This window comes from Pannonibacter phragmitetus DSM 14782 (assembly GCF_000382365.1).
In the GTDB taxonomy this organism is placed as follows: domain Bacteria; phylum Pseudomonadota; class Alphaproteobacteria; order Rhizobiales; family Stappiaceae; genus Pannonibacter; species Pannonibacter phragmitetus.
In genome coordinates this window covers 71,245-128,553 of the sequence record NZ_KB908225.1, presented here as the reverse complement: position 1 = coordinate 128,553, position 57,309 = coordinate 71,245, and the positions used below count along the sequence as shown (strand labels likewise).

Here is a 57,309-nt window from a genome sequence, read left to right as displayed (position 1 = left end):
ACGATGCCAAAGCTGCCCCGCGCATCCGCGCCGTTCTGGACAGCAAGGCCTTTCTTGCAGGCGACGCGCCTGCGCGCATGGCCCTTGCGGCAAAGGCCGCGCGCGGCAAGGGCGCTGAAAAGGCTGCGGGCAAATCCGGCGAAGAGGAAATCCGCTCCGGCAAGCGCCTTCTGGGCAAGCTGAAGACGGGCCCCTCCGGCGTGACGCTGACCATCCCGAAGCAGGAGGCCGCCTTTGGCGCCTGGCTGGGCGGGCAGCTGGAGCAGCTTTACGCGGAGTTTGAAAAGGACGCCGGCGGCAGCAGCGAAAAAAGCTGATGGCAACTTATCCCCCACCCGGCAAGGTGGGGGTAAGATCACGCCAGCAGGCCCGCAGCACCGGACTATGACAGCGACCCGAAACACCGAAAGGAGCAGGAATGACGCAACAGGCCAAATGAAAAGGGACCATCTGGCGGCAACCAGATGATCCCCGATTTCACGGTCGAATGGGACTTCGCCCACACGAAACCTTGCACCCTTTTCTTGTAGGCGAAAAGCGAATCACGTTCAAGACCCGGTCTTGAGCGCACAAGCACTTTTGTGCCCGTTTCCCCCGTTCTGACCTCCATCTTGTTCACCGTCCGGGCGTGACGCTCGCGGCGGATGGAGGATTTCATGTCCACCACTTCGATCGCCACCTTCCGCAAGGTGACGCCAGGCATTCTTGCGTCCGCCGTTCTGTCGCAGCAGGAAGAGCGTCCGGTTGTCACGAAGCAGGATCTATCCCTCGTTCTCAAGCGAGTCGCTCCCGCTCTGGGCATTGATGGCACGTCCTATCACGTGCTCGACATTCTGCTGGGCCTTGTGCAGGCGGAGGATTTCAAGGCCGGCCGGCGGCCCGTGGTTGCCATCTCCAACCAGCGCCTGTCCGAATACACGAGCCGCCATCCGCGCACGGTGATCCGCTGCCTGAAGCGGCTGGTGGAAGCCGGGATCCTTGCCTACCGCGACAGCCCCACGGGCCGGCGCTATGTGCAGAAGGACAATGCTTCCGGCCACATCGAGGCCTATGGACTGGATTTCAGCCCGGCCTGCGTCAATCTGGAGCGCTTCCGCGCGGCAGCCGATGCGTTTCAGGCGCAGATCAAGGCCGATCAGGCCGCCCGCCGGGAACTGACCCGTCTTGCCCGCGCCATTGCCGATCTGGATGAGGCCTGCGAGGGCCTGGAAGGCTTCAGGGCCTGTGCCCAGACCATCCTTGAGGAACGGCACACGCTGGTGGGCTTCAGGTTGGAGCGGATGCGCGCCCTTTATCAGGACGCTCTCGACTCAGCTGCTTCGGATCATGCAGCTTTTTCTGAAAATATGTCATCCACGGGTGACATTCCCGTCACTTCATTATCTATTACAAACCGTCCCGACTCTTCAGAAAGTAACATCAAACGGACTCGCCCTGACGGGCGTGAGATAAATACGAAGACTGACAACGGCTGCGCCGTTGAAATGGCTCTTGAGAAAGAGCCTTGCGGCGATCCTGCCCGTGAGCAACAGAAACTGCGGCAAGCGGCAAGGCCTCAGGGGGCGGGGCGGGATATTCATCAGGCCACTCATCAGGATGCTCATCGGGCCACGCAAAGAGACAGGCAGCAGGGCAGGGCGCAAGGGGCCTCGCAGCATGGGCTGCTCGACGATGTGTCGGCGGGTCTCGTTGAAAGCGCCTGCTCCGAGCTTCAGGCCGTGATCCGTCACAGGCTCACCTCCTGGCCTGCGATCTGCGAGGCGGCAGAGGAGATCCGGGTGCTGATCGGCGTCAGCCCCTCTGCCTATGCGCAAGCGGTGGAGCAGCAGGGCCGCTATGTCGCTGCGGCCTGCCTTGCGGTGGTGGCGGAAAAGGCGCTGCGCGATCCGGAACAGATTTCCCGCCCCGGCGGCTATTTCCGTGCCATGATCGAGCGCGCCGGCGAAGGCCGCCTGCATCTCGCCCGCTCGCTGTTCGGACTTGCGGCGGACAGGCGGTCGTGATGCGCGTTCGTCAGGTGCCGAAGGGGCAATGTCTGAGAAATTGGAGAACGGTATGTTCGCTCGTACACAAGCCGATACAGATGCCGTCTCTGCTGAGCGCGAGATTAAGATCATCGATGGCATCAAGCAGAGTATCGGCGATGCAGCCGCTGGCCGCGTCGTCCCGCATGAGCAGGCCATGGCTGAGCTCTATGCGGTGATCGGCGAAGCAGAAGAAAAGTGAAGCGGCCCCGCATGTGTGCGTATGCAGCGCTGAACTGAAACCTTCCGGACTTGCCAGCCTCGGGCGGGAATTGATCTGTGAAGGCACGACGATGCAAAAACGGCAGGCCCGTGCTCAGGCTGCCTTGCAGTCGTTGCAGACAGGCGGTCGTGATGCGGAGAAGGGGTTTGCTCGGGGCACTGCCCTTCCCACCGCACCGTCCCGGCCCCCGAGCCGGGACCTGTAAGGATGGCACCGCCTTTCCAACCGTAAGGATGCCTGCACGGTCTTTGCCCTGGAGGCAAAGCTGCACTGCGTCCCTAACAGGCCCCGGCCCGGAGGCCGGGGCGGCGCGGTGTGTGGCGGACGGCAGGAATCCGGACTGAACAGGGTGTGGCCCTTGCATCGCAAGACCCCGTGGACTGCGAGGCATATGCAAAAACGGCAGGCCCGTGGTGAGGCCTGCCGTCTGATCGTGCCGGTTGTTTGCGCTCAGCCTCAGAATGTGGCGGAGAGCGACAGGTAGAAGGTGCGGCCGGGCTCGTTGTAGGTGTTGGCACCGGCACTGTTGCTGTTGCCTTCGCGGAACTGGCGCTTGTCGAAGATGTTGTTCACGCCGGCGTTCATGCGGAAGTGGTCGTTGAGATCATATTTCATGCCGGCGTTGACCAGCGTGTAGGCGCCGCGCGCTTCCGGGTTGGTCACCGCGCCGCCGGTGGTGGCGGTCAGCGTCGGGGACTCCGTCTTGCCATAGTGGGTGGCGGAGAGGATCAGCGTCAGCTTTTCCGTCGCGGCCCAGTCCAGCGAGGTGTTGATCGTGTATTCCGGGATGAGCGACAGGGGCTGGTTGTTCCGCTTGTCCTTGGACTCGATCATGTAGGTGGCGTTGGTGCTCCAGGTCAGGCCCTCCATCACCGGCACGGCGAGGTTGCCTTCAAGCCCCTGCACCACGGCTTCGGGCACATTGTACCAGCGGAAATACTGTGCCGTGCCCGAGCGGCCTTCCGGCACGATGCCGGAGGCGATGCGGTCCTTGTAGTCATTGTGGAAATAGGTGATGCCGGCATTCCAGCCGTTGTCATCATTGTAGTTGATGCCGATTTCCTTGTTGATGGCGATTTCCGGGTTCAGGTCCGGATTGCCGGCCACAAAGCAGCCGTTGCCAAGGTTGGGGAAGTCGATGGGGCAGCCGTTGCCACGGGTGAAATACACGTAGTTCGGGTTCAGCTGATAGAGGTTCGGCGCCTTGAAGGCGCGGGCGATACCGGCCTTCAGGGAGATGTTCTGCGTCAGCATGTAGGTGGTGTTGAGGCTGGGGCTCCAGTTGCCGCCGAAGGAGCTGTGATGATCGAAGCGGATGCCGGGCGTCAGGGTCCAGTCTTCCGTGATTTCGATGTTGTCTTCCAGCATCAGGCCGAACATCTGCGCGCTGACATTCGGGTCACGCAGCGCCGGATCGGACACCGTGCCGGGAACTCTTGCGCCGTTCAGCCCCTGCAGGATCGAAACCGGATCGTCCATCCACTCGCCGCGGAATTCGGCACCGGCCGTCAGCATCTGCTCGAAGCCAAGGTTCAGCGGAATGTTCCACTCGCTTTTGGCGGTGACATTGTCGAGGGTGATCGTGCCCCAGGTGGAATTGGCCTGGATCGAGCCTTCCGGCCCGCCTGCCAGCCCCTCCGACAGGCGCCGGTTGAGCGTGCGCTCCCACTGGACATAGCTGCTGGACTTGCCGAAGTCATAATCGCCGAAATGGGTCAGCGACAGGCTGCGGCGGGTCATCGAATTGGTCTCGGTGCCGAACAGGCTGTCGCGGACCGCAGGCGTGATGGTGCCAAGCTGGCTGTCTCCGGCAAAGAGATTGCCCTGCCGGCTGTAGGAGCCTTCCAGATCGAAGCGGTGATCGTCACGCGGGGTGAAGGACAAAAGGCCCCGCACGTCCTTGTTGATCACCCCTTCACGCCCTGCGGCCACGCTGCCGCCGGGGATCGTGGCGTTCGCATTGATGTTCGCATCATCCGGCTCGGTGCGGGCATAGCCGGCATTGAGGCGGAAGGAGAGCCAGTCGAGGATCGGGCCGCCCACGGTCACATTGGTGCGTGCCGTGCTGCCCTCTTCGGAATGCTGCGGCAGGGCGAAATAGGTGGTGACGGAGCCGCTCATCTCTTCCGGCCGCTTGGTGATGATGTTCACCACGCCGCCTGCCGCGCCCGAGCCATAGCGCGCAGCTGCGGGCCCGCGGATCACCTCGATGCGTTCGATCATCTCGGCCGGCACCCAGTTGGTGTCGCCGCGCGTGTCGCGCTCGCCCGCACGGCCCATGCGCACGGAATTGCGCGACAGAACCGGCTTGCCATCGATCAGGATCAGCGTGTTTTCCGGGCCCATGCCGCGCAGCTCGATCTGGCGCTGGTTGCCGCGCTGGCCGGAGGAGGTGGTGCCGGTCAGGTTTGCGCCCGGCATCTTGCGCAGGATTTCCGAGACGTCATTGGCAACCGGCGTGCGCTGCAGATCGCTGGCGCTGATCACGGAAACGCCCGGCGCCTGCTTCAGCTGCTCTTCGGCCGAGAGGACGATCTTGTCGAGAGAGGTGGTGTCTGCGGCTTCCTGCGCCAGCGCGGAAGGTGCCTGCATCAGCACCAGACCCAGCGCACTTGCCCGCAGCAGCTGGAACTTCAGCCCTTCTGCCCCGGCTGCCGGTGCCGTCCGCCCGAAGGCGCCCTTTTTGATCATACGCATGCTTCACCCCAATATATGAACTTTGACGTCATATTTTCGATGGGGCGGTCCGGGTCAATCCCGCAGAATTAGAAGCCTTCCAATTTGCTCTGATGGCAAATCAGCACGGGATGCAACGTCACAAGCCTGCCGGGGCTCGCGGGCGGCAGAAAGGCGCAAAAGCTTGCGGCGCACCGGAGGTGTTTTTCCGGTACGCCGCTGTCATGGCTCAGGCCATCATGGATGGCCGGATGGGGCTTTTTCTTCAGGCTTTGTTCAGGCGGCCTTCAGCAGGTCGCCATGCGGGTCCAGCACGAACTTGGTTGCCGCACCCTGATCGAAGGTCTCATAGCCCTGTACGGCCTCATCCAGCGGAATGATCTTGGCATTCACGATATCGGCAATCGGCAGCCGGTCATGGAGAATGGCCTGCATCAGCTGGCGGTTATACTTCAGCACCGGCGTCTGGCCCGTGTGGAAGGACTGCGCCTTTGCCCAGCCGAGCCCGAAGCGCAGGGAAAGGCTGCCCTGCTTTGCCGCTTCATCCACCGCGCCCGGATCTTCCGTCACATAAAGCCCCGGAATGCCGATGGAACCGGCCGCCCGGGTGATCTCCATCATCTGGTTGAGCACGATGGCGGGCTGCTCGCCGCCTGCGTGGCCTCTGGCCTCGAAGCCGACGGCATCAATGGCGCTGTCCACCTCGTTGGTGCCGATCACCTGGGCGATCATGTCGCCCAGCCGGTCGCTGGCGGACAGGTCGATGGGTTCAAAGCCCATCCTGGCCGCATGGGCCAGACGGTCCTTGTTGAAGTCACCGATCATCACCACGGCTGCGCCGAGAATGCGGGCGGAGGCGGCTGCAGCAAGGCCGACCGGACCGGCACCGGCCACGTAGACCGTCGAGCCCACACCGGCGCCTGCGCGCACCGCGCCATGGAAGCCGGTCGGCAGAATGTCGGACAGCATGGTCAGATCGCGGATCTTCGCCATGGCCTGGTCGCGGTCCGGGAACTTCAGCAGGTTGAAATCGGCATAAGGCACAGTGACATAGCGCGCCTGTCCGCCGATCCAGCCGCCCATGTCGACATAGCCATAGGCACCGCCTGCGCGCGAGGGGTTGACGGTCAGGCAGACGCCGGTGTCCTGCGACTTGCAGCAGCGGCAGCGCCCGCAGGCGACATTGAACGGCACGGACACGATGTCACCAATGTCGAGCATCTCCACGTCGATGCCCTTTTCGATGACCTGACCGGTGATTTCGTGGCCCAGCACCAGCCCCGGCATGGCGGTTGTCCGGCCGCGGACCATGTGCTGGTCGGAGCCGCAGATGTTGGTGGAAATGACCTTGAGGATGACACCGTGCTCGATCCGGCGCCCATCCGGGGCTTCCAGCTTCGGATCGTCGATGTCACGAACCTCCACCTTGCCCGGCCGCATGTAGACCACACCTCTGTTCTTGCTCATAGTCTCTCCTCCTCCTTGTGATGCGGGGCCGCCCGCTCCTCTGCCTGCTGTCAGGCATTTGCGCCCTGTGTGACAGTCCAGCGGCCATTCCCTGCCTGCCGGCACAGCCGGAAGGTCATGAACGGGCTCTGGACGGCATTGCAGCTGAAGGCCTCCTCCCGGGATGTCCGCAACTGACGGCTTTCATGCACACCGCTTGCCGGGCGGCGCTGAGCTCGTGACATGCGGGATCTCCAGTCCGCATGAGAGACGCAGACCTGAAGCAGATCACCCGCACGGAGAGACTGATATCCAAAACGCGACATCAAGATGGCGTACAGCGACGGGTTGTGGAATGGCCGCCCTAAAAGCGGGCGAAAGAGGGCGAAGAAGTTCTCTTGCTGGCGTGCAACCGGTGAGCACGTTATCCGGCTCTGTCCGTCAGGCACGGCGGCTGCCGAAGCTGCGCCACTCCATGTGCCGTTCAATCTGAACCATGATCCGTGCGGCAAAGCCCCACGGCATCAGCGAACAGCTCATTGACTTTATCATTAGGGTTTCATATTTCTATTCTGTGAAACCGATCTGGAACATGGCCTTGACCGGAGACAACGTCACCGCCTTCTGCGGTGCCGCAAGTCCGGTCCACAATTTTCAGGTTATTCCGGTAAAATTCAGCAGATGCGATAATGATCATGCAGGGAGCAGTACCAAGATTTCTGAATGAAATTGGCGAAGCCGGTGGCCTGAAGGGGACCGACATTGCCAATATCATGGACGTGTCGAAAGCCACCGTCTCACGCTGGCGCGCCGGTGATATCAAGCCGCAGCCGCGCAACGAGCTGATACTCTCCGATCTGCACTATATCGTGACCCGTCTGACGGACTATTACTCGGCTGATGAAATCCGGACCTGGCTCTATGCCCGCCATGCCCAGTTGAATGGCGAGCGGGCGATTGACCTTATCCATCAGGACCGTGCCATCGAAGTGCTGAAGGTCATCGACCGGCTGGATAACGAGGTGTTCCTGTAATACCAGCTCCCGATGAGCTTGCTTCGTCGGGAGCTGGTCAAGCCCATGCGGCGCGTGAGCCTTTTCAAGGCGTGATGCGTCAACATCGAAAGCCTTGGTATAAAGCATGGCTCACACGCGCAGAAGCAGGGACAGTGCACTCATCGATGCGATCGAAGCGCTTCCGCCTGTGCAGTTCGAAGGCACGGTATGGCGGGTGGTCCGCAAGGGACGGTCACCGGTTGACTGTGCACGCTCCGGCGGCCGGTGGGACGACGGAACCTTCGACGTGCTCTACACGTCGCAGCAGCGCGATGGGGCGATCGCGGAAATGTATTTCCATCTCGGGCGCGGGCAGCCTGTCTTTCCGTCGAAGGTGGAATACGGGGTGCACGAGCTGGATGTGAAGCTCGATAACGCACTGCAACTGGTGGACCTCGGCGCATTGCAGCGTCTTGGCCTTGATACGTCCCGTTACGGGCAGTTGTCCTATGACCGGGCCTGTGACGAATACCCGCGCTCGCAGGATATTGCCGAAGCTGCGCATTTTCTGGAATTCGATGGCCTCATCGTTCCAAGCGCAAGGTGGGACTGCATGAATGTCATTCTGTTTTGCGATCGTGTACCCCCCGGCGCGATGGAAATCGCCGCTGATCACGGTCTTGTAAACTGGCCGGGCTGGATCAAGGCCAACATACGGTAGCCCTTCCTCACGCCTTGACGATCCTGTCCCGGTGCTCCGTCACGGCCTTGGTGGTGTTGCGGGTGCTGGGCAGGGCTGGGACGTAAGGGGCGTGATAGTCGACGGAGGCCTTGCGCAGCTTCAGCCGCGCTCACAGTTTTGCGAGATAGTCCTTGAACCGCCGTCCGTTCTGCAGGCGGAAGCTGTTGCCCGTCTCCCTGATCCCGCTGATCCGGTCCAGCCGGAAATTCCGGAAGTCTTGCCGCATCTCGCACCACGCGGTCAGGAGCCACACGTCATCGAAGAGCGTCAGGCCAAGAGGATGAACCTGCCGCTGGCTGCTGCGCCCCTCAAGGCCGCGATAGGCAAGCTCCAGGATCCGCCGCTCACGAATGGTCCTCCGCAGAATGCTGCTCCACTTCGCTACACCACTGTCCCCGGGCCGCTCGCGGGTTACGGCCAGAAGCGGCAGGGTCTGGAATCTTTCTCCACCTTCGTCTCCCATGGCATTTGCGACCTTGCCCGAGACCCGCTTGGCAGCATCGCGCAGGTCTCCGGAGTCCCGCGTCATCACGAGACGCAGGCCGAGCATGATTGCTTCCATCTCGTCGGGGTCAAATTGCAGCGGCGGCAGGAAATAGCCCCTCTCCAGCTGGTAGCCGAGACCGGACTCGCCCCTGACTGGTGCCCCCATCGCCTGAAGACTGGCCATGTCGCGATAGATCGTGCGCAGTGAAACGCCGAGTTTCTGTGCCAGCGTCTCTGCCGGAACAGGATGGCGTGCGCTGCGCAGCTGATCGAGGAGAGCGAAAAGCCGGAGAGTTTTCATGCTGCACCTTGTACCATACCCCTGACAGAAAGTGTCAGGGGGGTGCCGTTAGACAGAGGCTTCTTCAACCCGCACGGCGCAAGGAGCCAAAGCCCATGACCAGACAATGCATCGAAGTCGTCACTTACAAGACCGGGGATCCGGCCGAGGCCGGCCGGCAGCGTGAGGCCGCACGCCAGCGCGTTGCACAGTTCTCCGGCTTTGGCGGATGGCTGCCGCTCACCGGTGGCAAGGATCAGACCGATCGGGTGGATGTTGTTCTCTGGACCAGTCCCGAGGCTGCGGAGGCCGCAGCTGAGGCCGTGGGCACATCGGAGGACTTTGCCGGCTTCAGGGCGACGATTACGGAGCTTGGCGCCATGGGTCACTATGTGGCGCCTGCCAATGGGCTTGTCTTGATGCAACCGGGGTCCGGCGTCGAGATCGGGCGGTTCCGGTTGCGTCAGGGCGTTGCGGAAGAGGCCATGCGCGCGGCTTATGACAAGATGATCGCAGACCATTTGTCCCGTCAGTCTGGCTGGCTCGGACAAAGGCTGATCCGCCTGCAGGATGGCAGCTTCATCGATGCCGCTTTCGCCACCACGCAGGCCAGGGCGCAAGACATCTGCAACGCCTGGGCCGGGAACGCCCATTGTGACGCCTTCCTGAGCATGGTTGAGCCGGTCAGCATGGAGTTCGGGGCGATTGTCTAACCCTTGATCGCGGCGCCATTGCGCGAGCCATGCCTTGCAGAGCGCAAGGTGTGGCTCGCCGGACCGGTGACCGGCGGCCGCGAAATCTGTCTGCCGCCGGCAGTGTCACTTCCTAGAAGCCGATCACAACCGAAGGGGCGCTGCGTTTTGCTTCGCCGTGATAGACGGCTTCAATATTGTTGCCGTCGGGATCGAGCACAAAGGCGGCATAATAGCCAGGGTGGTAGGCTCTTTCTCCCGGAGCGCCGTTGTCGCGCCCGCCATTGGCCAGGGCAGCCTTGTAAAATGCGTCCACCATCATGCGGTCTCTCGCCTGAAACGCAAGATGATGCCGCCCTGTCAGGACCCCAAGGGCGGCCGGGCTGTCTGCGGCGCTGACGACCAGCTCATCAGCCCAGAAATATCCCTCGTCCGTGGTGACAATCGGGATCTCCAGAACGGCAAGCACGGCTTCGTAGAAGCTCTGGCTGGCTTTCAAGTCACGCACGACGAGCTGAATGTGGTCAATCAGCCGGCCGCGGTGCAGTTGATTTGCTTCCATGGTCTTTCTCCCAACTCAATGCAGTCCGCGTCAGCACCGGAAAAAGGACCTCCGGTGCCTCACGCCTTGACGATCCTGTCCCGGTGCTCCGTCACGGCTTTCGTGGCGTTGCGGGTGTCGATGACAAGCTTGCTGGCGCTGACGAGGGCCTGATAGTCGATGCAGTCGTGGTCGGTGGCAATGATCACCGCGTCGAACTGCCCAAGGGTTTTCGCGCTCAGCTCCACCGATTTCATGCCCATCAGCGGCTTGTGCTTGCGGGTGCTGGGCAGGGCAGGGACGTAAGGGTCGTGATAGTCGACGGTTGCCTTGCGCAGCTTCAGCCGCTCGATCAGCACCAGCGCCGGGCTCTCGCGCATGTCATCGACGTTCTTCTTGTAGGCCGCGCCGATGATCAGCACGCGCGAGCCGTTCAGCCCCTTGGCAAAGCGTTCATCAAGCGCTTCGGCCGTGCGGGTGATGACGTAATCGGGCATGGCGGTGTTGATCTCGCCCGCCAGCTCCACGAACTTGGTGGTGATGGCAAATTCCCGCGCCTTCCAGGTGAGGTAGAACGGGTCGATCGGGATGCAGTGGCCGCCAAGGCCGGGGCCGGGATAGAAGGGCATGTAGCCGAAGGGCTTGGTCTTGGCCGCCTCGATCACCTCCCAGATGTCGATGCCCATCCGGTCGTAGATGACCTTAAGCTCGTTGACGAGGGCGATGTTGACCGAGCGGAAAATGTTCTCGCTCAGCTTCACCGCCTCGGCGGTTGCGGCTGAACTGACCGGCACGACGGACTGGACGATGGCAGCGTAAAGGGCAATGGCAATCGCCCGGCTGTCCGGATCATCGGCGCCGACAACTTTCGGGATGGTCGAGGTCTCATAGTTCGGATTGCCGGGGTCCTCGCGCTCCGGCGAGAAGGCGAGGAAGAAATCGCGGCCAGCCTTGAGCCCCGAGCGCTCCAGAATGGGCTTCAGCACCTCCTGCGTGGTGCCGGGATAGGTGGTGGATTCCAGGATCACCGTCTGCCCGGCCTTGAGATGCGGCAGCAGATGCTCCGCCGTGCTGACGATATAGGACATGTCCGGCTCCCGGTGCCGGGTCAGCGGCGTCGGCACGCAGATCAGGATGGCGTCTGCGCGGGCCAGATTCGCAATGTCCGAGGTGGCATGAAAGCGCCCGCTCTGCGCAATCGCCGCCACGTCCGCATCGGAAAAATGCCGGATATAGGACTTTCCCGCCATCAGCGAGGTGATCTTGGGCGGATCGATGTCAAAGCCGGTGACCTCGAACCCCGCTCGCCAGAAAGCCCGCACCAGCGGCAGGCCGACATAGCCAAGCCCGATGATGGCCACGTTGAACCGCCGCTCCCCCAGGGCTGCGAGCTTTTCCCGGGCGAGCGGGCTCACGGAAGGCGTCGTGTCATGCTGCGGCTGGACGGGCGTGGTCATCGGTCTGTCTTTTCCTGCAAGCGCCGGGGCACAGGCCTGCCGTCCGCACGGGAACCGGAGGCCGGATCTGATGACACCCTGATCCACCGCCCCGCCTGTCTTGTCAATGAACTGCGTCATCACGCCTGTGCAGGGGGGCGGTGTTGGCTGCTGGAGCGAGGAGGAGGTTTAGGCCCTCGTTTCGCCGAAGCGCCCCTCTCCCCCCTTGAGGGGGAGATGTCTGCGTGAGCAGACAGAGGGGGGTAGCAGCGCTTCAGCACAGCACCACCTCTCTCACAAGCGGATAGTCCGTTACCCCCCTCTGCCCCCTCCGGGGGCATCTCCCCCTCAAGGGGGGAGAGGAGTTGGAGCCTGACTGGAAGTCCGTTGTAAACACTGCCCTCAAGGGAGGGGGCTGAAACGCCGTGCCGGGGAGGCCAGGCATCGCGCTCTGCTGCTGCCCGGATCAGGCGGCGTCCAGTTCGGCGAGGAAGGATGCGACGCCGTTGCGCAGGTCTTCGGTGTTGCCGTTGAGCTGATGCGTCAGTTTCAGCACCCTGTGGGCCGCTTCATCCGTGCGGGCGATGCTGACCTGAACGCTGCCGACGCTTTCGCCTGCGGACATGGTCCCCTGTGCGGTGGACTGGGCCGAGCGGGAGATTTCGCTGGTGGCTGCGCTCTGCTCTTCCACGGCACCGGCGACGGAGGTCACCGCCTGGCGGATGTCGCCCACCACCTGGCGGATCGAGCTGATGGCCTCCACGGCATTGCCGGTGGCAAGGCGCATGGCCTCGATCTGGCCGCCGATCTCGTCGGTCGCCTGCGATGTCTGGTTGGCAAGGGCCTTCACCTCGCTGGCCACCACGGCAAAGCCCTTTCCGGCCTCTCCGGCACGGGCGGCCTCGATGGTGGCGTTGAGGGCCAGAAGGTTGGTCTGGTTGGCAATGTCGCGGATGATGTCGATGATCGACCCGATCCGGCCCGCCGTTTCGGACAGGGAGGTGACGATGCCATGGGTGGACCCGGCATGGCGGTCTGCCTCGCTCACCACATCGCCGGAGCGCTGGATGAGGCTGCCGATTTCGCGGATCGAGGTGAACAGCTCTTCGGCGGCGGCGGCCACCACCTGCACGCTTTCGTTGGACGAGTTCGTGGCTGCCATGGCGCTGTCGGCCTGCTGTGCGGATTGCTTGGCCTGGTCGGCCATGCCGCTGGCGGAAGAGGCGAGTTCTCCGGCCGCCGTGCCGACCTGCTTGACGAGGCCGCCCATCTTCTCCTCGAAATCGCGGGCCAGCCGCTGCATCATCTGGCGCCGGGCCGCCTGCCGCGTTTCGCGCTCGGCCTCTTCCTCCCGCATCTTCTGATCGGCGGCAATGGCCGCCTGCTCGCGGATTTCATCAACGGCGCGGGCGATATCGCCGATTTCGTCGCGGCGGGTTGCGCCCTCGATCTCGGCCAGAACCGTGCCGCGTGCCATGCTCTGCAAGGCGCCGGTCAGTTTCTGGATGGGATTGGAAATGCTGCGGGCAACGAGCCACATGGCGGCAATGCCGGTGAAGGCGACGGCCAGGCCCACGAGGATGCCTGTCCATGTGTCGGAGGCAATGCGGGCGGCCATGGACTGGCTGAGCGCCGCCGCCTCGGCCATCACCACCGCCTGCGGCAGCGACAGGACGATGGCCCAGTTGGAGCCGGTGCGGCCAAGGGCGATGGGCGCATAGACCTTCATCTGGTCTGTCCCGGCATCATAACCGACCATTGCCTTGCCGCTTGTCATCTCCTTCAGGTTTTCCGTCCAGACGGGACCGAGGGTGCTGACGGAAGCGCCGATGGCATCCGGCCTCTCGCTTGAGGCCACGATCAGGCCGGCTTCCGTCACGATGGTGACGCTGCCCTTGCCGTCATAGGTGGCCTGATTGACCGTTTCGGCCAGTTTCTGCACGAAGGCGAGATCAAAGTCGGCACCGGCGACGCCGATGAACTTGCCGCCCACGGTGATGGGCACCGACATGGTGGCGAGGAAGACGGACTTGCCCTGCACGATATAGGGGAGCGGGGCGAGGACGCTTTCCTGCCCGGTCCTCTGCGGGCCGAGATACCAGCCGCCCTTCACCAGGCCGTTGGCGTGCTTGTCGGCGCTGTCATATTCGACCAGCGGCTGAACATCGATCTTGCCCGCCGCATCGCGCGTCCAGTAGGGCAAGGCGCGGCCAGTCTTGTCGGAGCCCACGGCAGCATTGCCGGCATATTGTGCATCGGCACCATCCAGCGCATTGGGCTCGATCGCCGAATAGGTGCCGTTGAAGAGTTCATTGTCTTTCAGAACGGACAGGAGGATGCCGTTGAGCTGGGCCCGGCGCTTCTCCGGAGCAGTCGAATCCGGTCCGGTGGCCGCAATCACCTCGATGGATTTTGCCATGCCGCGGGCAGCCATGAAGGCGGATGTGACTTCGCTGCGGATGACTTCCGCCTTGGAGCCGGCCAGCTGCAGCAGGCCCTGCCGGGCGCTTTCGTTGAGGAGGCTGTCGATCCGCGTGGCGACTTCGGCATTGCTCATCTTGCTGGAATATAAATTTGCCCCGACCAGCACCCCTGTCGCAGCCAGAAGGCAAGCTGTCGACAGAACCACAATCCGTGTCTTCAAGGAATGAATCTTCATAATCGCTCCGATCAGCCAGCTCTTGTTTCAGCTGACGTAGGAGAAACTTATGGAAATGTGAAATTAATGGGGTCTTAAGTCCCCAAACCAAACAGGGGTATGGCGTATTTATACGGTATATACATAATGATAATAGTGTAATTGCTTAGGTAATTTCCGGGTTGATACGCTGTTTTGCTGAAGTTTTGACGCGAATATTTCACGTCAAGGAAGACGTCTTGAAGGCTCGGCAACCATCAAGGGTGCGGGGCCTGAGAGGCTGAAACCGGGACCCGCCGCTATCGGAACCGGCTTCTTCGGCCTGACCGCTGCCGTTCAGGTTCAGGTCCACCCGTGCGCCGCCCGGCAGCCTTTGCCACGGCACACACAGCGCCCCTGAAGCCGGAGGAGGATTTGGCCTTCGTTTCGCCGCAGCGCCCCTCTCCCCCCTTGAGGGGGAGATGTCAGCGCGAGCTGACAGAGGGGGGTGGCAGCGCCTCAACACGGCAGGATCTCTCGTGATAAACGGACAGGCTGCATACCCCCCTCTGCCCCCTGCCGGGGGCATCTCCCCCTCAAGGGGGGAGAGGAGCTGGAGCCTGACTGGCAGTCCGTTGTACACACTGCCCCACGAGGGGGAGGAGGGCTGAAACGCCGTGCCGGATGAGGCGGCGTCCGGTTCGGCGAGGGAGGCTGCGGCGCCGTTGCGCAGGTCTTCGGTGTTGCCGTTGAGCGGATGCGTCAGTTTCAGCACCCTGTGGGCCTCCCCCGGAAGACCGGGCGCCGGTCAGTCCGTGTCGAAATCAAGCAGGCTGCCGTCCTGGCTGAACTTGGCCTCGAACCGGCGCCCGTCGGCCGTGCGGCCTTCCAGCTCGATCTTGCCATCGAATTCCAGCTTGCGCAGCGTTGCGCCATGGGGAAAGGACGGGTTCGCCTTCACCGCGTCCGGCAGCAGCGGGCCGATCAGGGAAATGGGGAAACTGCCGTCCTTGCTCTCGATCTCTTCCAGCTCGCCGTTGGACCGGAACTCGGCCTCGATCCGCGTGCCATCGGCAAGGCGGCCCTGGAGTTGGCGGCCATGCTGCATCTGCTTGTCTTTGGCCGAGACATCCGTCAGGCCCATCATGCCGATGAGCTGGCTGTCGCTCACCTGTGCAGTGGCCGGGGTCCAAAGCAGGGGCAGGGCGGCGGCGGCGGACAGGATGGCGGCACGAAACGGCATGGCAAATGGCTCCTTTGAAGGGCTGCAGCCTGGGGTGGCTGCAGCCGGGGTCTTTGTCAGATGGTCTGCCAGATAAGATCGTTTTGTGGCTCGCGGAAGGCGAAGCGGATGAAGTGGCTGCCGACCACGTCCTGCAGCCGGTCAAGGGCGGCGCTGTCTGCGGCTGTCACGTCCATTGTCAGGCGCGTGCCCTCGGCCTTCAGCGTGCACACGCCCATCGGAAAGGTGATCGTGCCCTGTCCGGCGTCGAATTCGGCCGGGATCTTGTGCTGGAAGTGCTTGCACAGCTGCTGCAGGTAGCGGCTGGCCTTATCGGTTTCCACCACGCAGCGGCGGGTGGAGAGGGTGGTGGTTTCAGTCGTCATCAGCTTTGCTCCACGGCAAGGGCGGCTGCATCGATGGCAGCGGCGATCTTCTGGGCGGTTTCCGCGTCAATTTCGCTGTCCCGCAGGCGCAGGCGCAGGGCGGTCTTGAGGTTTTCCATGGCCCGCACCACGGGCGCGGGGGCAAAGCCCCGCGTCATGCCGCTGCGGGCACGGGTCATGAGTTCGCTGGCCAGCGCCTTGTTGGCGGTGAGGAAGGCTTCGCCTTCGGGGGTGATGCTGTGGCGCTTGCGCCCGCCTGCTTCCACCGTGATGGCGCTGTAGCCCATGTCCTCCAGCCAGCTCAGCGTCGGGTAGATGACGCCGGGGCTGGGGCTGTAGCTGCCGGCGAACCGGTCCTCGATGGCCTTGATCAGCTCATAGCCGTGCCTCGGCTCCTCGGCGATCAGCGCCAGAACCAGCAGCCGCAGCTCGCCATAGTCGAACAGCCGCCGGTGTCCGCCGCCCCGGCGGTGCCCGCCGGGATGGCCTTCGTGCAGGGTGCCGTGCGTGCCGTCATGCGGGCCGCTGTGGGGGGCATGGCCGCGATGACGGTAGGGGTGTCTGTGTCTCATGGCTCTAGATATATTTCCGATATATCGGAAATCAAGATATATCGGGATTTATTCCGGAAGCAGGCATTCCTCTCTTTCGTCATGGCCGGGCTTGTCCCGGCCATCTGCAAGCCATTGATCTGGTTAGATCCCCGGCACAAGGCCGAGGATGACGATGGAGAGGCTGCAGGTCTGTCAGCGCCCCCGCTCTATGGCTTTCGCACGCTGGCGGCATCGGCACTGGCGGGGCGGAGCTGGCGCGGGCGGTTGCGCCAGAGGGTGGCGGCGTCCTCAAGGCAGGCGGAAAATTCCGCTTCCGGTGCCCGGCGCAGCGTCATCAGGGCGAGTGCTGCGGTCTTCACGATGGCCGCTTCCGCCAGCTCGTCGCGCGCTGCGCCCGTCCACACGGCCAGCCAGTATTCCTGCTGGGTGAGGGCGGCGGGGATCGGCATCCGGCTCGCGGGCGTCGAAGGCAGGGTGAAGCGGGCTTCCTCGCCGCCGGTCAGGCGGAACACCGGCGTTGGCCGGTCTGGTGTGACCTGCGCAAAGTCGCGGTTGGCGCCGGTGACGGCTGCGTCCAGACAGCCGGTGAGGGCAGCTGCGGTGCGGAACAGCTCCCGGTCGGAGGTTTGTGCGGCGCCCAGCATTGCGGCGGGGGCGCCGCCCGGATTGAGCACATGCACGGCGGTGTTGACCGGGGTGCGCATTTCAAAGGCCGGATAAAGGGCAAGCAGGCCCGCCAGCTGCGGGCAATAGGCGGTAACGGGCAGATAGGCGATGCCCTCCCGCGCCAGCGCCTGCCTTGCGTCCTCCAGATTGTCCGCCACGGGAATGGCAGCGGCCTCTGCCGCCTGTTGCAGCAGGATGCCCGAGGCGATGTTGCTGCCGAAGCCATGCACCAGCACCCTGTGCCCGGCCATGGCCACCAGACGGGCGGCATGGAGGAACCACGGCACGGTGCGCAGCCGGGGCGAGAGATAGGCCGGCCAGTTGAGATCGGCCATCGCCGTCTCTGCTGCTTCCGCCGTCTCTCCCGTGCCGGGGCCTGCCGCATGCAGCTGGACCGCCTGCGCAAAGCCGGCCAGCTCCACCGCCGTCATGCCGCGGAACTGCATGGTGGCCAGCAGCGCGCCGGTCTGGAACGGGTCCGCCTCGGCCCGCAGCACGATGCCGAGGGCATCGCGGGCTTCTTCCTGCGTCAGCGGCCGGGTGCGGCCCGGCCCGGCGGCAATGCTGGCGATGTATTTCGCCAGCCGCTGGCTGGGGGCCGAGGCATGGCCGATCAGCGCCATCCGCTCGGCAATCATCTGCGGCGAGGGCTCGCCTGCCAGCCGGTCTGCCGCGCTGGAGCCCGGCGCCAGCGGGGTTGCCTGATGCTGGGTCAGATGCTGGGTCTGGGGCTGGGCCTGATGCGGGGAGAACGCCCGGGCGGAGTTCGAGCCCGGCCCATGGTGGCTGCCCCAGGGCAGGGCGGATGCACTGTCCGGCGTGCGGGCCAGCAGCAGTTCGGCATCATTGGCCAGCCCGCGCACCTCCAGCCGCAGGGCTTCGGCAAAGGGCGTCGGGCGCATGCCTTGCCCTGTGCGCTCCAGCAGCGGATCGCCGTAGAACTCGCGCAGCTGTGCCAGCATCCGGCTCATGGCCGAGACCTGCATCCCCATGCTGGCCGCCGCTGCCGACACGCTGCCCTCCCGCAGCAGCGCATCCAGCGCGATCAGCAATTTTATCCGGCCAATGTCCACCTGTGTGCTGCCTTCTGCCCGAGCGCCTGATTGAGGAGGGGGATTTGCGTTTTTCGCAAATTGGAATTGCTCAAAATGATGCGCGTTGACCCTTGGCAGCAGTGTCTACATAAGTGGATTTAGAAACTCAACTTATGTTGTTCAGGCAAGGCGCTGCCGCCGTCACACTGGCGTGAGCGCCGCTGCTGCGAGGTTCAGGAAATGACGCATATGTTCTCCATGAAGCGGCTGGCTGCGGGCTTTGCAAGTGCTCTGGTGCTCTCCGCCGTGCTGACGGGCTCCGCTGTTGCCGAGGTCAAGGTGACCCACGCCAAGGGCGAGCTGACGCTGCCTGCGGTCCCGGCCAAGGTGTTCGTCTATGACATGGCCGCGCTGGACACGCTGACCGCGCTTGGCGTCGAGGTGGCCGGGGTGCCGGGCGGCAACAAGCCGGGCCATCTGGCGCAATATGCCGATGACAAGTACCAGAAGATCGGCTCCCTGTTCGAGCCGGACTTTGAAGCCGTTGCCGCTGCACAGCCGGATCTGATCATCGTTGGCGGGCGCTCTGCCGCCAAATACGAGGATCTGGCGAAGATCGCGCCCACCATCGATCTGTCGGTGGACTTCGAAGATTTCACCGGCTCGGCTCTGAAGAACCTCCAGACGCTGGCCGTCCTCTTCGGCAAGACGGACAAGGCGGACGAGCTGACCGCGAAATACAAGGCCTCCGTCGAGGAGCTGAAGGGCAAGACGGCAGGCGCTGGCAAGGGCCTGTTCATCCTCACCACCGGCGGCAAGATGGCCACCTATGGCAAGGGTTCCCGCTTCGGCCAGATCTTCGGCGAATTCGGGCTGGAGCAGGCCGATGACAGCATCAAGATCGGCATCCACGGCCAGCCGGCGTCCTTTGAATATATCCTCGAGCGCAATCCGGACTGGCTGTTCGTGCTGGACCGGGATGCGGCCATCGGCCGGGAAGGCGATGCCGCCCGCCAGCTTCTCGACAACGAAATCGTCCGCCAGACCACGGCCTGGCAGAAGGAACAGGTGGTCTACCTCAATGCGGCCAACTGGTATCTGATTGGTGGTGGCATCACCGCCATGCAGGATACGGTAGACCAGCTGAACGCTGCCTTCAGCGGCAAGTGAGGTTCGCTGTCAAGTAGCGTGTCAGGCGGCTGCGTCTCCTCCGGGGCGCAGCCGCCGCAATCCTTTCAGGACCCTGCCTTGAAATTCCTGCTGCCAGCCTCTCTTCTGACCCTCGGTCTTGCGATAGCCAGCCTGTTCACCGGTGCCAGCCCCGTCTCCTTCTGGAGCGTGGTCAGCGGTGCGGCGGATGAGCGGGCCCTGATGCTGCTGGCCGAAAGCCGCATTCCGCGCACCATCGCCCTCATTCTGGCGGGCGCAGGCATGGCCGTGGCCGGAACCCTGATGCAGATGCTGGCGCGCAACCGCTTTGTCGAGCCTTCCACCGCAGGCACGGTGGAATCGGCCTCGCTGGGCATGCTGCTCGTGCTGTTCTTCGCGCCGGACCTGCCGGTCATGGCCAAGATGCTCGTCTCTGGTGCCTTCGCGCTGGCGGGCACCTTCCTCTTCATCGCCATTCTGGAGCGCATCCCCCTGCGCTCAGCCCTGATGGTGCCGCTAGTGGGGCTGATGCTGGGCGGGGTGATCAGCGCCGTCACCGCCTTCCTTGCCTACCGGTTCGACCTGCTGCAAACCCTCGGCGCCTGGACCAGCGGTGATTTTTCCGCCGTGCTGCGCGGGCGCTACGAGGTGCTGTGGCTCAGCCTTGCGCTCACCATCGCCGCCTATGTGGCCGCCGACCGCTTCACCCTCGCCGGAATGGGCGAGGATTTCGCTGTCAGCCTTGGCCTCAAGTACCGGCAGGTGCTGCTGCTCGGCCTCTTCATCGTTGCCATGGTCACCGCTGCGGTGGTGGTGACGGCGGGCGTGGTGCCCTTCGTCGGGCTGATCGTGCCTAATCTTGTCGCCATGGCCCTGGGCGACCGGCTGCGCCGCACCCTGCCGCTGATCGCCGTCACCGGTGCGCTGCTGGTGCTCCTGTGCGATCTGATCGGCCGCACGGTGAATGCGCCCTTCGAGATCCCGGCAGGCTCGGTTCTGGGCGTGGTGGGCAGCGTGTTCTTCCTGTTCCTGCTGCTGCGGAGGCGCTCCCATGCGGCTTGAGCGCCTGTATCAGACCGGCGCAAGGCGGCTGACGCCTGCCGGTGTGCTGCTGCTGCTGGGCCTCCTGACGCTCGCCGCCGCCACCGCCTTCATGACGCTTGGCGTCAAGGCCGGCTGGTCCTTCATCCTGCCCTTCCGGGGGCAGAAGCTCGCCGCGCTGGTGCTGGTGGCCTATGCGGTGTCCGTGTCCACGGTGCTGTTCCAGACGCTGACCAACAACCGCATCCTGACGCCCTCGATCATGGGCTTCGATGCGCTTTATGTTCTGCTGCAGACGGTGCTGGTCTTCGCCCTTGGCTCGGCCTTCGTGACGGCCATGGACCCGCGCCTGCTGTTCGTGGGGGAAGTCGCCATCATGGCGGGCTTCTCGCTGATCCTGTTCCAGCTGCTGTTCTCCGGGGCGATCAAGGGCCTGCATCTGATGATGCTGGTCGGCATCCTGCTCGGCGCCCTGTTCCGCAGCCTTGCCGGCTTCCTGCAGCGGGTGATTGACCCGAACGAGTTTGTCGTGCTGCAGGACCGGTTCTTTGCCAGCTTCAATTCGGTGGATGGCACGCTTCTGGGTGTCTCGGCGCTGATGATTGCCGGGGCCAGCCTTGCCGCCTGGCGGCTGGGGCATACCTTCGACGTGATGGCGCTGGGGCGGGACAGTGCCATCATGCTGGGGGTGGACCACAGGCGGGTGACGCGGCAGGTGCTGATGATCATCACCGTGCTTGTCTCGGTCTCCACGGCGCTGGTGGGGCCGGTCACCTTCTTCGGCCTGCTGACGGCGAACCTTGCCTATCTGCTGATGCCCTCGGGCCGCCACCGGCATGTGCTGCCTGCGGCGGTGCTGATTGCCGTCATCTGCCTTGTGGCGGGCCAGACGGTGCTGGAGCGGCTGCTCGATTTCAGTACCGCACTCGCCATCGTCATCGAATTTGCCGGCGGGCTGTTCTTCATCTTCTTTCTGCTCAAGGGAGCGCGGCGGTGATCCGGATCGATCAGGTCAGCAAGAGCTATGGCAACACGCTGGTGGTGGACGGGGTCACCCTCGACCTGCCGAAGGGCGGGCTCACCTCCATCATCGGCCCCAATGGCGCGGGCAAATCGACGCTTCTGTCCATGATCGCGCGGCTCACCACGATGGATCAGGGCAGCGTGCTGGTCGATGGGCTGGATGTGGCCAACACCTCCGGCGAGGTGCTGGCCCGGCGCCTGTCGATGCTGCGGCAGGACAACCAGATGACGGCGCGGCTGACGGTCACCGATCTCGTCTCCTTCGGGCGTTACCCCTATTCCAGGGGGCGGCTGACGGCGCAAGACCGGGCCGAGGTGGACAAGGCGCTCGCCTATCTCGGCCTTGCGGACCTCAGCCACCGCTTTCTGGATGAACTCTCCGGCGGCCAGCGCCAGCGGGCTTTTGTCGCCATGGTGCTGGCGCAGGACACCGGCTACATGCTGTTCGACGAGCCGCTGAACAACCTCGACATCAGCCATTCCGTCGCCATGATGAAGCTCTTGCGCCAGGCGGCAGACGACTTCGGCAAGACGGCGGTGGTGGTGCTGCACGACATCAACTTCGCCTCTTGCTACTCCGACCATATCGTCGTCATGCAGAACGGCCGCGCCGCGCTTCAGGGCCCCCCATCCGGCATCATCCGCCCCGAAGTCCTCACCGCCATCTTCGGCTGCCCCTTCACCGTCCAGGAAATCAACGGCAACCGGATCGCCGTCTATTTTCGGTGAGAGTGGGGATCACTCGCCCCTTTCATCCTCGAACAGCTCCGGGCCGGTCATGTCCTGCTGGGTGCTGCCGAGGAGGGCGAGGCTGAGGAAGCCGGTCTGATCAACCGGGGAGAAGAGCCCGCCGAAGAGGGACCAGCTGCTGACGACGCGCGAGACGGTGCCCGGCTGGCCCGCGACCGGCAGCGTTATGTCTGCCAGCGCCATGGCCGTGCTGTTGGCGAGGGTGTAGTTCATGGCATCCGCGCCGCCGAGGCTGAGGCCGCTGATCAGCACCGTCTTGCCCGTGCCCGGCTCTGCATCGGCGAAGACGCCGTTTTCCGTTGCCACGTTCAGAATGTCGCCGGTGATCATGCCGTTGAACAGCGCGCCGGAGGTGTCGAGCGTGACCGCCACCGTGCCATCGGCCGTCTTGTTGAGGGCGATGATGCCGCCGATGCTGGAGATGACGGCCCTTTCCACGGTGCCGGTCACCGTGCCGGGCGTGATGGTCAGGGTGTAGTTTCCAGCCGCCAGACCCGACAGCAGATAGCCGGAGAGGCTGATTTCCTTGCCGGTGCCCGCGGTCTTGTCCGCATAGATGCCAAGGGCGCTGGCAAGGTTCACGTCATCGCCAAGGATGGTGCCGCTCAGCTGCGCGCCGGTCAGATCCAGCGTCACCGCCGTGGTGCCGTCATAGATGCGCGTGAGACCGGAGACGCCGGTGAGGGTGAGCGTCTTCGGCGTGATGGCGGCACTCGTGGAGACGTTGAAGCTGTTCCCCAGCGCATTGGCCAGCTCGTAATTGCCAGCGTCTGCACCGGCCAGAGCCAGGCCAAAGACGGAGATATCCTTGTTCGTTCCCGCCGACGGGTCGAGGAAGGCGGCAGAGCCCGTGAGGGTGAGCGCGTCCCCGCTGACGAAGCCCGTCAGCACTGCCCCGCTCGCATCCAGCGTGGCAGCGTCGCCCCCGTCATAGACCTTGCTCTGCGCGGAAAGCCCGCTGACGGCGGTAATGACCGCCTTTTCCACATCGCCCGTGACGGTGCCGGGGGTGACGCTGACGGTGTAATTGCCCGCTTCCGCGCCGCCAAGCGTCAGGCCCGTGATGGTGATGACCTTGCCATTGCCCGCGTTCTTGTCTGCATAGGCGCCAAGGGCGGTGGCAAGGCTCACGTCATCGCCCATGATCACGCCGTTCAGCCCGGCAAAGCTCTGGTCGATCGTCACCGCCGTGGTGCCGTCATAGGTGCGGGTGAGGCCGGTGAGGCCCGTCACCGTGAGGGCTTTCTGCGAGATATCTGCGGCGGCCGTGAGCTGGAGCGTGTTGCCGATGCTGGCGTGATACTCGTAGTTGGCAGCATCGGCACCGGTGAGGGTCGAGAGCGTGACTTCGACCGTCTTGCCCGTTCCGGCAGAGGCGTCGAGGAAGGCGGCGGTGCCGTTGAACGTGAGGTCATCCCCGCTGACCATGCCGGTGAGGATCACGCCGGAGGTGTCCAGCGTTGCCGTGGTGGTTGCGTCATAGACCTTGCTGTCCACGGCAAGACCACTGACGGCCGTGATCACTGCGCGGGTGACCTCAAGATCCACCACGCCGTCCGTGAAGGTGTAATTGGAGGCAAGGCCAGTGCCATTGCCGAGGGTCAGCCCGCTGGTGCCGGCGGTGAAATACTGGTCCGCATTCCTGCTGGCGAGGGTGGCCGTGCCGCTGAGGGTTAGTGTCTCGCCATTGGCAAGGTTGCCCAGAACGATATCCGAGGCGGCGAAGCTGGTGCTGCCGTTGTAGCTGCGCGAGCCCGTCAGGCTGATGGCCCGTGGCGTCACCGTGACACCGCCCGTGCCGAAGGCGAGGTAGAAGTCGGCCATCGTCAGGCCGCCGGTCAGGCCGAGCGAAACCATGTCCGGCTCTGTCCAGGCATAGGTGCCCGCATTCGTTGTGCCGCTGATGGCGCTGCCCACATCAACGGAAACGGACGCGCCGGAGGTTACGGTGCTCAGGCTGCCCTGAAAAATGCCCGTGTCGCCATAGGCGCGGGAGAGGGTGCCGGACACCTTGAGGTAATTGTCGTAGAGCGCCTGAGTGGACAGCGCCCGCAGCTCCGGCACACCGCCTGCCTTGGGCGAGCCCCAGACGCCGGCAAAGTCCCAGCCATCCTCGATGTAGAGGAAGGGATCGAGAAGCTCGGCCGCCGTCTTGCCCCAGCTGGCGGGCATGGAGCCTGCGCCCGCCGTGTCCACGTTGTAAAAGACGTTGGACACATTGGCGATTGAGCCGGTGCCGATCAGGCCCTGATTTCCCGAAACGCTGCCTGTGGCATAGCTGTAGCTGATCGTGCCGCCGTTGCTGCCAACGAGCGCGCCGCCATCTGTTCCCGAGACGTTGCCGGAGGCATAGGAATTGATGATCACGCCATTGCTGCTGACCGACCCCACCAGCCCGCCCACCTGGAACCTGACGGTGGAGGCATTGCCGGTTGCATAGGACTGGCTGATGGTGCCGCTGTTGAGAAAGCCCACCAGCCCGCCGAAGGCCCCCAGCACTCCCCCGCCGAGAACGGCGCCGCCGCTGACGTCTCCGCTGGCGAAGGAGCGGGTGAGGGTGGTCTGGAACATGGTGCCCACCAGTCCGCCCGTCGCGCCCGTGCTGCCGGCCACCGTCGCGGAAGACCAGAGGCCGGAGAGCGTGGAATTTGCCGCCGAGCCCACGGCACTGCCAACCCCGGAACCGCCGGTGACAGAACCCGTCACGCCGAAATTGCTCAGGCTGGCGCCCGATGTCAGCCCGAACAGGCCGATGGTCTGTGTCGAGGGCCGGTTGATATAAAGGCCGGAAACCGTATGTCCCAGCCCTTCGAGAGTGCCGGAAAAAGAGCTGCCGGACGTGCCGATGGGATCAAACCCCGCGCCGCTGTTCCAGCCGGAGGTGGCTGAGGCGTCAATATCGCTGCCGAGCACATAGAGCCCGGCAAGGTTGCCGTTGATGCCCTGCAGGTCCGTGCCCGTCGTGCTGCCCTCTGCGCCGAGGCTGGTGAGGATCGTGTAGCTGTTGACCGTGCCGTCGCTGCCCAGCTTCGTTGCAAAGCTGCCGGTGGAAGCAAGGTTGACGGGGGCGCTGACGGTGTAGGCGGCCGTGTTGCCCGCCGCCACTGCGCCCTGACCATAATGCAGCGCCAGCCCCGCCGTGGACGTGCCGTTGAGCGCGGCGTTGATGGCAATGTTCCGGTCGGCCCTGAGGGTGAGGATATTGGCGGCCCAGTTGATGCCCGAGGACACGGTGATATCGCCCGCATCCGCTCCCGCAGCGGCGGTCGAGATTTCCACATTGCCGCTGGCAAGCCCTGTCTCGATGGCGGCGGCCATGCTCACGTCGATGTTGATGTCCGTGGGGTCGATCAGCCAGTCGCCGCCGTCCGTCTCGACCTTCAGCGTCTTGTCGAGCTTCACCTTCTTGGCTGATGTCTCGACGAATTTGGCCTTCAGCGCGCCGCTGGCGTTCGTCTCATCGCTGCCCAGCAGCAGGATGCGGCCATTGCGTGCGCCGATGGCCTTGGCCTCCACCGTGCCGGTGTTGTTGACGATGCCCTTTTTCGCCTCCGAGGCGCCCTTGGCGGTGAGAATGGCGCTGCCGCCATCCGCCTGGATCAGGCCGCTGTTTTCCGCCAGCGCCTCCATGGTGGAGGCTTTCACCTCCACCGAGATCAGGCCGTCGCCGTCAAAATCCAGCAGCACATCCGTTCCGGCGGCAAGGGCGGTGTCGCCGGTGATGGTGCCGCTGTTGCGCACGGTGGGGGCGATGAGGGCCACAACCGCGCCGGAAATTTCGCCTGCATTGGTGATGGAACCGCCGCTGCCGGTGAACGTGAAGTCATGGGCCAGAAATTTGCTGTCGGTTATGCCGAGCGTGGAGGCGGCGAAGGCCCCCGTCTGCACCCGCCCGCTGGTGCCGATGGCGATGCCGTTGGGGTTGATCAGGAACACCTGGCCATTGGCATTGAGATTGCCGAGGATCTGCGACGGGTCCTGCCCCGTGACGCGGTTGAGCGCCATGGACGCGGCACCCGGCTGCACGAAATTGACCGTGGCGCCGCTGCCGATGGAGAAGCTGTTCCAGTTGGTGATGAGCTGGCTGCTGGTCTGCGTCACCGTCATGGTGCTGCCCGAGGTGCCGATGCTGCCCGTGCCCGCCGCGATGGTGCCGCCGGTGGGCAGCTCCTGCGCCTGCAGCAGGGAGGGGGGCAGGATCAGCCCGGCGCCAAGCGCGCAGGTGGACAGCAGCAGGATCAGATGACGCCGGCGCGTGGAACGGGAGCCAGCCGGAGAGACGCTGTTACGGGAAAGCTGCATGGCACCAGTCCTCATGCCGGGGCTTCGGGAGGATCATGCCTCCCGCCCAGAAACTTCTTTTGCCGCACTGGCGTGCGAAGGGTTCAACCGCCTCAGAAGCGGATGGCCCCCGTCAGCCAGAACTGATTGTTCAGGGACTTTCCGTCCGTATTGCTGCCGTCCGCCGGGCTGCGGCCGGGGTTGTCCCCGATGGCATGGGCCCAGGTGGCCGAGATATTCAGGTTCTGGCGCGTCCAGCGGGCGTAAAGCCCGGCACCGCCAAGGCCGTAGCTGTTGCAGGCACAGGCATTGGCGAGCGGAATGCCGCGCTTGAAGCGGTTCACCACAACCTGTCCGGCATCGGCAAAGGCGGCCAGTTGCACGTTGCCATATCTGGTGTTCACCGGCAGGTCGTAGCGCAGTTCCACGCTGCCCAGCACGCCCATGTCGCCGCGCCCTTCACCCACCGGATAGGCGCGGATGGCATAGGGCCCGCCGAGCGCAAATTCCTCGGACGAGTCCAGATTGCCATCGGCCAGCTGGCCATAGCCGCGGGCAAAGAACGAGAAGGCCCCTTGCAGCTTCTGCACCCGCGCCGCACTGGCATTGATCTTGTTGAAGGCCCCGGCGGTGCGCAGGCCCGCCCGGTCGGCCGCCTCCGCCGAAGGCTCACCGGAAAGATCCACCGTGCCGGTGGTCCAGCTCAGGGACAGGGCCGTCAGGCCGCCGCCCAGAAATGCATCGCGCGCTTCGCCCGAGACACCAAAGGTGCCCGAGACAGACTGCTTGTCCGAAAGCCGCCCGGCGCGGCTGTCATCCACCAGCGACTTCCAGTTCACCCCGGCCGAGGTGGAGACGGAAAGCCTGCGGGTGTTGACGAGCGCATAATCCAGCGTTGCCCCGGCAAAATCCGCCTTGCCCTTCAGTCCCAGCAGGCGGCCCGTGTCATCCACGTTGCGATAGGTCAGGTGGCCATAGCTGGCGCTGAGCGTGAAGGGGGACGCCCAGAGCGGCACACTGGCCGACAGCGATCCGAAGCGCTGGCCTTCCGAGCCCGACAGCGTGACGCGGCTGAGGTCGCCGTAGCCGGTCGCATCCGTGAGCAGCGCCGTGCCGGTGCCCTGTATCCGCCCCGTGGACCAGGAGCCGAAATTGTCGGCGGACAGGCTGCCGGAGAGCAGCGGGTCCTGCGTGGTATCGATCACAAGCTGCGTGGTGCCGGGGGCCGCGCCGGGCATCAGCCGCGCCCTTGCGGTGACGCCGGGATGCGCATTCATCCGCAGCAGGGCGCTTTCCAGCTGGGCCTGCGTCAGATCATCCCCCGCCGTTTCCTGCTCCAGAATGGCGCGCAACCGCGCTTCTGACGCGCGCATGCCCTCTGCCCGTTCAAAGCTTGCCTCTTCCAGCCGGCCTTGCAGGATCTCGATGGTGATCACCCCTTCGGTGATGTCCTGCGGCGGCAGGATGGCGCGGGCGAGAAGATGTCCGCCTGCCTGCAATGCCGCCGTCGTCTGGCTGGCCAGCGCCTGAATGCCGCCGATGCCAAGCCGCTTGCCCTTGCCGGCCGCAATGATGGAAGCCTGCGATGATGCAGGCAGCAGATCCGCCCGGCCCGTAAAGCGCAGGCCGGTGACGGTGATGGTCTGGCCTTCGTCTGAAGCGGTGACCGGCCGCCCTTGCGGGCTCTGCGCCGCTTCGCCTGCATCCATGCCCGGCAGGGTCCGCTGCATGTCCAGCCGCCTCTGCTGCTCCCGCAACAGGCTGCCCGCATCCTGCGCGGCCGCAGGCATGCCCGCGCCGCCCATTGCAGCCACCAGCGCGACTGCCGCCGCCGCCGCCGCCAGAGGCCGCGCCACACCCCGCCGCCCGGCGCACCGTTCCGTCAGTGTTCCCCAATTCGTCACAAGCAGATGATCCCCGTCCCGGACCGGCCAGCCAGACTATGTCTGACGCCTGTTCACCAAACTTGCCGGAAACATCCCAGACTTGCACGTCCAAATTTTGCATGTATCGGCAAAACTGCGGTGGTTGGAGGGCTGGAGGATGGGGAATAGCGGCACTGTGCACGGCGGGCGGGCCCGTGGCACGGCCTGGAGGCGGAAATGCCTGTTGCCTGCTGCAATCCAGAGACTATCATGGGCGCGGCTGCCGCGCGGGCGCCGGTCATGAAGAGTGGCTCCAGACGTCTGGAGGAGCTTGCGGTCAAAGGTCTGGGAATGCGGCTTGCCATCGATGCCAGAAATCTGGTCCATTCCCGCTCTGGTATCTCCCGTTCAATTGAAGCCGCAGTTTGCGCCTTGTCCGGAATGGTGAGGGAGATCCATCTCTGCCTGCCGGATGTGCCTCATTCTGATTTCGAGTATCTCTCCTCACTGCCGAATGTGCAAAGCCATGTGGTCCACCGGCCCTCTGCCCTTGGCCGGATGTGGTGGGGGACGGCGGATCTGCCGGCCATGTTGCGCAGGATCCGGCCAAGTGTCTTCTGGGGGCCTGCGCACAAGCTGTCCGGCGCAGCTGCCGGCATCGCGCCGAGCGTCCTGACCGTTCACGATCTCGTCTGGAAATTTGCCCCCGCGACAATGCGCTTTCACCGCAGGACCGGCGATCAGTTCCTGACGGCACGGGCACTTCGCCATGCGGATCAGGTCATCGCCGTTTCGGACCGGACGGCGGCGGATCTGAAGGCCGTGTTTCCCGGGTTGCGCTCGAACATTACCGTCATTCCAAACATTGTCCGCCCCTTGCCTGAACCCGAGGATGTCTCGGTCTTGCGGTCTGCGGGGATCGGCGATGCCTATTGTCTTTTTGTTGGAACCATCGAGCCGCGCAAGAACCTTGCGCGCACCATCCGCGCCTATCTTGCCTTGCGTCAGGAGATCCGGCAGCAGCTGCAGTTTGTCATTGCCGGTGGTCTTGGCTGGAAGAACAGTGAGGTCCAGGAGCTGTTGAGAAACCGCGAGAGCGGCGTGGTCTTTCTTGGCGGCGTCAGCGAGCAGCGCCTTGCAACGCTCTACACGCACACGTGTCTTGCCGTCATGCCCTCTCTCTACGAGGGTTTTGGCTATCCCGCCATCGAGGCAAAACAGTTTGGCAAACTGCTGCTCACATCCCGGAACTCCCCGATGGCAGACATCGCCGGGCCCGGCACCGTGCTTGCGGACCCGCTGGACGAAGCCTCTATTACGGCCGCTTTCGAGCAGTGCCTGCAAGACAGCGGTCAGACCTGCCCGCAGCCTCTGCGCACCCACGCTGCGCAATTTCAGGCGGACGTGGTTGCGCCTGCGCTGTTGCAGGCTTTCGAAGCGGCCATTGTGACCAGACAGCATGCATGATCAGCGGGTTGACTGGAACCGGCCTGCTCTGGAGAATTGTCAAATATACCTATTTAGTTTCTGCAAGAATTTTTGAAAAATACACGTTTAAAGCGTTCTTTTCTTGGTGTTATAGATTTGATGTATAAAGTTTAATTTTGATCCCGCTTTCTGTTGTTATTCGCGCGTGCCGCAGCGATAAGTGCACGCGATCTAGGGAAATTTCCGGAATTAGAACTCTGCATGCGGGTGCTTCATTTTTTTAAGACGGCCTTTCCGGACACGATGGGAGGCATTGAGCAGGCGATCCATCACCTTGCAGCAGGCACTGTGGGGCAGGGGTGGGATGTGGATGTTCTGTCTCTGGCCTCCGGCGATGTGCCCGCCAGCATTGAACCTGCAGGTTATACCCTGCACCGGGCGCGCAGAAATCTCGAAATCGCGTCGACGGGACTGTCCTTGTCAGCCTTGGCCAGGTTTGCCGAGCTTTCCAGAAAAGCCGATGTGGTTCACTACCACTTCCCATGGCCCTTCATGGATCTGGCGCATTTTCTGGTCCGCATGCGCAAGCCCTGTGTTGTGACCTATCATTCCGACATCATAAGACAGAAGCTGCTTTTGCCGCTCTATCAGCCTCTGCAGACTGCCTTTCTTGCCTCTGTAGACAGGATTGTCGCGACGTCGCCAAACTATCTTCAGACAAGCACTGTTTTGCCCCGCTTTGCCGGAAAATGCGAGCTGGTGCCAATTGGTGTTGACCGGGAGCTGTATCCGGAGCCGGAGGCGGACAGGCTGGCCTACTGGCAGGACCGTCTGGAACCCCGGTTTTTCTTCTTTGTCGGGGTTCTGAGGTATTACAAGGGGCTGCACATCCTGGTGGAGGCCGCCCGGCGTGTGAGCTATCCAATCGTCATTGCCGGTGCCGGGCCGATCGAGGCGGAGCTGAAGCAGCAGGTGCAGCAACTCGGGCTGACCAATGTGCACTTTCTCGGGCACATCAGCGATGCCGACAAGCCGTGTCTTCTGTCGCTCGCTTATGGCGTTGTGTTTCCCTCTCATTTGCGGTCCGAGGCTTTCGGGATTTCGTTGCTGGAGGGGGCAATGTTCGGCAAGCCGATGATCTCCAGCGAGATCGGCACGGGCACGAGCTACGTGAATGCGGCTGATGAAACCGGACTGGTGGTGCCGCCCAGTGATCCGGAGGCACTGGCTGCCGCCATGGCCCGGCTGTGGGAAGATCCTTTGCTTGCCCGGCAAATGGGGGAGGCCGCGCAGAGGCGGTATGAGATGCATTTCAAATGTGAGCAGATGGTTGGATCTTACCTGAAGATCTACAACGAAATTCTGAACAGATAGACCGGGACCAAGGGGAGCGTCCGCTTTGAAGAAGCTTGCAATCGTATCAACCTACGACGATCTTTGCGGTATCGCGGGCTACACCAAGACACTTGTCCGGCAGCTTGAGCAGGATTACGAGGTCACGGTCTTCGATCTGGACCAATACTTGCTTCGTTCGACGATGCGGCCGCTCCGCAAGCTCGGTGACCAGTTGATCGCCGAGATCGTCACCAAGCTGACTGATTTCGATGCTGTGAACATTCAGCTGGAGCACGGAACGCTGGGCGCTACCCATGCGGATATCGTCCGCCGGTTTGAGATGCTGGCCTACCACAACAAGCCGTTGACCGTGACCTTCCACACTGTGCTGCCAATCGGCGGCCGTGGACTGCGCGACCTGTTGCGCGCCATGCGGCATCTGGATCGCCGCGGCTTCTTCGAGATCCTCAACGAGATGCGCGTTGGCCGTGAGCTGGGCCATCCGATCCTCAAGAGCATTGCTGCAAGACAGGAGCGGGCCAGGACATCTGCCATCTTCCACACCCGCAGAGATGCCCGCAGTCACAAGCTGGTCTACAGGCTCCGGCGCGTTCTTGATCATCCGCTGGTCTTCTATGGTGACGGCGGAAGCGCGGCCGCGCCGCAACTTGGCATGCCCTTGCCGGCAGCCGTCAGGAAGACCGCGAATCCTGTGGTTCTGGGCGTCTTTGGCTTCATCAGCCCCTATAAAGGTCTGTTGACTGCCATTCACGCTTTGCGCCGTCTGCCCGGGAACTTCCATCTGATGATCTTTGGGGGCGTGCACCCCAATGACATCCGCAAGGGCGAGGCCGTTCAGCCCTACCTCGAGCGGATGCTTGGCCTGATTACCGAAGGGGTTGACCCGAAGACCGCGGGCGAAAAGGCACCGGCGCGCGAGGACAGGGTGAACATGCATCTGGATGACCCTGATCTGCTGCGCCAGATCATGACCGGCATGCAGGATATCTCTGGCCGGGTGCATTTCATGGGCGCGGTTAAGGATGACGAGTTCGCCTCTGCCATTCAGGCCTGTGACGTCGTGGTTCTGCCCTATGAAGAGGTTGGCCAGAGCTCGTCCGGTCCCCTGGCCATCGCAAATGATGTGGGGGCCCGGATTGTCTGTGCCCGCAACAAGGCGTTCCTGCAGTATGACCGTTACAACCCCGGCCGGCTGAACTTCTTCGACATCGGCAACTACATCGAGCTTGCACAGCGGATTGTCAGCGTCGTGGAGAACCCGCCGCCACTGATGCCGCAACGCTATGCCGCAGATACCAACCGCGCAGTCTACAAGGCGAGCTTTGAGATGCCGGATGAGGAGATCGAGCTCCTTCTGCGCAACCAGGCTGGAAAACATGACTGATCACGCTGCCGTCCAGTCCCTGTCCGCTGACGCTGCGGGCCCCGATGCGGCAACTCTTCCGCAGCGGCGGTACTCCCTCTGGATCGAGCGCGGCTTGAAGGACGACATCTGGCTTGCCATCCGGCAACGCCGGATCGCCTGGATGCTTTATCTGGCGGAAATGGCCGAGTCGCGGCGGAGCACAGGGATGGGCATGCTGGGTCCGTTCATCTCGACCGCACTTCACATGGCCATTCTCGGCACGGTCATGTCGATCGTCTTTGCAGAGCCGGTACAGGATTTTATCCCGTATTTCGGCTTGTCCTTTGCCATCTGGCAAACGCTTTCCGCTGCGATTGCGCGCATGGCCAATGCCAGTGAAAGGGCCGTGCGCTACCTTGCCTTTCCCCGGTTGTCGAGCCTTATCGTCTACATGGTCGATGCCCATGACTATCTGCTGGGCCTGGGCGCGCGCGTGCTGTCGTCGGTGCTGATCATTGCCCTGATCAATCCTGCGATTCTTCTCTCGGCCAATGTGCCGGCTCTGCTGGCTGGTGTCGTGCTGGCGTCGCTCGCCGTCATCATCTGGTCGCCCATTCTGACGGTGATCTTCAACACTTTCCGCATCCTGCGCGGCTTTCTGGCCCAGATCCTGCTGCTGATCTTTCTGGTGACGCCGGTGTTCTATTCCGTGGAGCGGTTTTCGGAGCATCGCTGGGTGGCGGACATCAATCCGGTCTTTCACGTGATCGAAGCCATCCGGGCGCCGGTTCTCTATGGAACTTGGCCGCTCATGTCCCTGGCTGTCTGCGGCGGCCTTGCCGTGACCGGCCTCTTTCTGCTGCGCCTCGTGCACCGGCGTCAGCGCCTTGCCATGGTCTATGGGTGGGTGGCATGAGCCTGGAGCCTGAGAACACCCGCCCTCTGGTCGCGCGCCTCATCGAGGCAACGGTCGAGATTCCGTTGCGGGGCTTCCGCTATTCCGGGCAAACCTCGCAGGACCCCCGCATTTTCTGCGGCAGGGATGGCGGCTGGAAGCTGCGCGCCCTCGACAAGGTTTCCCTTGAGGTGCGCAGGGGCGACAGGATCGGCATATCCGGCTCGAACGGAAGCGGCAAGACAACGCTGCTGCGGGTTCTGGGCGGGCTGCTTCCCCTCGCGTCCGGCACGATCGAGCACTACGGCACGGTGCGTCCGCTGATCAGCATCGGTGCCGGGCTGGTGCCCGCATTGACTGGCCGTCAGAATGCAGAGCTGCAGTATGGCCTGCTCGGCATCGGCTCCATGCCGCTTGGAGCGTTCATGGAGAATGTGATTGAGTTCGCCGAAATCGGCAATTTCTTCGATATGCCCGTGTCGACCTATTCTCCCGGCATGACCACACGGCTCCAGTTTGCCGTGAATACCGTTGAGCCATCAGACCTGCTTTTGCTTGATGAATGGATCGGTGTGGCGGACGAGGCCTTTCATGAAAAGGCGCACGATAGACTGCAGAATTTTGTTGCTCGAAATGAAGCATTTATTTGTGCGTCTCACAATAGGGCGCTTCTTGATCAATTGACTACCCGTAGAGTGAAGATATCTCATGGTAGTCTGGAGATTTGATTTCAGGAATTACTGAATTAAGTATGTCTTCTTGGGTACGCAAAAAGAGGGGTTAATTGATGCAAGGCGCCACCTATCTGGGTAATGGCCTCATCCTCGCCCGGACCAATTGGGACGGGCATGTTGTTGTGCCGGGGTACAACGTGGATGTTGCAGTCGGCATCGTCCGCGATGGCATCCATGAGCCCTGGACGACGCGGCTGGTGCAGGAGCTGCTGCGGCCCGGCGAGACCTATGTGAATGTCGGGGCGAACTTCGGCTATTTCACCTGTCTCGGTGCCCGGATTGTGGGATCGGGCGGCAAGGTTGTGTCTGTTGAGGCCAATCCGCATGTCTTCAGCATTCTGATGAAGACCATTCTGTGGGCCGGTATCGTCGACCGTGTGACGGCCTACAACCGTGCCGCCTATCTGCATTCGGGGGCTGAGTTCGATTTCACCTTCGACTATCAGTACATTGGCGGTGGCCATATCCGGCATGATGTGGAAGCCTCTGCCGTCCAGACCGGCACGCCCTTCTGGTCCCCGGAAGCCCTGCCGCATCTGCTTGAGGCGGATGGGCGGTGGAACCCGGCACGCGGGCTGCTGAATTTCTTCAAGGTGCAGTCACTGGCGCTGGATGACATCACCGCCGGCATGACGGCTGACCTCATCCACTGCGATGTGGAACAGGCCGAGCCCTTTGTCCTCGTGGGTGCCAGAAACCTGATCAGCCGTTCGCCGCGATGCAAGATCATCTTCGAGTGGTCCGGCTATGCCTATGACCATGGCAACGAGGACTACAAGGCCGCCGTCCGGGACATGTGGGACTTGCTGGTCAAAGAGAATTTCGTGGTGCGTTATCTGAAGCCCATGTTGCATGACAACGGCGCCATCGAGGTGTCTGCGCCGCTGACCTTTGAAGAACTGCTCACATCGCCGCACGGCGACTATGTTGCGGTGCGCAAGGGGCAGGACCCCTGGGGATGAAGACCATGCAGGATGATCATCTTATATTTTTTCATATCATGAAGACAGGTGGAACGTCTTTCTACCGTTTTCTTGAGAATGGCTATGCTGAAAGCGATCAGATCCCTGTGGAGATGGTGGAAATCTACAGGGGCATCGACGATTTCTCGGCGCAATCTCCTCGAAGGACAAGGCGTCTTGAAAACGAATATTTGAAATTGCTGGCGGAGGTTGGAAAGCACCGGCTCATCTCGAAGCTGCATGCCTCGTTCAATTTCGTTGATGATTTTCTGTACTTTTACCCAGATACGAAGATCATAACAATTCTGCGCGATCCTGTGGACAGAGCGCTGTCGCATATCGAGAATTTGCGCCGCACACCTGAGGTGAATTTCAACAAGCTGGATTCGGACATGCGCTCTTTGATCGAAGAGCTCAGAACTGCTCCTCTGAAAAGGGTGCAAAATCTTGGCGCTGACCGTTTCTGCAGGAAGATCATGTCAAATTATCAGGCCCGGACTCTCGCAGGACATGTCTTTCATGACCTGGAAGATGAGGTTCTGCTCGAACTGGCTCTGAAAAGTCTGGAAAGGATCAACTTCGTTGGTCTGACGGACAGGCTGGAAAAATTTGCCGGGATCGTCTCCTTCAATCTTGGTTTTTACAACAGTTACTCCCAAGAACGTCTGAACGTGATGCCGAAAGAGAGCAAGATTGATCCAGAGGAGCGTGCACGGATCAGGGAAATCCTGACTGAAAAGAACAAGGTCGATGCAATCGTCTTCGAGGAGGCGAAGAAGCGTTTTGACCGGCATGTGCAGGATTATCACGATGCGCTGTTCCAGCTTCGCGGCGGCCAGAAGCTGCGGGTGCTGGCGCCAGGGGAAGAGGCCGCATTCGGCATGGAAAGCGCACTGGTGGGCGAGGGCTGGCTTGAGCGTGAGACCGGGCTTGGCGGCGGCTGCGCCAGATGGGGCGGGCCGGGGCCATCCTCGGTGCTTTATCCCGCCATTGCGCTTCAGGGCGAGACCTCGATTGATTTCAACATCGTGTCGGTGATCAATGATGAAATCTATGCGTCGATGCAGATCTTCATCAATGATTCCTATGTGCCGCACGAAACCTCGATCCGCGACGGTTTTCTCGTGGCCTCGGTGAAGACGCGCAGCCGGCAGGAGAACACATCCGGCACGCGCATCGAATTCCGCTTCTCCGGCGTGAAGTCGGCTTTCGAGGCGCATGGCGTGCCGGACCACCGGCGCAAGACCATTGCCCTGCAAAGCGTTCAGATGCGGCGGATATCCTGATGCGTGACCATTATCTTTTTTTCCTGCATTTGATGAAGACGGGCGGGACGTCGTTCTTTCGATTTCTTGAGAATAATTACGCCGCTGGCGAGTATATCGCGGATGACAAGATTGTCGCTGTCCGCTCGGCAGAAACTTATTTTGCAGACTTCTCTTGTGATGCCCGGCGCAGGCATGCTGAGCGGATCCAGATGTGTGCGGAACTTGCGCAGTACAAACTGATAGCAAAGTTCCATTTTTCGCATCTGGTGATCGATGATTTCCGCCAGCTCTATCCGTTTCTCAAGGTCATTTCAGTGTTCAGGGACCCGGTTGGGCGCGTTTTCTCGCAGATCGAACACTGGCGCCGCATCCCGGATGTTCACATGAAAACTGTCACGCCCGAATTGGTCAGCGTGATCAATGATGTGAAACGGGGTGACCTCGACGCGGTGCTTCACGGCGAACGTGACAGCCAGCATGCCTATTTTATGGAAAATTATCAGGCAAAGCGGCTTGCAGGCTATGTGGGCAGTGTTCCTGCTGATGACATCCTGCTGGAGACGGCACTGAAGAATCTGGAAAACATCGATCTTGTGGGCGTGACGGACCGGCTGGACATGTTTGCCGAGATCGTCTCCTTCAATCTGGGTTTCTACAACACTTACTCCGATGAAAAACTGAATGTTACACCGCAGAGCGCAAGGCTGGATCCGGCTGAGCGCGAAAGACTCAAGGATATTCTGAGCGAGAAGAACAAGGTCGATGCGATCGTCTTCGATGAAGCGAAGAAGCGTTTTGACCGGCACGTGCAGGATTATCACGATGCGCTGTTCCAGCTGCGCGGCGGGCAGAAGCTGCGGGTGCTGGCGCCAGGGGAAGAGGCCGCATTCGGCATGGAAAGCGCACTGGTGGGCGAGGGCTGGCTTGAGCGTGAGACCGGGCTTGGCGGCGGCTGCGCCAGATGGGGCGGGCCGGGGCCATCCTCGGTGCTTTATCCCGCCATTGCGCTTCAGGGCGAGACCTCGATTGATTTCAACATCGTGTCGGTGATCAATGATGAAATCTATGCGTCGATGCAGATCTTCATCAATGATTCCTATGTGCCGCACGAAACCTCGATCCGCGACGGTTTCCTCGTGGCCTCGGTGAAGACGCGCAGCCGGCAGGAGAACACATCCGGCACGCGGATCGAGTTCCGCTTCTCCGGCGTGAAGTCGGCTTTCGAGGCGCATGGCGTGCCGGACCACCGGCGCAAGACCATTGCCCTGCAAAGCCTTCAGATGCGGCGCATCGGCTGAGACCAGCACTCATAGAGATTGACCGGTTGAATACCGGTCAAGCCCATGCGGCCCCCGGTCATCCCCCCGGCGTCTGCATTGCGGATCTCAAATCTGATTATGTTCCATAAGATAGATTACGCGATAAATTGCAGTGGAGATGTTGGGCCTTCCGGTTGTGTGCCGGGAGCGCTTGCTGCCGGGACCACCGCGTCACTGTGAAACGGACGGAACGCCGTGAAACCGTCAGGCGGCTGTGGTAGAGGACCGGAGCTGGGACTCTTGCCGGAGTGCGATTGATGGGACGTCTGCCTGATCCGATCGAAACCTATATTGATGCCTATAACCGCAAGGACGTCGAGGGCATGCTGATGTGCCTCGCCGGGAACGTGGTCTTTCAGAACATCTCCGGCGGTGAAGTGACGGCGGAGGCGCTGGACAAGCAGAGCTTTGCGCAGATGGCGAGGTTCGGCGCATCCGCATTCGAGACCCGGCACCAGAAGGTCGTGAACGCGATCACCGTGGCGGGCACCACACTGGCCGAGATCGACTATACGGCGGTTGTGGCAACCGGCCTGCCGAACGGATGGAAGGCTGGCCAGAAGCTCTCATTCTCAGGCGCATCCGCCTTCCGCGTCGTAGACGGAAAGATCATCAGCATCGTCGATGAAAGCTGAGGTCTGACGCCTCTCTCGAGACCTCTGCCGGGTCTATTACCCCGCAGCCCGGTCGAGCACTTCTTCGGCCCACTGGTTCAGGCTCTTGCCGGACAGTTCGGCGGCCTGTGCGGCCTTGCGGTGAACCTCGGGGCTGATGCGGAACATGACCTGCCCCGAATAGGATTTCTGCGGCTCCTTGCCGATCCTGGCGCAGGTTTCGATGTAGTCCTCGACTGCCTCATGGAAGGCTTCGCGCAGGCCTTCCACCGTGTCAGCATGAAAACCCACCGTATCGCGGATGCCGGCAATGCGGCCCGTCAGGATGCCGTCTTCGTCGTCATACTCGATCCGGGCAGCATAGCCCTTGTAAGTCATGGTGTTGCTCATGGCCTGACCCCGATCCGGTCCAGAAAATCGCGTGCATCGCGCACCTGGTACCGCTTTGCTTCCTTCGCGGGATGCGGGCGGTAAGCATGCTTGCTGTTCGGCGAAAAAGGCTAGGAAATGCCATCAAAAATTGCAAGGGTGCTCGTGTCTGTGCCGTCAAGATCATCCGGCCATCTGCAAGCCATTGACTTGTGCAGATCCTCGGCACAAGGCCGAGGATGACGGATGCAGAGGTTGCAGGGCAGTGAACATTCTTCGGGTTTTTTGATAATTGCTTTCAATGAGCTTCACTCGCCGGGAGCGGTTTCAAGCTGGTTCACACCCGTCTCCGCAAGCCCGGCGGCGAGAGCCCCCTCGTCACGCAGCCGTCACACGGCTACGGTTACTGGGCACCTGACACTCTTGAGGAGAGACCGGCGGGCGATGAGCAGCGGAGAGGGAACGCAAGCGGCCGCAGGGCCGAAAGGGACGGCTGGAGAGGTGTTCGGGGCCTTTCTGAAGCTGGGGCTTACGTCCTTTGGCGGGCCCATTGCCCATCTTGGCTATTTCCGCGATGAGCTGGTGACGCGGCGCGGCTGGCTGACGGACCGGGCCTATGCAGACCTTGTGGCGCTGTGCCAGTTTCTGCCGGGGCCTGCCTCCAGTCAGGTGGGCTTTGCGCTGGGGATGATGCGGGCCGGCTGGCTGGGGGCGCTCGCCGCCTTCACCGCCTTCACTTTGCCCTCGGCGCTGGTGCTCTTCCTCTTTGCCATGACGGCGGCGCGCATGTCCGGCCCCTTGGGCACCGGCGCGCTGCATGGGCTGAAGATCGTTGCCGTTGCCATTGTGGCGCAGGCGGTCTGGGGCATGGCAAAAAACCTCTGCCCAGACAAGGAGCGCGCGGCTATTGCCGTTGGCGCTGTCGCCCTGCTCGCCCTTTTGCCCGGCGCTTTTGGCATGGTGGCGGCGATCCTGCTGGGCGCCAGCGCCGGTCTGGTGCTGGGCCGGGGGCAAGGAGCAGTTGCCGCCCCGCCTGCCCCCCTGCCCGTCACACGGGGCGTGGCCCTTGCCGCGCTGGCTGGCTTTGCCGCGCTGCTGGTGCTGCTGCCGCTTCTGGCGGGGCAAAGCCAGAGCCTTGCGGTGATGGACAGTTTCTACCGCGCCGGGGCGCTGGTCTTCGGCGGCGGCCATGTGGTGCTGCCGCTGCTGGAGGCGGAAGTGGTGCAGCCCGGCTGGGTGACGCCGGATGCCTTCCTCGCCGGTTATGGCGCGGTGCAGGCGATGCCGGGGCCGCTTTTCACTTTTGCCGCCTATCTTGGCGCGGTGCTGGGGCCTGCGCCCAATGGCCTTGCGGGGGCGGCGCTGGCGCTTGTCTTCGTGTTTCTGCCCGGCTTCCTGCTGCTGGTGGGCGCCCTGCCCTTCTGGGACCGGTTCCGCACCCTCGCCCCGGCGCAATCGCTGATGCAGGGGGCCAATGCCGCCGTGGTGGGCATTCTGGGCGCCGCGCTCTATACGCCCGTCTTCACCAGCGCCATCGGCGGCCTGCCGGATTTCACCCTGGCGCTGGCCTGCTTCGTGCTGCTCGTGGCCTTCAGGGCCCCGCCCTTCGCCGCCGTTGTACTGGCCGCCGCAGGCGGAGCGGTGCTGGCGGTTGTGGCGGGGTGATCTTGATCCGGGTTACACCCAGCCCAGCAGCCGCCACCACAGGTAATCGAGCGGCAGAATGAGCAGGATGGTCAGGGCGGTCAGCGGCAGGAGCAGGCGGGTGAGATGGGTCAGCCGCTCGCCCGACATCTGCATGGCGATGATCAGCGGCGCCACCTGATAGGGCATCAGCACGGTGGAAAAGCCGGGCACCTGCGTCATCAGCACCGCATCGAGGCTGAAGCCGCTGGCCGTTGCAAGGTCCTGCGCCATGGGCGTCAGCACCGCCGGCGCGCTGGGAACCGTGGCCACGAGACTGGTGCCGAAACTCATCAGCGTCAGCGACAGGAAGTTGACGAGGCCCTGTGCGCCCGTCTGTGTCCCTGTTTCCGCCGGGGCCAGAGGCAGCACCGCCTGCAGCCCCTGCCCGATGAGGGTGCCGAGGCCCGACTGGTTGACCAGCGTGCCCACGGCCAGCGCGCCCGCCACAAACAGCAGCGTGCCGAAATCGGCGGAGGTCTTGAAGGACTGCGGCGGCACGATGCCGATGCCCGGCAGCATCAGGAGGATGGCTGCCGCCAGACCGATCCAGGCTGGATTGATGCCATGCAGGCTGTCCGTCGCCCAGAAGCCAAGAGTGACCATCAGGATGATCGAGGTTTTCAGCCGCGCGGTGGCGGCATTTTCGGCCTCAGGCTTCTGCGGGGCGGCATCGGGCATCTGGCCGCGGGTACGGCTGATCCTTGCGGGGAAGAACCGCAGCACCAGAAACACGATCAGCGCCGACTTGACGATGCCCAGCACCGGATAATGCAGCAGCAGATAATCGACATAGCTGAAATGCGTGCCGTAGATGGTTTCGGCCGCGCCGGACAGCACCATGTTGGGAATGTTGGACGGCAGGATGGCAAAGCTCGGCATGTTGCAGCCGATGGTCAGCACCACGGCAATGCCGGTGCGGCCATTGGAGCCCGGTTCAAAGCCGCAGCGGGTGGCCAGCGCCATCCCCGCCGGAATGAGCGCGACGGCGCGGCCGACGGAGGACGGCATCAGGAAACCGAGGAACATGGCGATCAGCATCAACCCGCCGATGAGGCGCAGATAGCTGCCGGTCAGCATCGGCGCGAGGGCAGCGGCCAGCTTGTCGCCCAGCCCCGACAGGCTGATGGCACTGCCGATGACGAAGCCGGAAACGATCAGCCAGATGGCCGCCGAGGAAAAGCCGGAAAACACCAGCGGCGCGGGGGCAAGCTTCAGGATCAGCGCCGCAGCGAAAAAGATCAGCGCCGCCAGATAGTTGGGCACGAGGCTCGTCGCCCAGAGCCCGAGCGTGAGGACAATGATGGCCAGCGTCTGCCCCTGAACCGGGCTCAAGGGCGCGGGCGGAAACAGGGCAATCAGCAGCGAAACGGCGATGAGGCCAAAGGCGAGCGCCTTGGGCAGGGGAATGGGGCTGGTCACGGCGGAACATCCTGGTCTGGTGCGGGGAGGCCAAACTAGCTTCTGCGGCCGCAATGCGTTAGACCATCATCATGCCAATTGATGTCGCTGACACGCCAAATGCCGCCCCCTCCCCCACGGCCTTCGTGATCGACCCGGAGCGGCCGGTGCTGGCCCGCAGCGAAAGGCTGGCGCCCGGCTGGGCCGTTGCCCCGCACAGCCACCCCCGCAGCCAGCTTCTGTGGGCAGTGCGCGGCGTGCTGCGCGTGTTCAGCGCGGACGGGGTGTGGATCGTGCCGCCGTCGCACACGGTCTGGATCCCCGGCGGCGTGCCGCATCACACCGTTTCGGAAACGGAAGTGGAGATCCGCAATCTCTATGTGGACCCCAGCGCGCTTGAGGGCCGCCCTGCCCTCTCGGGCAGCGCCTGCAGCGTGCGGCTGATGACGGGGCTGATGCGCGAGATCATCCTGCGGCTGTGCAGCATGGCGGGTAACGAGGCGGGCAACGAGGCAGGTGGCCGCTCCAGTCATCACCGGTATCTTTGCGCCCTTGCGCTGGATGAGATCACGGTGCTGGCCGAAGCCCCCTTGCATCTGCCCGGCGGGCACGATCCGCGCCTGCTGCGGGTGACGCGGCATCTGGTGGCCAATCCGGGGGATGGCCGGTCCCTTGCGGAACTCGGCACCATGGCGGGGGCCAGCATCCGCACGCTGGAGCGCCTGTTCCATGGGGAGACCGGGCTCACCTTCCGGCAATGGCGCAGCCGGTTACGGCTTCTTTCGGCGCTGGAACTGCTCAACCATGGCCACAGCAGCACGGAAATCGCCCACCGGCTGGGCTATGGCAGCGCCAGCGCCTTCTCCGCCGCCTTCCGCAGCTACTTCGGCACCCCGCCCCAGAGCTTTCTGGCAAGGGGCGGGTTGCTGGTGGAGGGGGCGTAAGGGGCCGGGAAAGGTGAGAGCCGGCTCGCCTGCCCTTGCGTATGGGGGCAGGCAAGCCGGTTGTTTTCAGAAAATTCCGGCGGCAGAACCGGTTCCCATTCTTGCAGGAATGGTTCTAGCGGCAGACGAAGTTCGCTCCGTCCTCGATATCGCCCTCCCCCTTGTAGAAGGCCTGCCTGGGATAGGCGCAGATGGGGCGGGTCCGGCCAGGCCATGAAACCTTTGCCTCGGCGCGGGCTTCGGACATGACCTCAGTTGTCTCGCGCCCCTTCTCGACCCATTCCACCAGCGGGGTCATGAAGTCCATGCGGTCCGTTCCGTAGGCTCCGCCACGGCAATGACCCATGCCCGGAACGGCGAAGATTTTCATGAAGGCGTCTGTTTCCGCCTCGCCGTAACGCTCTGCCACAGCCTCGCGGTAGGCCACAACATCATGGAAGGAGAAGGCCCAGTCGGCTGTTCCGTTCATGATGAAAAGTTTGGATCCGGCTGCCTTGAATGCATCGAGATCCGGGCTTTCTGCGTTGGTGAATTCCGCACCGCTGACGGGAAAGTCGGCCGTCGTTGCGAAAAGCTTGGCGAACTCCTCATCGAGACTGGCATGAAGCGCATAGCCTGCGATGTCGGATGTGATGGTCGGTGGCGTGGTGTAGACATGCGAGGACTCGCCGGCAAAGATCCAGCGGGCAAATGGCGAAGGGGAGCCCATCTCGCCCACCATTCCCGGGTCATAGTGCCACCGCGAATAGACCTGCTTGCCGCCGGCTGTCTTTGCCCCTTCCGTGAACGTCTTGACGTAGGTGGCCTTTTCGGGGCTGAGACAGTCCGTGGAACTGCCGCTGCAGACCCAGTCCATCGGATCGGGAGTGCATTGCTGCCAGTTGCTCACCATTCCGTCTTCGGCACCGTCCAGGGCGTCACAGGCGGCCAGGATGCGGGACTTGACGATGCCTTCTTCTTCGGGGGTCAGCGTGTTTTTCCAGTCCGGGCTGCCATCTTCCAGCCGGGGGGCAACCGATGCGGCGAGCTGGGTTCGAAAGATGCCGCCGTCAATCGAGGCTTGTGCAAGCCGGAAGCCCGGTGCGTTGGCAATGATCCCGTCGAACAGGTCAGGATAACGCTGGGCCGCCATCAGAGCCTGGCGGCCGCCGTTCGAGCAGCCAACGAAGTAGGAAAATTTGGGCTCTTCGCTGTAGACGGCGGAGATGAGCTGCCGTGCTGCGGCTGCGACGAGCGGAATGTGCTCGTGGCCGTACATCAGCCGGGCCTGATGCTCGCCGCCAAACAGGAAGGTCGTGTTGCTCTGCAGATTGGTGTAGTCCGCGACATGGCCGCCATCATGGGTCACGACGGCATAGCCGTCCTGCAGGGGCGTGGTGGCATGGCCGCCAAAGCTGTAGGTGCCTGTTGCAGACGGGAGGCGCCCGTCAACCCCGCCGCCACCGTTGAAAAAGAACCGCTGGTTCCAGTTGACCGGGAGTCTCAGCTCAAAATTGAGTGCATAGGACCGTCCGTCTGTGCCCTTTCTTTCACGCATGACGCCCCGGATCAGGCAATGGGCCGGGACCGTGCTGCCGGCCACAACCTCTTCGCGGTTGAACTGGGCTTGGGTGACCTGTCCTTCCGGCACGCCTGTCTGGTTGACCGAGCGGCAGGCTTCGATGAAGGCGGGCGAAGCATCCTCTGCCCGGCTTATGCCTGTTGATAGTAGAAGCGCGGCAAGAACCGTCAGGGAGCCGGAATATCCCCAAGTCGCAATGGCTTTCGGCATTGTGTAATCTTTCTGCTGGCTGGTGAAACTTCATTGCTGTTCGCCTCTGGCGGCGGTTGTTCAGGCCGGCCGGTTGTGGGCCTTGTACCTGCTGGAACGGCAAAGATCATTTGTGTACAAGCAATATTGAGGGCGTGAACCCACCAACCGTCAAGGCGCAATAAGTGGCTGAAAGCCCAAATGTTTCGCAGGCTTCAGGGGCGGTTTTGCTGAAAAATCTATCGTCCCGCGAATTGCAGTTGCATTCCGGGCGGGGCCTTCTGGTCAAGGCTTCACGTCACGGCGGGTATCCCGCCCCGGTGACTTGGAAGTGTTTACATCAGACGCAAGGAGGAGAAACGCAGTCTCCTTTTGCCGCAGCGCTTCTTTCCCCCTTGAGGGGGAGAGGAGCTGGAGCCTGACTGGCAGTCCGGTGTGAACATGGCCCGCCTGTGGCGAGGAGGGCTGAAAGGCAGTGCGGCGTCTGACGATTTCAGCAAGGATGCTGTGCCATCGAAAGATCTTGTCTCACCTCATGCGCCCGGTCAGGGTGGCTGTTGCGGTGGCCTCACGGCCTGCCTGCTTTGCCTGGTCTGCGGCGGCGGCAAAGTCGTAAGGGATGGCGTTGAAGGTGGCTGCCCAGCCGTGTGCCGTGCGCTCCACCATGGCGTAGCGGGCATGCGGCGTGCCGGCTTCCATGACATGCGGCACGGGGGCGTCATCCGCATAGGCGGGCATGCCCACACTGCCGGGATTGACGATCAGCACCCCGTCCACCCAGGCAAGGCGCGGAATGTGGGTGTGGCCGCAGAGCACAACACGGGCGCGGCCGATGCCTGCAATGCGGCTGGCGATGGCTGCTTGCGTGTCCAGCACCGGAAAGCCCCGGCTGACATCTTCCAGCAGATAGTCAAGGTCACCGCCCGCCGGGCTGCCATGGCAGGCGAAGACTTCGCCATCCGCCAGCGTCAGCGTCTGCGGCAGGCTGGCGATCCAGTCCATGTGCGCCTGCGTGATCCGGGCTCTGGCGAAACTGTCAGAGGCCCCGGTTCCGCCCTCCAGCAGCTGGCGCTCGTGGTTGCCCGCAAGGGTCATGGCCGCAAGGCGCATCTGGCGCTCGGCGCTGCCTTGGGGATCATAAGGGCCGGAGACAAGGTCGCCGAGATTGACGATCGCGTCCGGCTGCTGCCGGGCGATGTGGTCCAGCACTGCATCGAGGGCAATCAGGTTGCCATGAACATCGGAAATGACGGCAATGCGCATGCGACCCTCCCCTCCCCTCAGAACACCCGGATCTCGTCGTCCGTGCTGCTGGCATAGGTGGCGGCGGAAACGGCTTTCTTGCGGGGAACGAGCGTGACCTTCAGGTCATCCGGCAGAGAGGCGGTGATGATGCCGCCCACCCGGCCGATGCTGAGCAGGGACAGGCCCGCCTGCGGGTCCAGCTCATAGGACAGGTTCACCTCCTGCCCGGTGGAAGGCTCGCCCCGGGCGAGCGGGCCGGTGAGATAAAGATGCAGGAGGCCGAGGCGCATCAGCCGCTCCTTCTGGGCGCGCAGGAGGTGGATGACCTCCGTCGCCGAAGGCTCGCGCCGGTTCAGCCCCTCCGTGTAGTTGGTAAGCAGCTCGTTCAGAAGCTCCTGCACCTTCAGCCCCCGCTGCGCGGCGGCGGCCTTGAACCTGTTCCTCAGGCTCACCGGCACGCGGGCGGAGAGAAAGGCGGTCTTTTCAGGTCCGTCGGTCATGCGGGGCAACCCATGAGCTCAGGGCGCGGCTGCACCCCGTCTTGAGATGGCTTGTGCACTGAAGACACTGAAGAAAATCAGCTTGTGCACAAACGCACAGTAGGCCCCTCCCCTGCCCGCTGTCCAGAGGAGAGACGGCGCGCGGCGCTGGATTTGCGCAAGCGCTTGAGCCGCGCGCGAGGGGGAAGGCTCTTCCAGAACTGGCACGAGGTGCTTCTAACAAGAACTGTTGGATCTTGTTATGCGTGGTAAAATGGCCGCAAAGGAAGGCTACACCCATGCGCACCCTGACCGTATCCCTCACCCCGCACCAGGCTGCGATGATGCAGGCTGCCGTTGACAGCGGCGGCTATGCTTCAAACAGCGAAATCGTCCGCGAAGCCCTGCGGTTGTGGGAGCAGCGGGAAGAGGTTCGCCAGCTGGAGCTGGCCCGCCTGAAACAGGCCTATGATGAAGGCATGGCGAGCGGTGAAGGCCGCCAGCTGGATGCCGGCGGGCTTCTGAACGAACTGAGAGCGGAAGCGCGCAAGCGTGGCTAGGGCGGTTTTCAGTCCCCCTTCCCCTTGAGGGGCAGTGTTTGTAACGGACGCATGGAGGAGGAGCGCACCCTCCTTTTGCCGCAGCGCCCCTCTCCCCCCTTGAGGGGGAGATGTCTGCGTCAGCAGACAGAGGGGGGTAGCAGCGCCTCAATACGGCAATCTCTCTCATAAACGGACAGTCCGTTACCCCCCTCTGCCCCCTGCCGGGGGCATCTCCCCCTCAAGGGGGGAGAGGAGTTGGAGCCTGACGGGCAATCCGGTGTAAATACTGCTCCTCAAGGGGAAAGGGGGAGATAGGCCGGGCATTGAAACTCCGGCTGCCAACTTGTGCCAAAACTCTGAAACGGCTTGCCTTTCCGGCATCAAAGCAAAACCTGCGTGCCCGCCCGCTGGCTCAGCGGACCAGTGCCACCGGATGGCCGGAGGAAGCGGCGGGCAGGACGTCCATGTCGACGTTGTAGATGCGCCGCAGCGCCTCGCTGGTCATGATGTCCGCCGGGCTGCCCTCAAGGATCTTCTGCCCGGAGTGCAGCGCCACGATGTGATCACAGAAGCGGGCGGCCATGTTGATATCATGCAGCACGGTGATGGCCGTCAGCCCTTTGTCACGCACCAGATCGCGGATCAGGCCCAGCACTTCCAGCTGGTGGCCGATGTCGAGCGCGGAAATCGGCTCGTCCAGCAGCAGGCAGTCCGCATCCTGCGCCACCATCATGGCGAGCCAGGCGCGCTGGCGCTCGCCGCCGGACAGCGTGTCCACCAGCCGGTCGGCGAAAGGCTCCATGCCGGTACGGGCCAGCGCCTCCTCCACCTTGGCCTTGTCGGCGGCGCCAAAGCGGCCCAGGGCGCCATGCCAGGGATAGCGGCCCAGGGCCACAAGCTCGCGCACCAGCATGCCGGGGGCCACGGGCGTGTGCTGCGGCAGATAGGCGAGTTTGCGGGCAAAGGCGCGGGCGTTCCAGCGCCTCAAGGCCTCGCCCTGAAAGCGGATGGTGCCGCCGGCCGCCTCCTGCTGGCGGCCGAGCAGCTTCAGCAGCGTGGATTTGCCCGAGCCGTTATGCCCGATGAGCGCGATGGACTTGCCCGCCGGCAGGTCCAGATCCAGCTGCTGCAGCAGCACCTTGTCCCCAAGGCGGAAGCTGACATTTTCCAGAGAAAAGGCGAGGGCCAGCGGAAGGTCGAGGGACAGCGCGGCGTCAGCCCGGAGGGCGCTGGCGGACATGGACATGAAACCCGGATTCCGTTACTGGTCAAACTGGAGTTATGTTTTCATGTTTCGCGGATCGGGGCCGAAAGGTCAAGCGCCCTGCCCGCCGTTGCTGTCCCCCCTCCCCTGCCCTTTGCCGGGGCGGTGTTTACCACGGACGGCCAGCCAGGCCCCAACTTCTCTCCCCCCTTGAGGGGGAGATGCCCCCGGCAGGGGGCAGAGGGGGGTATCTGGCTGTCCGTCATCAAGAGAGTTCCCGCCGTGCTGAAGCGCTTCCACCCCCCTCTGTCAGCTTGCGCTGACATCTCCCCCTCAAGGGGGGAGAGGAGCGCTGCGGCAAAAGGAGAAGACTTTTCTCCTCCAGCCTCCCCTGCCCTGCACGTAAAGCCCTGAAGTTCCATGACAAAATCCGATCTGATCCGGCGCTTTGCCGCCTATTACAAGCCGCACAAGGGCCTTTTCGCGCTGGATTTCGGCAGCGCCGTTGCGTCCGGCATGCTGGAGCTGGCGTTTCCGCTGGCCGTGACGCTGTTCATTGACCGGCTGTTGCCGACAGGCCAGCTCGGCCTCATCGCGCTGGCGGTTCTGGGACTGATGGCGATCTATTTCTGCAATGCGGGGCTTCAGATCATCGTCACCTATTGGGGCCACATGCTGGGCATCGCCATCGAGACGGAGATGCGGCGCAAGGCCTTTGATCACCTGCAGAAACTCTCCTTCGGCTATTTCGACAATCAGAAGACCGGCCATCTCGTCGCCCGGCTGACCAAGGATCTGGAGGAAATCGGTGAGGTGGCGCACCATGGCCCGGAAGATCTGTTCATCGCGCTGATGACGCTGATCGGCGCCTTCTTCCTGATGCTGCATGTGCACACCGAACTGGCGCTGATCACCGGTGTCGTCGTGCCGGTCACCGCCTGGGTGACGACGCATTTCGGCGGCCGGATGACGGCAACCTGGCACGCGCTCTATGGCCGGGTGGCGGATTTCAACGCCCGGATCGAGGAGAATGTCGGCGGCATCCGCGTGGTGCAGGCCTTTGCCAACGAGGACCACGAGCGCGCCCTCTTTGCCGACAGCAACACCCGCTACCGCGACACGAAGCTTGCCGCCTACAAGGTGATGGCCGCCTCCATGTCGCTGTCCTACCTGTCCATGCGCTTCGTGCAGGTGGTGGTGATGCTGGCGGGCTCCTGGTTCGTGGTGCGCGGCGAGCTGAGCGCGGGCGGCTTTGTCGGTTTCCTGCTGCTGGTCAACGTGTTCTTCCGCCCGGTGGAGAAGATCAACTCCGTCATCGAGACCTATCCGAAGGGCATCGCCGGCTTTCAGCGCTATCTCTCCTTCCTGGCCGTCAAGCCGGATATTGCCGACCGTCCGGCCGCCCGCGCCGTGGGCCGCCTCAATGGCGATATTGCTTACAGGGATGTGCAGTTCGGCTACAACGCCGCTGCGCCGCTGCTCAACGGGGTCTCTTTCTCCATCAGGGCGGGTGAAACGGTGGCTTTTGTCGGCTCGTCCGGCGCGGGCAAAACGACCATCTGCTCCCTGCTGCCGCGCTTTTATGACGTGACCGGCGGTGCCATTTCCATCGACGGCACCGGTATCCGCGATCTGACGCTGAAGTCGCTGCGGTCCAACATCGGCATCGTGCAGCAGGACGTGTTCCTTTTTGCCGGAACCATCCGCGAGAACATCGCCTATGGCCGCCTTGGCGCCAGCGAAGCCGATATCCGTGAGGCCGTGCGCCGGGCAAGGCTGGACGAGCTGGTGGAAAGCCTGCCCGATGGCCTTGATACGGTGATCGGCGAGCGCGGGGTGAAACTCTCCGGCGGGCAGAAGCAGCGGCTTGCCATCGCCCGGATCTTCCTCAAGAACCCGCCCATCCTCATCCTCGACGAGGCGACCTCCGCCCTCGACACGGAGACGGAAAAGGCGATCCAGCAGTCGCTGGCCGAGCTGTCCACCGGCCGCACCACACTGATCATCGCCCACCGGCTGGCCACCATCGCAGGCGCTGACCGGGTTTTCGTGGTGGAACAGGGCCGCATTGTCGAGGAAGGCAGCGAAGCCGAGCTGCTGGCCCGCGAAGGCAGCCGCTACGCCCAGCTGCGTCTGGCGCAATAGGGGGGGACGGCAGAACTGTCCCGGAAGCCAGCGGTTCATATGGCATCCGCCGCCGCCTGGGACCAGCTTCGCAATTGCGAAGTTTTGGGGGAGAGGATGCCCCTCCCCCTGCCCTTGCCGCTCAGGCGCTAACCTGAAACTCCGTCATCATGCCGGTCACCAGATGCGGCATGTGGTGGCAGTGGAGCATCCAGCGCGCCGCCTCGCCTGCATCCAGTGCCACCGTCACCATCGCCATGGGCGGCACGTAGACGGTGTCGCGCAGTGCGCCGGAGAGCCGCTGGCCGTTGACCGCCACCACCTGGAACACGTGCCCGTGCAGATGCATCGGGTGGCCCATCATCGACATGTTGTGGAAGGTGATTTCCACCCTCTCCCCGCTGACGGCTTCCAGTGGCTGATGCTCACCCCAGACGGCGCCGTTGATGGTCCAGAGATAGGGCTGCATGGTGCCGCCCAGCATCACCATCATCTGCCGGTCCGCCGGGCGCTGCGGCAAGGGGTGGGCCGCGCGCAGACGGCTCTCCTGTGAAAGATCCGTATCAAAGGCGGGTGCTGGTGCCTCCGTCATATCTGGCAGCTTGCTGATGCTGGCGCCTGCCGTGGCAAGGATCAGCCCCGTCTGCTCCCGTGCGCCTTCCCGCCGGGCGAGGATGGGCCAGTTTCCTGATGTGGCGGGCAGGTCCAGCTCGATGTCGAGGCGCTGGCCCATGGCAATGCCGAAGCGGCTGCCCGCAAGCGGCTGCACCGGATCGCCGTCCACGGCGGTGAGCCGTCCGGCCAGTGCGCCGGGTTCGATCCAGAACACGGTTGCGGCAGAGGCGTTGATGATGCGCAGCCGCACCCGTCCGCCCTTCTCCACCTGCACCACCTGCGGGTCGTCCAGCGTCCGGTCATTGGCGAGATAGGCGTCCCAGTCATGATCGTTGAGGTCCATGCCCGCCATCTGCGCGCCGGACATGTCCATCCCGGCCGGCCCGTTCGCGGGAGAGTGTCCGGCGTGCGCGCCGTGGCCCGCCGCAGCCGCGCCATGGCTGCCATGCCCGTGCCCATGCGCATCACCATGTCCGCCGCCATGTCCCGCACCGATGGCGGCCATCACTTCTTCCGGGCTCTGGAAGGAAAAGTCATGCAGCAGCATGACCACGTCCTGCCGGTCCTCCTGCATTTCTGCCGCGCTGCGCACGATCAGCGGCGCGGCCAGAAGCTGCATCTCCTGAAAGGGGATGTGGCTGTGCATCCAGAAAGTGCCCGTGCGCGGGGCAAAGTCATAGGCGCGGCTTTCGCTTGGGCGGAGCGCGGGCAGCGGCATGTCCGGCACGCCGTCCTGTTCGTTGGGCGGGATCTGGCCGTGCCAGTGGATCAGGGTTGGCTCGTCCAGCCCGTTGGTCAGGCTGACCTGAAACCGCTGGCCGGCGTCCAGCGTCAGGCCGGGGCCGGACGGCCCCTCCAGCCCGAGCACCGTGGTGGCACGGCCCTTCACCTCCAGCGTGCGTTTGACCGCGCGCAAGGGCAGGGGGCTTGTGCCGGTCTGTGTGGCCGCAAGGATCGGGCTGGCAGGCAGCATTGCACAGGCCGCAAGGGCGGCGCCGCCCTGCAGCAGGGCGCGTCTTGTCGTGATCATGAACATCTCTCCACGGGATGAGGCATCATCCCGGTCCGTTGAAAAAATCAGGCGGTGAGCCAGTGCGGCGCGGCGCCTTTTAAGGCTTGCGCATCCGCATCAGGGCTCAGGTTTCAGGCGGAGAGAGCGCGGGGCGGCTGCAGCGGCGGCGCGGCGCCGGTGGGGGAGGGGAGGTGCACGGAGGCGCCCTCATGCGTCTGCACGGGCGCAGAGGGCAGGGACGCAGGCTGCGCCGGAAGGGCAAAGGAGGCGAGCAGAAGGCAAATGCTGGCGCAGGCGGCAAGGCTGGCCGGATCATCAACGGCGGCTGCGTCTTCATGGCCACCCGCGTGCCCCGCCTGCACATGGTCCATGGCCGCCATGGCCATCCGGTGATGCTGTCCGGAGGGTTTCCCATCCTGCGCCATGCCATGGGCCAGCGCCACCAGCGGCGACAGCACCAGTGCGGCAGCAAGAAGCAGGTTCATCAGCAAGCGGGACATGGCAGTACGATAGGGCAGGGGCAGGGGCAAAGTCCAGCACGCAGGCCTTCACGATGCCGTGGACTGTGCCGTGCCATCCGGAGCCCTGCAGGGAAAAAACTCAAGGCGCCCGGCGGGCCGGACGCCCCAGACTTCTGACAAACCTTCGGCCTCTCCATCGTCATCCTCGGCCTTGTGCCGAGGATCTATATAAATCAAAGGCTTGCAGATGGCCGGGACAAGCCCGACCATGACGAAAGAGGAAAACTCTTGCTTTGTCATCGGACTCAAGGCGCCCGGCGGGCCGGGCGCCTTCTGGCGCAGAAGATGATGGTTAATCAGCCGTTAATCAGCGGATCTCGGTCACCGGGCGCGGCGTTGCCGCCGTTTCGGCCGGAAGGACCGGCACTGTCACCGCCGGCTGCTTGCCGGTGAGGCTGCCGAGGAAGGCGACGAGCTGCGCCGTTTCTTCCGGCTTCAGCGCTTCGCCGAGCTGGCTTTCAGCCATGATCTCGACGGCCACCGAAAGATCCCAGACCTTGCCCGAATGGAAGTAGGGCGCGGTCAGGGCAATGTTGCGCAGCGGCGAGGCGCGGAAGACATATTCATCGCCCGCCGTTTCGGTCACGGCAAAGCGGCCCTTGTCACCGGCGGGCAGGATTTCCGACCCCGGCTTCTCGATCAGGCCGAAGGGGTAGTAGCCGTGTCCGCCCACATTGACGCCCGAATGGCAGGCCGAGCAGCCCTTGTCGATGAAGAGCTGCAGCCCGGCTTTGGCTTCCTGCGTCAGGGCGTTGTCATCGCCGTTCAGCCAGGCATCAAAGGGGGCAGGGGTGATCAGCGTCGCTTCAAAGGCCTCGATGGCCTTGGCCATATTGTCGAAGCTGACAGCATCGCCATCGCCGGGGAAGGCGGCCTTGAACTGGCTGACATAGGCGGGCATGGAGTTCAGCGTCGCCACCACCTGATCGGGGGTGTTGGCCATTTCGACACCGGCCTGGATCGGCCCCTTGGCCTGTGCGGCCAGATCTTCGGCGCGGCCATCCCAGAACTGGGCCTCGTTGAGCACCGCATTCAGCACGGTGGGGGAGTTGCGCGGGCCCTTCTGCCAGCCGTGGCCGACCGAGGTTTCCATGTTGTCATCGCCGCCCGTTGCCAGATTGTGGCAGGAGTAGCAGGAGAAGACCCCCGAGGCCGACAGGCGCGGATCAAAGAACAGCGCCTTGCCGAGTTCGATCTTCTCCGGCGTCACCGCATTGTCTGTCAGCGCCGGAATGGTGGAGGGCAGGGGCTTGAAGATTTCCAGTGCCGTCTGCCGCAAGTCATCGGCATGGGCAGCACCGGACAGCAGCGCCATGGCGAGCATGGCGGCGGGTAAACTACGCGTCATCTTTATTCTCCGCAGTTTGGAACCCCTCCAGAAACAGGCTACGGTGACGCCCCGCAGTCCTGTTTGACCTCAGTCAATTCTGGAGCGATTCCAGACTGGTTTTCCTCACCGCGCGCCTTCGCCCCGGATCAGCGACTGGGCGGTGTAGACGAGAATGGCCGCACCGATGGCGCCGAGCACGGCAACGCCGAGCAGGACGATGAGATCCACCGGCCCGCCCATGTCGCGCAGGTGCGAATGGGTGACCCCCAGCACGAACCAGACCGCCGCCACCGCACCAAAGGGCATGGAGAGCTGCGCCCAGAGGAACTTGCGCATGGAAAGCGCCCGGTCGCGGATCAGCACATAGAGATAGGCAGCGGTGACAAGACCGGCCACGATGACCATCGCCCAGAACAGGCCGCCCCCGAAGATTTCCTCAAAGACGGCGATGAGGGTTTCAAACGTCAGGTCCTTCATGATGTCTCCTCCCTCAGGCCTTGCCGCGCAGCATGGCGTTGTAGGTTGCCTTCAGCGCCAATTCCTTCATCAGCCAGCTGATCCACAGTTCCTCCAGCGGCGCGATGATGCCGGGGAAGGAGGGGACGAGGTTGTTCTGATAGTCGAACTCCACCAGCATGGCCCGGCCAACGCGGGTGATCAGCGGGCAGGAGGTGTAGCCTTCATAGATGGCGGTGCCTTCCTTACCGGCAATGGCGGCGACCAGATGGTCCTCCACCACGGGCGTCTGCCACTTCACGGAAGCCGCCGTCTTGCCCTTCGGCACACCGGCCACGTCGCCAAGGGCGAAGATCTCCGGAAAACGCAGGTGGCGCAGGGTTTTCTGGTCGCACTCGACCCAGCCCTGATCCGTCCACTTGTCCGCCCAGGACAGGCCGGAAGAGCGGATGAACTGCGGCGCCCGCTGCGGCGGGATCACATGCAGGTAGTCATAGGGCAGTTCCTGCTGCGAGGTCACGTCCGTGCCCGTCGCCGGGTCTTTCGAGGTGACGTTGAAGGTGGCCAGCTTGCGGGCAGGGTCCACCGCCTTCAGCACATGGCTGTAATGGGTTTTGAAGCCACGCTCGCCGAAGAGCATGCGCACCTTTTCCGAGACGATGGGCACGGAGAAGAGGGCGTTGTTCTGGGCCGCATAGTGGATTTCATACTTGGCGCGGCCCGCACCCCGGCTGGCGATGTCATCGATCAGGAACGTGTGCTTCAGCGGTGCGCCTGCGCATTTCATTTCCGTCGCCGGGCGGGTGAAGAGGCCGATGCCGCCCTTTTCGGTGAAGGCGGAGGCGGCTGCCCAGGTGCGCGCCGCATAGTCCGGCCCTGCATAAAGGGCGCCGATGCCGTCCTTGCCGACCAGATCCAGCGAAAAGCCTTCGATGGCATCGTGATCCAGCGTCAGGCCGGGGGCGAGCACGAGGAAGTCATAGGCAACCGTCTGCCCGCCGGTGGTGGAGACCACCTTCGACAGCGGATCAACGGCAGCGGCCGTGTCCGTGATCAGGGTGATGCCCTTCGGCAGCCAGTCGCTGGTGCGCGAAACCGTGTAGGAGGCGGGCTTCAGCCCGGCGGCGACGAGCGACAGGCCCGGCTGGTAGATGTGCTGGGCGCTGGCGTCGATGAGGGTGATGCTGGCGCCGTTCAGCCGCTCCACCAGCCGGTTGGCCAGCGCTGTGCCCGCAGCCCCCGCACCGATGATGACGATGCGGGCCTTGGTGCTGACCGGCTGTGCCTTGCCGGGCGCGGCCAGAACAGCCGTGGCCCCGGCGGCGCCCGCCAGCCCCATGAAGCTGCGGCGGCTCAGTGTGAAATGCTTGTTTTCTTTCATGTTCCCCCCTTTACCAAGGCGTCCGGGATGCTGACGCATCACGCCTTGAAACTGCTCATGCGCCGCACGGGCTTGTTCAGTCCGGGCCAGTGCCCGGCCTGAACCTCACTCAGGCACGCAGATGGTGCCGCTTCTGATTGCCCCTGCCGTCCTCCAGACAAGGCCAATGACAACGATGGTGAGAAGGGCCAGAAGCCCGGCACCGATGACCTTGTGAGCCAGCGAAGCGGCTGCGCCCGCATAGCCGAAGCTGGCAATGGCAAGGGCCGCCAGCGGAAAGGACAGCGCCCACCAGGACAGCGCAAAGGGCAGGTTGCGCAGCTTGCCGGCCTGTGTGGCGACAACGAGTGCGAAGACATAGGCGGCGCTCAGCAGGAAGTGGCCGAAATGGCCCGGCTCACCTGTCAGCCGCAGCCAGGCGGTGAAGGCAACGGCGGGCGGCGCGACGAGGATCATCAGCGCCGGAACCATCTTGCCGGGCAGGGGATCGTGAAACATCAGCCGGTTCATCACCAGCGTCAGCAGCACGATCCAGAATATCAGCCCGCCGGAAAAGAACAGCCAGGACAGTTCCATGTAGCCGAGCCGGGCTCCGGCCAGCGGCACCACCACATTGCCCACTGCAGGAATGAACCATGCGGGCGTCAGCGCCTGATGCTGGAAGGGGCGGTGGCCGATCCACGCCGAGACGACCGACAGCGCCAGCACGCCCTGCAGGGCCATGGCGGGCAGCCAGATGGCCGTGGCGATGGCCGGGGCCGGTTCAGCCAGGGCGGCAGCCAGCAGCAGCAGCGAGATGGAAATGGCCGGAAAGAAGGCGATGCGCACCGGGTGGCGCCATTCGGCGGCAACTTCGCCGCCATGGCGCAGCAGCTTTGCCCCATAGAACAGGCTGACAACCGCAAGCCCGGCGACGGACAGCGCCAGCAGCACGCCGGAGACTTGATGCGGCCAGCCAAAGGCAGCCTCTGCGGCGCGCCAGGCCAGCGTCAGGCCCATCATGCCCATGCCGGTGGCGAAAAAGGTGATTGGAAAATGCTCCAGCCGTGAATGCGTCACGCTGGCTGCGGCAGTCTCGTCCATATCCGGCCCCTCTCAGCACCGGGCCACCCCCTCCGGATGCCCTGATGCAAGGGGCGATAGTTTCAATAAATCGAAACTTTAGCAAGTCCGTCAAAATGCGAAGCTTTGCCGCAGGGGCATCACGCCTTGAAAAGGCTCAAGCGCCGCATAGGCTAAAATTGTTGTTTGGCGCATGTTGGCGTGACGGTTTGAGGTGACGTTAAGGCAGATCTGAAGCCGCGCGCAGGCTGCAGTCTTCGCCCCGGCAAGGCAGGGTCTTCCCAAAGGGCCGAGCATTTTCCGCCGCGCTTTTTTCCTGAATGCGGTTTTTCCCTGGGATTTTTCAACCTCGGTTGAAATATTTCAATTTTTTGCCACGGGAAACATGGAGAAATTTGGAGGCCTCTCAATCAATAACGTAATTATCCATGGTGTTTCTCAATTTTAAAAATGAAATACATATATTATATTATAATATACTTCTTCATATGTATTTTGTCCATTTCCGGATATATTGACACCCAAATTGCCTTTCTTTATTCAAATGCGCAGTGGTTGTATTTTTTCAGGCTGGCACTCCGAATTCTTATCTTGAGGGGTGTGGCCTGCTGATTGATTTTATCCGGGGGCATGATGCGCGAATTCGGCAAGGCAAATGGGCGTGGTCTGGCGAGTGGGCCGCGCAGGATGAATGCGGCCTTGCGGGGCGGGCTCCTCCTCTCGACGGCGCTGGTGCTTGCCTCGGCATATGCAACGGTCCCTGCTTTCGCTGATGGTGGCACCGGCGGAAAAGGTGGGTTCATCAGCGCCAGGCCCACAAGTCCTGGCGGTGCCGGCGGAACTGTTTCCACCCCCGCCGGCAATGGCGGCCCTGCCATTGGTAACAGTTTCTCCGGCGGCAGTGGCGGCGGTGGCGGTGGTGCCGGTGGCGGCGCTGGCGGTGCAGGCGGCGCCGCTGTGCAATTTGGTGGTTCTGGTGGTGCCGGTGGCACTGGCGGCCTTCACGGGAGCACGGTCAACGGGGGAGATACGGTCGCAGCCCCGGTAACCGGTGGGACAGGCGGAAACGGAGCCAATGGCAACAATGATGGCGCTGATGGAACGGTCCGCGGCGGCGGCGGCGGCGGTGGCGGTGAGGGCG

49 protein-coding genes (2 of these 49 cut by a window edge) are annotated in these 57,309 nt (G+C 63.3%); 24 read left to right on the top strand and 25 right to left on the bottom strand.

What is annotated here, in order from left to right:
* From repB to H163_RS0115440, 3 genes are all read left to right on the top strand, one after another.
* Window positions 1-317 carry the final stretch of a plasmid partitioning protein RepB gene (repB, locus tag H163_RS0115450; RefSeq protein WP_115336665.1) on the top strand. It extends 766 nt beyond the left edge of the window, so 317 of the gene's 1,083 nt are visible here — the last part of the coding sequence; its start codon lies off the left edge, out of view; its stop codon occupies window positions 315-317.
* Between the two features lie 339 nt (window positions 318-656).
* On the top strand, window positions 657-2,003 hold the full coding sequence (gene repC / locus H163_RS0115445; protein ID WP_115336666.1) for a plasmid replication protein RepC: 1,347 nt from the start codon (window positions 657-659) through the stop codon (window positions 2,001-2,003).
* A gap of 52 nt (window positions 2,004-2,055) precedes the next feature.
* Window positions 2,056-2,226 (top strand): hypothetical protein, encoded by a 171-nt coding sequence (locus H163_RS0115440; RefSeq protein ID WP_019965505.1) that lies wholly within the window; start codon window positions 2,056-2,058, stop codon window positions 2,224-2,226.
* Between the two features lie 477 nt (window positions 2,227-2,703).
* Here the strand turns inward: H163_RS0115440 and H163_RS0115435 are convergent, their stop codons facing one another.
* Window positions 2,704-4,944 carry a FepA family TonB-dependent siderophore receptor gene (locus H163_RS0115435; RefSeq protein ID WP_244296279.1) on the bottom strand — a complete coding sequence of 747 codons (2,241 nt, stop codon included), beginning with the start codon at window positions 4,942-4,944 and terminating at the stop codon, window positions 2,704-2,706.
* Between the two features lie 255 nt (window positions 4,945-5,199).
* Complete coding sequence (gene fdhA, locus H163_RS0115430; protein ID WP_019965503.1) at window positions 5,200-6,390, bottom strand: formaldehyde dehydrogenase, glutathione-independent; 1,191 nt, start codon at window positions 6,388-6,390, stop codon at window positions 5,200-5,202.
* A 668-nt stretch (window positions 6,391-7,058) separates the two neighbouring features.
* Here fdhA and H163_RS0115420 point away from each other — a divergent pair.
* Window positions 7,059-7,403 carry a hypothetical protein gene (locus H163_RS0115420; protein WP_019965501.1) on the top strand — a complete coding sequence of 115 codons (345 nt, stop codon included), beginning with the start codon at window positions 7,059-7,061 and terminating at the stop codon, window positions 7,401-7,403.
* Window positions 7,404-7,509: 106 nt separating this feature from the next.
* On the top strand, window positions 7,510-8,085 hold the full coding sequence (locus H163_RS0115415) for an RES family NAD+ phosphorylase (protein ID WP_019965500.1): 576 nt from the start codon (window positions 7,510-7,512) through the stop codon (window positions 8,083-8,085).
* A 130-nt stretch (window positions 8,086-8,215) separates the two neighbouring features.
* Here the strand turns inward: H163_RS0115415 and H163_RS0115410 are convergent, their stop codons facing one another.
* The gene (locus tag H163_RS0115410) at window positions 8,216-8,893 is read right to left on the bottom strand and encodes a helix-turn-helix transcriptional regulator (protein WP_019965499.1); all 678 of its coding nucleotides are present in this window, start codon (window positions 8,891-8,893) and stop codon (window positions 8,216-8,218) included.
* 95 nt (window positions 8,894-8,988) lie between these two features.
* On the opposite strand from H163_RS0115410, the gene H163_RS0115405 reads away from it, so the two are divergent.
* Window positions 8,989-9,585 carry a hypothetical protein gene (locus tag H163_RS0115405; RefSeq protein ID WP_019965498.1) on the top strand — a complete coding sequence of 199 codons (597 nt, stop codon included), beginning with the start codon at window positions 8,989-8,991 and terminating at the stop codon, window positions 9,583-9,585.
* 112 nt (window positions 9,586-9,697) lie between these two features.
* Here H163_RS0115405 and H163_RS0115400 read toward each other — a convergent pair whose 3' ends face one another.
* From H163_RS0115400 to H163_RS22990, 7 genes are all read right to left on the bottom strand, one after another.
* Window positions 9,698-10,126: a VOC family protein gene (locus H163_RS0115400; RefSeq protein WP_019965497.1), complete on the bottom strand. Its 429-nt coding sequence runs from the start codon at window positions 10,124-10,126 to the stop codon at window positions 9,698-9,700.
* Between the two features lie 59 nt (window positions 10,127-10,185).
* Window positions 10,186-11,562, bottom strand: a complete 1,377-nt coding sequence (locus tag H163_RS0115395) for a nucleotide sugar dehydrogenase (RefSeq protein ID WP_040679033.1) — start codon at window positions 11,560-11,562, stop codon at window positions 10,186-10,188.
* 445 nt (window positions 11,563-12,007) lie between these two features.
* Window positions 12,008-14,098, bottom strand: coding sequence for a methyl-accepting chemotaxis protein (locus H163_RS0115390; RefSeq protein WP_208975417.1), 2,091 nt, complete (start codon window positions 14,096-14,098; stop codon window positions 12,008-12,010).
* 868 nt (window positions 14,099-14,966) lie between these two features.
* Window positions 14,967-15,401, bottom strand: coding sequence for a PepSY-like domain-containing protein (locus tag H163_RS0115385; protein WP_019965494.1), 435 nt, complete (start codon window positions 15,399-15,401; stop codon window positions 14,967-14,969).
* Between the two features lie 56 nt (window positions 15,402-15,457).
* Complete coding sequence (locus tag H163_RS0115380; RefSeq protein ID WP_019965493.1) at window positions 15,458-15,766, bottom strand: DUF2218 domain-containing protein; 309 nt, start codon at window positions 15,764-15,766, stop codon at window positions 15,458-15,460.
* Complete coding sequence (locus tag H163_RS0115375) at window positions 15,766-16,338, bottom strand: PadR family transcriptional regulator (protein ID WP_019965492.1); 573 nt, start codon at window positions 16,336-16,338, stop codon at window positions 15,766-15,768. The genes H163_RS0115380 and H163_RS0115375 overlap by 1 nt, the downstream gene beginning before the upstream one ends.
* Window positions 16,339-16,526: 188 nt before the next feature.
* Complete coding sequence (locus H163_RS22990) at window positions 16,527-18,059, bottom strand: glycosyl transferase family protein (protein ID WP_081626043.1); 1,533 nt, start codon at window positions 18,057-18,059, stop codon at window positions 16,527-16,529.
* A 210-nt stretch (window positions 18,060-18,269) separates the two neighbouring features.
* On the opposite strand from H163_RS22990, the gene H163_RS0115365 reads away from it, so the two are divergent.
* From H163_RS0115365 to H163_RS0115350, 4 genes are all read left to right on the top strand, one after another.
* On the top strand, window positions 18,270-19,190 hold the full coding sequence (locus H163_RS0115365; protein WP_019965490.1) for a siderophore ABC transporter substrate-binding protein: 921 nt from the start codon (window positions 18,270-18,272) through the stop codon (window positions 19,188-19,190).
* Between the two features lie 78 nt (window positions 19,191-19,268).
* The gene (locus tag H163_RS0115360; RefSeq protein ID WP_026355907.1) at window positions 19,269-20,231 is read left to right on the top strand and encodes an ABC transporter permease; all 963 of its coding nucleotides are present in this window, start codon (window positions 19,269-19,271) and stop codon (window positions 20,229-20,231) included.
* Window positions 20,221-21,207 (top strand): iron chelate uptake ABC transporter family permease subunit, encoded by a 987-nt coding sequence (locus tag H163_RS0115355; RefSeq protein ID WP_019965488.1) that lies wholly within the window; start codon window positions 20,221-20,223, stop codon window positions 21,205-21,207. The genes H163_RS0115360 and H163_RS0115355 overlap by 11 nt, the downstream gene beginning before the upstream one ends.
* Entirely contained in the window at window positions 21,204-21,962 is a 759-nt protein-coding gene (locus H163_RS0115350) for an iron ABC transporter ATP-binding protein (RefSeq protein ID WP_019965487.1), read from the top strand. Before H163_RS0115355 ends, H163_RS0115350 begins: the two co-directional genes overlap by 4 nt.
* A gap of 9 nt (window positions 21,963-21,971) precedes the next feature.
* Here the strand turns inward: H163_RS0115350 and H163_RS0115345 are convergent, their stop codons facing one another.
* Both H163_RS0115345 and H163_RS0115340 read right to left on the bottom strand, forming a co-directional pair.
* Window positions 21,972-26,285: a beta strand repeat-containing protein gene (locus H163_RS0115345; protein ID WP_019965486.1), complete on the bottom strand. Its 4,314-nt coding sequence runs from the start codon at window positions 26,283-26,285 to the stop codon at window positions 21,972-21,974.
* Window positions 26,286-26,377: 92 nt separating this feature from the next.
* A complete protein-coding gene (locus H163_RS0115340) occupies window positions 26,378-28,120 on the bottom strand; it encodes a ShlB/FhaC/HecB family hemolysin secretion/activation protein (protein ID WP_019965485.1) in 1,743 nt (580 codons plus the stop codon).
* Between the two features lie 279 nt (window positions 28,121-28,399).
* Between H163_RS0115340 and H163_RS22985 the strand changes: the two genes are divergently transcribed.
* The 7 genes from H163_RS22985 to H163_RS0115305 all read left to right on the top strand — a co-directional run bounded on the left by H163_RS22985 (window position 28,400) and on the right by H163_RS0115305 (window position 36,135).
* A complete protein-coding gene (locus H163_RS22985; RefSeq protein ID WP_019965484.1) occupies window positions 28,400-29,596 on the top strand; it encodes a glycosyltransferase family 4 protein in 1,197 nt (398 codons plus the stop codon).
* A 153-nt stretch (window positions 29,597-29,749) separates the two neighbouring features.
* The gene (locus tag H163_RS0115330; RefSeq protein WP_342210622.1) at window positions 29,750-30,931 is read left to right on the top strand and encodes a glycosyltransferase; all 1,182 of its coding nucleotides are present in this window, start codon (window positions 29,750-29,752) and stop codon (window positions 30,929-30,931) included.
* 25 nt (window positions 30,932-30,956) lie between these two features.
* Window positions 30,957-32,297 (top strand): glycosyltransferase family protein, encoded by a 1,341-nt coding sequence (locus tag H163_RS22980; protein ID WP_019965482.1) that lies wholly within the window; start codon window positions 30,957-30,959, stop codon window positions 32,295-32,297.
* Entirely contained in the window at window positions 32,290-33,174 is an 885-nt protein-coding gene (locus tag H163_RS0115320; RefSeq protein WP_019965481.1) for an ABC transporter permease, read from the top strand. Before H163_RS22980 ends, H163_RS0115320 begins: the two co-directional genes overlap by 8 nt.
* Window positions 33,171-33,881, top strand: a complete 711-nt coding sequence (locus H163_RS0115315) for an ABC transporter ATP-binding protein (RefSeq protein WP_019965480.1) — start codon at window positions 33,171-33,173, stop codon at window positions 33,879-33,881. Before H163_RS0115320 ends, H163_RS0115315 begins: the two co-directional genes overlap by 4 nt.
* A 59-nt stretch (window positions 33,882-33,940) precedes the next feature.
* The gene (locus H163_RS0115310; RefSeq protein ID WP_019965479.1) at window positions 33,941-34,849 is read left to right on the top strand and encodes an FkbM family methyltransferase; all 909 of its coding nucleotides are present in this window, start codon (window positions 33,941-33,943) and stop codon (window positions 34,847-34,849) included.
* Complete coding sequence (locus H163_RS0115305; RefSeq protein WP_019965478.1) at window positions 34,846-36,135, top strand: sulfotransferase family 2 domain-containing protein; 1,290 nt, start codon at window positions 34,846-34,848, stop codon at window positions 36,133-36,135. Before H163_RS0115310 ends, H163_RS0115305 begins: the two co-directional genes overlap by 4 nt.
* On the opposite strand, the gene H163_RS24710 is transcribed toward H163_RS0115305, so the two are convergent.
* The gene (locus H163_RS24710) at window positions 36,114-36,371 is read right to left on the bottom strand and encodes a hypothetical protein (protein WP_208975416.1); all 258 of its coding nucleotides are present in this window, start codon (window positions 36,369-36,371) and stop codon (window positions 36,114-36,116) included. The two genes, H163_RS0115305 and H163_RS24710, sit on opposite strands and share 22 nt — an antisense overlap.
* A gap of 129 nt (window positions 36,372-36,500) precedes the next feature.
* On the opposite strand from H163_RS24710, the gene H163_RS0115300 reads away from it, so the two are divergent.
* A complete protein-coding gene (locus tag H163_RS0115300; protein WP_208975415.1) occupies window positions 36,501-37,415 on the top strand; it encodes a hypothetical protein in 915 nt (304 codons plus the stop codon).
* Window positions 37,416-37,693: 278 nt separating this feature from the next.
* Complete coding sequence (locus H163_RS0115295; RefSeq protein ID WP_019965476.1) at window positions 37,694-38,071, top strand: nuclear transport factor 2 family protein; 378 nt, start codon at window positions 37,694-37,696, stop codon at window positions 38,069-38,071.
* Window positions 38,072-38,107: 36 nt separating this feature from the next.
* On the opposite strand, the gene H163_RS0115290 is transcribed toward H163_RS0115295, so the two are convergent.
* Window positions 38,108-38,440 carry a type II toxin-antitoxin system HicB family antitoxin gene (locus H163_RS0115290; RefSeq protein ID WP_019965475.1) on the bottom strand — a complete coding sequence of 111 codons (333 nt, stop codon included), beginning with the start codon at window positions 38,438-38,440 and terminating at the stop codon, window positions 38,108-38,110.
* Between the two features lie 423 nt (window positions 38,441-38,863).
* On the opposite strand from H163_RS0115290, the gene chrA reads away from it, so the two are divergent.
* Entirely contained in the window at window positions 38,864-40,084 is a 1,221-nt protein-coding gene (gene chrA, locus H163_RS0115285; RefSeq protein ID WP_019965474.1) for a chromate efflux transporter, read from the top strand.
* A 12-nt stretch (window positions 40,085-40,096) separates the two neighbouring features.
* On the opposite strand, the gene H163_RS0115280 is transcribed toward chrA, so the two are convergent.
* Window positions 40,097-41,524 carry an SLC13 family permease gene (locus H163_RS0115280; RefSeq protein ID WP_019965473.1) on the bottom strand — a complete coding sequence of 476 codons (1,428 nt, stop codon included), beginning with the start codon at window positions 41,522-41,524 and terminating at the stop codon, window positions 40,097-40,099.
* 71 nt (window positions 41,525-41,595) lie between these two features.
* On the opposite strand from H163_RS0115280, the gene H163_RS0115275 reads away from it, so the two are divergent.
* Window positions 41,596-42,447 carry an AraC family transcriptional regulator gene (locus H163_RS0115275; protein ID WP_019965472.1) on the top strand — a complete coding sequence of 284 codons (852 nt, stop codon included), beginning with the start codon at window positions 41,596-41,598 and terminating at the stop codon, window positions 42,445-42,447.
* Window positions 42,448-42,562: 115 nt separating this feature from the next.
* On the opposite strand, the gene H163_RS0115270 is transcribed toward H163_RS0115275, so the two are convergent.
* The 3 genes from H163_RS0115270 to H163_RS0115260 form a co-directional block, all read right to left on the bottom strand.
* Complete coding sequence (locus tag H163_RS0115270) at window positions 42,563-44,218, bottom strand: tannase/feruloyl esterase family alpha/beta hydrolase (protein WP_019965471.1); 1,656 nt, start codon at window positions 44,216-44,218, stop codon at window positions 42,563-42,565.
* Window positions 44,219-44,725: 507 nt separating this feature from the next.
* Window positions 44,726-45,460, bottom strand: coding sequence for a metallophosphoesterase family protein (locus tag H163_RS0115265; protein WP_019965470.1), 735 nt, complete (start codon window positions 45,458-45,460; stop codon window positions 44,726-44,728).
* 17 nt (window positions 45,461-45,477) lie between these two features.
* Window positions 45,478-45,942, bottom strand: coding sequence for a hypothetical protein (locus tag H163_RS0115260; RefSeq protein WP_019965469.1), 465 nt, complete (start codon window positions 45,940-45,942; stop codon window positions 45,478-45,480).
* Window positions 45,943-46,220: 278 nt separating this feature from the next.
* Between H163_RS0115260 and H163_RS0115255 the strand changes: the two genes are divergently transcribed.
* Complete coding sequence (locus H163_RS0115255) at window positions 46,221-46,481, top strand: type II toxin-antitoxin system ParD family antitoxin (RefSeq protein WP_019965468.1); 261 nt, start codon at window positions 46,221-46,223, stop codon at window positions 46,479-46,481.
* A 394-nt stretch (window positions 46,482-46,875) separates the two neighbouring features.
* Here H163_RS0115255 and H163_RS0115250 read toward each other — a convergent pair whose 3' ends face one another.
* Window positions 46,876-47,709: an ATP-binding cassette domain-containing protein gene (locus H163_RS0115250; RefSeq protein WP_019965467.1), complete on the bottom strand. Its 834-nt coding sequence runs from the start codon at window positions 47,707-47,709 to the stop codon at window positions 46,876-46,878.
* A gap of 378 nt (window positions 47,710-48,087) precedes the next feature.
* On the opposite strand from H163_RS0115250, the gene H163_RS0115240 reads away from it, so the two are divergent.
* On the top strand, window positions 48,088-49,812 hold the full coding sequence (locus H163_RS0115240) for an ABC transporter ATP-binding protein (RefSeq protein WP_019965465.1): 1,725 nt from the start codon (window positions 48,088-48,090) through the stop codon (window positions 49,810-49,812).
* 121 nt (window positions 49,813-49,933) lie between these two features.
* Here the strand turns inward: H163_RS0115240 and H163_RS0115235 are convergent, their stop codons facing one another.
* From H163_RS0115235 to H163_RS0115205, 6 genes are all read right to left on the bottom strand, one after another.
* The gene (locus H163_RS0115235; protein ID WP_019965464.1) at window positions 49,934-51,442 is read right to left on the bottom strand and encodes a multicopper oxidase family protein; all 1,509 of its coding nucleotides are present in this window, start codon (window positions 51,440-51,442) and stop codon (window positions 49,934-49,936) included.
* Between the two features lie 107 nt (window positions 51,443-51,549).
* The gene (locus H163_RS0115230; RefSeq protein ID WP_019965463.1) at window positions 51,550-51,918 is read right to left on the bottom strand and encodes a hypothetical protein; all 369 of its coding nucleotides are present in this window, start codon (window positions 51,916-51,918) and stop codon (window positions 51,550-51,552) included.
* A 328-nt stretch (window positions 51,919-52,246) separates the two neighbouring features.
* Window positions 52,247-53,263, bottom strand: a complete 1,017-nt coding sequence (locus H163_RS0115220) for a cytochrome-c peroxidase (protein ID WP_019965461.1) — start codon at window positions 53,261-53,263, stop codon at window positions 52,247-52,249.
* Between the two features lie 129 nt (window positions 53,264-53,392).
* Entirely contained in the window at window positions 53,393-53,746 is a 354-nt protein-coding gene (locus H163_RS0115215; protein ID WP_019965460.1) for a DUF5368 domain-containing protein, read from the bottom strand.
* Between the two features lie 13 nt (window positions 53,747-53,759).
* Window positions 53,760-55,106 (bottom strand): NAD(P)/FAD-dependent oxidoreductase, encoded by a 1,347-nt coding sequence (locus tag H163_RS0115210; RefSeq protein ID WP_019965459.1) that lies wholly within the window; start codon window positions 55,104-55,106, stop codon window positions 53,760-53,762.
* A gap of 105 nt (window positions 55,107-55,211) precedes the next feature.
* Window positions 55,212-56,189, bottom strand: a complete 978-nt coding sequence (locus H163_RS0115205; protein ID WP_019965458.1) for an SLAC1 anion channel family protein — start codon at window positions 56,187-56,189, stop codon at window positions 55,212-55,214.
* Window positions 56,190-56,801: 612 nt separating this feature from the next.
* Here H163_RS0115205 and H163_RS23745 point away from each other — a divergent pair.
* Window positions 56,802-57,309, top strand: partial view of an autotransporter outer membrane beta-barrel domain-containing protein gene (locus tag H163_RS23745; protein WP_208975414.1) — the 5' portion only. Its footprint extends 2,609 nt past the window's final position; the window shows 508 of its 3,117 coding nt (coding positions 1-508); it begins with the start codon at window positions 56,802-56,804; its stop codon lies beyond the right edge, outside the window.

Coding starts and splice junctions, on each gene's coding strand:
- repC (WP_115336666.1), top strand. CDS start 657: ATGTCCACCACTTCGATCGCCACCTTCCGCAAGGTGACGCCAGGCATT.
- H163_RS0115440 (WP_019965505.1), top strand. CDS start 2,056: ATGTTCGCTCGTACACAAGCCGATACAGATGCCGTCTCTGCTGAGCGC.
- H163_RS0115435 (WP_244296279.1), bottom strand. CDS start 4,944: ATGCGTATGATCAAAAAGGGCGCCTTCGGGCGGACGGCACCGGCAGCC.
- fdhA (WP_019965503.1), bottom strand. CDS start 6,390: ATGAGCAAGAACAGAGGTGTGGTCTACATGCGGCCGGGCAAGGTGGAG.
- H163_RS0115420 (WP_019965501.1), top strand. CDS start 7,059: ATGATCATGCAGGGAGCAGTACCAAGATTTCTGAATGAAATTGGCGAA.
- H163_RS0115415 (WP_019965500.1), top strand. CDS start 7,510: ATGGCTCACACGCGCAGAAGCAGGGACAGTGCACTCATCGATGCGATC.
- H163_RS0115410 (WP_019965499.1), bottom strand. CDS start 8,893: ATGAAAACTCTCCGGCTTTTCGCTCTCCTCGATCAGCTGCGCAGCGCA.
- H163_RS0115405 (WP_019965498.1), top strand. CDS start 8,989: ATGACCAGACAATGCATCGAAGTCGTCACTTACAAGACCGGGGATCCG.
- H163_RS0115400 (WP_019965497.1), bottom strand. CDS start 10,126: ATGGAAGCAAATCAACTGCACCGCGGCCGGCTGATTGACCACATTCAG.
- H163_RS0115395 (WP_040679033.1), bottom strand. CDS start 11,562: ATGACCACGCCCGTCCAGCCGCAGCATGACACGACGCCTTCCGTGAGC.
- H163_RS0115390 (WP_208975417.1), bottom strand. CDS start 14,098: ATGAGCAATGCCGAAGTCGCCACGCGGATCGACAGCCTCCTCAACGAA.
- H163_RS0115385 (WP_019965494.1), bottom strand. CDS start 15,401: ATGCCGTTTCGTGCCGCCATCCTGTCCGCCGCCGCCGCCCTGCCCCTG.
- H163_RS0115380 (WP_019965493.1), bottom strand. CDS start 15,766: ATGACGACTGAAACCACCACCCTCTCCACCCGCCGCTGCGTGGTGGAA.
- H163_RS0115375 (WP_019965492.1), bottom strand. CDS start 16,338: ATGAGACACAGACACCCCTACCGTCATCGCGGCCATGCCCCCCACAGC.
- H163_RS0115365 (WP_019965490.1), top strand. CDS start 18,270: ATGTTCTCCATGAAGCGGCTGGCTGCGGGCTTTGCAAGTGCTCTGGTG.
- H163_RS0115355 (WP_019965488.1), top strand. CDS start 20,221: ATGCGGCTTGAGCGCCTGTATCAGACCGGCGCAAGGCGGCTGACGCCT.
- H163_RS0115345 (WP_019965486.1), bottom strand. CDS start 26,285: ATGCAGCTTTCCCGTAACAGCGTCTCTCCGGCTGGCTCCCGTTCCACG.
- H163_RS22985 (WP_019965484.1), top strand. CDS start 28,400: ATGGGCGCGGCTGCCGCGCGGGCGCCGGTCATGAAGAGTGGCTCCAGA.
- H163_RS0115320 (WP_019965481.1), top strand. CDS start 32,290: ATGACTGATCACGCTGCCGTCCAGTCCCTGTCCGCTGACGCTGCGGGC.
- H163_RS0115315 (WP_019965480.1), top strand. CDS start 33,171: ATGAGCCTGGAGCCTGAGAACACCCGCCCTCTGGTCGCGCGCCTCATC.
- H163_RS0115310 (WP_019965479.1), top strand. CDS start 33,941: ATGCAAGGCGCCACCTATCTGGGTAATGGCCTCATCCTCGCCCGGACC.
- H163_RS0115305 (WP_019965478.1), top strand. CDS start 34,846: ATGAAGACCATGCAGGATGATCATCTTATATTTTTTCATATCATGAAG.
- H163_RS24710 (WP_208975416.1), bottom strand. CDS start 36,371: ATGGAACTTTGCTATCAGTTTGTACTGCGCAAGTTCCGCACACATCTG.
- H163_RS0115300 (WP_208975415.1), top strand. CDS start 36,501: ATGAAAACTGTCACGCCCGAATTGGTCAGCGTGATCAATGATGTGAAA.
- H163_RS0115295 (WP_019965476.1), top strand. CDS start 37,694: ATGGGACGTCTGCCTGATCCGATCGAAACCTATATTGATGCCTATAAC.
- H163_RS0115290 (WP_019965475.1), bottom strand. CDS start 38,440: ATGAGCAACACCATGACTTACAAGGGCTATGCTGCCCGGATCGAGTAT.
- chrA (WP_019965474.1), top strand. CDS start 38,864: ATGAGCAGCGGAGAGGGAACGCAAGCGGCCGCAGGGCCGAAAGGGACG.
- H163_RS0115275 (WP_019965472.1), top strand. CDS start 41,596: ATGCCAATTGATGTCGCTGACACGCCAAATGCCGCCCCCTCCCCCACG.
- H163_RS0115270 (WP_019965471.1), bottom strand. CDS start 44,218: ATGCCGAAAGCCATTGCGACTTGGGGATATTCCGGCTCCCTGACGGTT.
- H163_RS0115265 (WP_019965470.1), bottom strand. CDS start 45,460: ATGCGCATTGCCGTCATTTCCGATGTTCATGGCAACCTGATTGCCCTC.
- H163_RS0115260 (WP_019965469.1), bottom strand. CDS start 45,942: ATGACCGACGGACCTGAAAAGACCGCCTTTCTCTCCGCCCGCGTGCCG.
- H163_RS0115255 (WP_019965468.1), top strand. CDS start 46,221: ATGCGCACCCTGACCGTATCCCTCACCCCGCACCAGGCTGCGATGATG.
- H163_RS0115250 (WP_019965467.1), bottom strand. CDS start 47,709: ATGTCCATGTCCGCCAGCGCCCTCCGGGCTGACGCCGCGCTGTCCCTC.
- H163_RS0115240 (WP_019965465.1), top strand. CDS start 48,088: ATGACAAAATCCGATCTGATCCGGCGCTTTGCCGCCTATTACAAGCCG.
- H163_RS0115235 (WP_019965464.1), bottom strand. CDS start 51,442: ATGTTCATGATCACGACAAGACGCGCCCTGCTGCAGGGCGGCGCCGCC.
- H163_RS0115230 (WP_019965463.1), bottom strand. CDS start 51,918: ATGTCCCGCTTGCTGATGAACCTGCTTCTTGCTGCCGCACTGGTGCTG.
- H163_RS0115220 (WP_019965461.1), bottom strand. CDS start 53,263: ATGCTCGCCATGGCGCTGCTGTCCGGTGCTGCCCATGCCGATGACTTG.
- H163_RS0115215 (WP_019965460.1), bottom strand. CDS start 53,746: ATGAAGGACCTGACGTTTGAAACCCTCATCGCCGTCTTTGAGGAAATC.
- H163_RS0115210 (WP_019965459.1), bottom strand. CDS start 55,106: ATGAAAGAAAACAAGCATTTCACACTGAGCCGCCGCAGCTTCATGGGG.
- H163_RS0115205 (WP_019965458.1), bottom strand. CDS start 56,189: ATGGACGAGACTGCCGCAGCCAGCGTGACGCATTCACGGCTGGAGCAT.